Below are 54,572 nucleotides of genomic sequence, written 5' to 3'. Positions count from 1 at the left end.
CGGGCCTGCCGGCGGCGCTTGTCCCCCTCTCAGCTTCCCTCATCACGATCCAGCGAAGGCCCCGCACGGAGCGATCCGTGCGGGGCCTTTGCGTTTCCGCGGCCCGGAAGCTTTTCGACGTTGTTTCGCATTTTGTTTACCTCGGTGATAAACCATCGGGAATGGGGACGCGGAAGAAGGGGCGGGGCCGCTTGGCGGGGCAGATCGACACCGAGAGGGTGGATCGGCGCGACCGGGCCTTCCGCCCGACATCGGCGCTCATCGGCCTCGTATGCCTCGTGGTGCTCGCCTTCGCAGGCAGCTTCGCCTATGGCATCACGATCGCGCGCGAAAACGCCGTCGACCAGGCGGCGCGGCAGGCGCTGAATCTCGCCCGCACGCTCGAGCAGCATACCGCGCGCATGGTCTCGACCGTGGACCTGCTGCTGTCCTCGGTATCGACGCGCGTCCGCGATCTCGGACCTGACCCGGCTGCCACGGCCATGACGGCCGCGGCACGCCGCATCCTCGACGGGTATGGGCATCGGGTATTCCCGGTCCGCAACCTGCTGCTCGCCGACGAGGCCGGGTGGGTGCTCCGGGATCCCGCGGTGGATCCGAGGCCCCGGATCAACGTCGCCAACCGGCCCTATTTCAAGGCCCTGCGCGACGATCCCGGCCTGACCCTTCATATCGGCGAGGCTGTGCCGAGTCTCAGTCGCGGCACGCCTATGGTGCCCTTCGTCACCGGCCTGCGGCGCACCGACGGAAGCTTCTCAGGCGTCGCCGTCGCTGTGGTCGAGCCGGCCGACCTCGCACGCTTCTACGCTTCCCTGGATGTCGGCGCGAATGGCGCCATCGGGCTCTTCCGTTCGGATGGCGCGCTCCTCGCGGCATGGCCTGAGAGCCTGTCCTCGCAACGCCTGATGAGCACGGTGGTCACGGCCGGCGGCGACCCGGAGGGGGCCGGGACGATCGATGTCGACGGCCATGGGCGGCACCTCGTCGTGACCCGCCCGGTCGAGGGAACGCCGCTGGTGATCGCGGTGACGCTGGCCGAGGAAGACATCCTGCGGTCCTGGCGCAGCGACGCCACCAACTATGCGATCGCGCTGTCGCTGGTCGCGGCTTTGGCCGCGATGCTGACCGCGCGCCTCGTCCAGGAGCTGCGCCAGCGCGAGGCCGTCCAGAACGCCCTCAGCGCCGCGGAACAGGCCTATCGCAGCATCTTCGACAACGCGATCGACGGCATCTACCGGTGCGACGGCGGCGGCCGGCTGATGCGGGCCAACCACGCGCTGGTGACGCTGAACGGCTTTCTCACCGAGGCCGAGATGCTGGAGGAGGTGCCCGACCTCGGCCGGCGCTGGCACGTGGACCCTGCGCGGCGGCGCCGCTTCCACGAGCTGCTCGATGCCCAGGGCTACGTCACCGACTTCGTCTCCGAGGTCCAGCATCCGAGGACCGGCGAGCGCTTCTGGATCTCGGAGAACGCCCGCGCGATCTCGGACCGTCTCGGGCGGAGGCTCTATTACGAGGGCACGGTGCGCGACATCACCCAGGCGCGCCAGGCGGAGGCCCAGCTCCGCGAGGCCAAGGAGCAGGCCGAGCTCGCCAACCGCACCAAATCGGAGTTCCTGGCCCATATGAGCCATGAGCTGCGCACGCCGCTGAACGCGGTGATCGGCTTCTCGGAGATCATCAAGGACGAGCTGTTCGGGCCGAACCACAACCCGCGCTACCAGGAATACGCCCGCGACATCCACGACAGCGGCCGCCACCTGCTGACCCTGATCAACGAGATCCTGGATCTCGCAAAGGTCGAGGCCGGCGGCGTCGAGCTGCGCGAGGAGACCATCGAGGTGGAGAAGGTGCTGGAGAGCTGCCGCCGCCTCGTGCGCGAACGGGCGGCCGCGGGCCAGATCGTCCTGAACATCGGTGCCGAGCCCGGGTTGCCGCGCCTGCTGGTGGATGTGACGCGTCTGAAGCAGATCCTTCTGAACCTGCTGTCCAACGCGGTGAAGTTCACGACGCCCGGCGGCGAGGTCCGCCTTGAGGCCCGGCGCGCGCAGGATGGCGGGGTGGTGCTGACGGTGGCCGACACCGGCATCGGCATGAGCGAGGAGCAGCTCGATATCGCGTTCCAGCCTTTCCGTCAGGTCGAGAACGCCTTCAACCGCAAGTACCAGGGCACCGGGCTGGGCCTGCCGCTGAGCAAGGCGCTGGCCGAGCTGCATGGCGGCTCGGTCACGATCGAGAGCGAGCCCGGCAAGGGGACCCGGGTCCGGGTCTGGCTGCCGTCGAGCCGGCTCGTCCCCGCCGCCGCCTGAGCCCTTCGGCGCGGGACGGGAGCTGCGGTCCTACGGTCCTTCCTGCGCGGCCAGGCGCCGGTACAGCGGCATCAGGAGCGAGGGCAGGAGGTAGATCGGGAACTGAGCAGCCGCCACGTAGAGAACAAGCGCCGGCTCGGCCGGAAGCACCGTCAGGAGCAGCGCCGCGTTGCGGTTGCCGCCCAGGAAGGCCAGCGTCGTGGCGAGCCGGGGCCCGGCCGGGCGGAAGACCAGCCGGGTCACGGCCTGCATTCCGAGGTTCAGGGCGAAGGCGGCCAGCGCATAGAGAAGGACGAGTCCCGGCGCGGCGATCAGGCGCCCGGCCATGCCGTCCATCACGGCGACGGCGAAGGCCAGCAGAAGCACGACGCCCATCCCGTCGATCTCCGCCCGGCGCCGTGCCAGCCGCGCGGGGCCGAGAAGCCTACGCAGCACCAGCGCCAGCGCGACCGACCCGCCGACGATCGCGCCCATGCGCATGAGCAGCGCCAGCGGCTCGACGGCGCCGCCGGAGCCGGCATCCATCAGGCCGGCGAAGACGGCCAGCGTTAAGGGCGAGGCCAGGGTGGCCACGACCATCACCACCAGCGCCGTCGCGGCGTCCAGCCCCAGCAGGCCGGCGAGCGCCGGTCCCGACAGGATCGGCGGCATGGCCGCCACCATGACCAGCACGGTGCGGAACTCGGCAGGCAGTCCCAGCGGCAGCGTCAGCATCAGCACCAGGAGCGGAAGCCCCGCGCAGAGCCAAAGGATGCCCAGCAGTGCCGGCAGCGGGCGGCGGAGCGCCGCCCTCAGCGCCGGCCACTCGACGCGCATCATGCCGGCGACCAGGAGCAGGGCGACTGCGGGGCCGAGCAGCGGGTTCAGCGCGGCCGCCAGCGGCTGCGCGATCAGGCCGAGCAGGATCCCGGCGGGCAGGACGAGCCGCGTGCGCCGCGCAGCCCAGCGCAGCACAGACAGGGGTAAGAGCGGGTTCAGTTTCCGGGTTCCTCCTTGCGCTCCAGATGCGCGACGAGCCGGGGCAGGCTTTCGCCTATGCTGCGCGCGATGTTAGAGGCTTCGCCGGGCTCCGAGCACTCCACCACCAGCTTGGCGAGCGCGATGGTCATGGCGCGCAGCAGCAGGTCCTTCTCGACCCCGGCCTGGTTCTGCTCGGTCGCGGTCGCGAGAAAGGCATTGGCTGCCCGGGTCAGCGGGACGGCCTGCCGGGACTGGCGGAAGGTTTCGAGGTCGATCAGGTCCAAGAGGACACCCCTCTGCATCGAACCGGGACGGCCGCGCCGGGACCCCGAGGCTGCCGTGCGCCGCCGCCGGTATCCAGGCTAGAGCGATTTGAGGTTCGCTTTGAACCTCAAATCGCGTCCGGCCTCATCCAAGTCGGAGCGGATTCACGCGATCCGCTCCAGAACACGCCCGTGCCGGATGGAACCTCCGCGGCGGCCCGGGGAGGTCGCCCCGGCCATTCAGCCCGCGGCGAGCGGCCAGAACACCGAGATCAGCCCCGTGCCGAGCACCACGACCATGACCGAGAGCGGCAGCCCGAGCCGCCAATAGTCGCCGAAGCGGTATCCTCCGGGTCCCATGACGAGCGTGTTGCACTGGTGTCCGATGGGGGTCAGGAAGTCGCAGGCGGCGCCGAGCGCCACCGCCATCAGGAACGGGTCCGGGTCGAGCCCCAGGTTGCGGGCGAGCCCGGCTCCGATCGGGGCCATGACCAGCACCGTCGCGGCGTTGTTCAGGAACGGCGTGACCGCCATGGCGGCCAGCAGCACCAGGGCCAGGGCTCCCAGGGGCGGCAGGGCGCCGGCCGCCATGGACAGCCAGCCGGCGATCAGCTCGGTGCCGCCGGTCGTCCGCAGCGCGTCGCTGACCGGGATCAGCGCGCCCAGCAGGACCAGCAGCGGCCATTCGACGGCCTCGTAGGCCTCGCGCAGGCTCAGCTGCCCCGTCAGCAGGACTGCAACGGCGGCCAGGAAGAAGGCCGTGGCGACGCCGAAGACGCCCGCCGTCACCAGCGCCATGGCGGCCACCAGGATCCCGATGGGCAGGAAGGTGCGCCAGCCGCGCGACAGGCGGAGGCTGCGCTCGGCCAGTGGCATGCATCCCAGCGCCATGAGGTCGTCGGTCATGGTGTCGCCCCCGCCCTGGAAGACCACCAGGTCGCCGGCCTTGAAGCGCACGCGCCGCAGGCGCTGGGTCACCGGCCGCCCGCGCCGGGACAGCGCCAGCAGGTTGATCCCGTAGCGGTCGCGCAGGCGCAGGGCCTCGGCCGACTGGCCGATGATCGGCGCGCCCTGGCCGACCACCGCCTCGACGATGCCGAGCTCGCGCGGCGCGCCTTCGGCGGCGGCCCGCCGGCCCGGCGCGACGAACTCCAGCCCCGCGCGGTTCACGATCCGCTCAAGCGCGCCCGTGTTGGACTCCAGGACCAGAAGGTCGTCCGCGAAGAGGGTCCAGTGCCCCGACGGGACGTAGCGGCGCACCTTCTCGCGGATGATGGCCGCGACCGTGACGTCGCCCTCGCCGGCGGTCTCGAGGTCGTAGACGGTCCTGCCCACGAAGGGGGAACCGGCCGGCAGCCGCACCTCCGTCGCGTAGTCCTCGATCACCGGTCCTTCGGGCGCCGCGCCGCGCCGATCGGGCAGAAGGCGCCAGGCGATCGAGAGCATCGCCACCCCCGCGAGGGCGATGCCGATGCCGACCGGTGCAAAGTCGAACATGCGGAAGGGGGCGCCCACCAGCTCCTCGCGCATGCGCGAGACGATGATGTTGGGGGAGGTTCCGACCAGCGTCACCACGCCGCCCAGCAGCGACCCGAAGGACAGCGGCATCAGCAGCCGCGACGGCGAGATCCCCGACCGGCGCGCCACCTGGAACGCGACCGGCAGGAAGATCGTCAGGGCGCCGATGTTCTTCACCAGGGCGGACAGCGCGGTCACCAGCGACGACAGCACGAGGATCTGCTGGGTCGCGGTGCGCAGATGCGGCGTGACCGGCCGCATCATCCGCTCGACGGCGCCCGAGCGGGCGACCGCGGCGCTGACGACCAGCGCCGAGGCCACGATGATCACGATGTCGTCGGCGAAGCCGGAGAAGGCCTTGTCGGGTGGGACCAGGCCCAGGACGATCGCGCATCCGAGCGCCATCAGCGCGACGAGATCGTACCGGATCCGGTCCCAGACGAAGAGGCCGACCATCCCGAGAACGAGGGCGAAGGCGGCGGCCTGCGCGAAGGTCATTCAAGCACCGAGCGTGGTTTTCGAGCCCCGGGGCGGCCACGGAACCGTCCGCGGGGCCGTCCTCGGGGCGCCTTTCATGGGGACCGCGCCCCTATTCCGCCGGCGGGTCCTCCACGATCACGGGGTCGCGGCGCTCGGCGCTCGCCGTCTCGGTCTGCGCCGGCGTCTCGACGGGATCGAGGCGCAGCGGCGCCGGGCTCCGGGCGACCGCCTCCAGGGCCTGGGCCGCCTCGCGCAGGGCGCTGTCCACGCGGCCGTCCGGCTTGAGCTCGAAGAGCAGGAGCGAGCGGCCTGTCACGAGGTACTCGCTGCCGGTCTCGAAGCTGCCGGGCTTGTCGTCGGGCTTGTTGGTGTCCATCAGGCAGACCCATTCACGGCCGCCGACGACCTCGGGCAGCTTGAAGCCGACGACGTCGTGATAGGAGTTGACCACCAGCAGCAGCGTCGCCTCGTTGCCCTTCTGGCGGATGCCGGTGGGCTGGGCGCGGCCGTCCATGAGCAGGCCCAGGCAGCGCGCCATCGGATCCTCCCACTGCTCGGTCGTCTGCTCCTGGCCCGACGGGTTGATCCAGGCGACGTCCTTGACGCCGAGGTCGTCGTTGCAGGCCCCGGTGAGCCAGCGGCCGCGGCGAAGCAGGGGATGGGCGTTGCGCAGCGCGATCAGCCGGCGCGTGAACTCGATCAGGCTGCGGCCGTCCTCGTCGATGCCCTCCCAGTCGACCCAGCCGATCTCGTTGTCCTGGCAGTAGGCGTTGTTGTTGCCCTGCTGCGTGCGCGCGAACTCGTCGCCGGCCAGCAGCATGGGCGTGCCCTGCGAGAAGAACAGCGTCGCCAGCAGGTTGCGCATCTGGCGCTCGCGCAGCGTCTTGATCTCGGGGTCGTCGGTCGGCCCCTCGACGCCGTGGTTCCAGGCCAGGTTGTGTGAATGGCCGTCGCGGTTGTCCTCGCCATTGGCCTCGTTGTGCTTGTCGTTGTACGAGACCAGGTCGTTCAGCGTGAACCCGTCATGGGCCGTGATGAAGTTCACCGAGGCCCAGGGCCTGCGGCCCCGCCTGTTGAAGAAGTCGCTCGAGCCCGTGATGCGCGCGGCGAGCTCCGGCAGCTTGCCCTCGTCGCCCTTCCAGTAGGCGCGCACGGTGTCGCGGTAGCGGTCGTTCCACTCGGCCCAGCCCGGCGGGAAGCCGCCGACCTGGTAGCCGCCGGGGCCGATGTCCCAGGGCTCGGCGATCAGCTTCACGCGCGAGAGCACGGGATCCTGCCGGCAGGCGTCCAGGAAGCCGCCGCCCTGGTCGAAGCCGTGGGGCTCGCGCCCCAGGATGGTGGCGAGGTCGAAGCGGAAGCCGTCCACGCGCATCTCGGTCGCCCAGTAGCGCAGGCTGTCCGTCACCATCTGCAGGACTCGCGGATGGCTGAGGTTCAGCGTGTTTCCGGTGCCGGTGTCGTTGATGTAGTAGCGCGCGTCCGGGGCGAGTCGGTAGTAGGAGGCGTTGTCGATGCCCTTGAACGAGAGGGTCGGGCCCATCTCGTTGCCCTCGGCCGTGTGGTTGTAGACGACGTCCAGGATCACCTCGATCCCGGCCTCGTGGAGATGGGCGACCATTTCCTTGAATTCGTTCACGAAGGGCGTCGCCAGATAGCGCGGATCCGGCGCGAAGAAGCCGATCGTGTTGTAGCCCCAGTAGTTCTTCAGCCCCTTGTCCAGCAGGTAGCGGTCGTCGATGAAGGCATGGATCGGCAGCAGCTCGACCGAGGTGACGCCGAGCGCGCGGATGTAGTCGACGACCTCCTTCTGGGCGAGGCCCGAGAAGGTGCCGCGGAGCTGGGGCGGCACGGCCGGATGCCGCATGGTGTAGCCGCGCAGGTGGGTCTCGTAGAAAATCGTGCGCTCCCACGGGATCGCCGGCGGGCGGTCGCGGCCCCAGGTGAAGGCCGGGTCGATCACGCGGCATTTCGGCATGGCGGGGGCGCTGTCGCGCTTGTCGAAGGACAGGTCGTTGCGCTGCGATCCCACGCGGTAGCCGAACAGCGCGTCGTTCCAGCGAAGCTGCCCCACGAACTGCTTGGCATAGGGGTCGAGCAGCAGCTTGTTGGGGTTGAAGCGGTGCCCGGCGGAGGGCTCGTAGGGGCCATGGACCCGGTAGGCATAGACGGTCCCCGGCCGCGCGTCCGGGAGATAGCCGTGCCAGACTTCGTCGGTGTATTCCGGAAGCTCGATGCGCTCGAGTTCGCGCTTGCCCTCGAGGTCGAAGAGGCAGAGCTCGACCTTCGTCGCATTGGCCGAGAAGATTGCGAAGTTCACGCCGAGGCCGTCCCAGGTGGCTCCCAAGGGAAAGGGCAGCCCCTCACGGACCCGCGATCGACGCATGATGTTGGCGCCCCTCGGCTTCGCACTCACGATTGTTCGCTCCCGCCCGTTCGAATTCCGCAGGATGAACACGCTTCACGGCGCGAAGTTCGAATGGATTCAGGCGTCGGCGGGCTCGCGGGGGCGCGCGACGATGCAGCGGATCGCGAAGCTCGACACCAGCCGCGCCACTCCCGGCAGGCGCGAGAGGACGTCCTTGTGGATGCGGTCGTAGTCCGCGGCCGTGCGCGTGGCGATCCGGAGCAGGTAGTCCGACGAGCCCGAGAGCAGGTGGCACTCCTGGATCTCCGGGCATTTCCGGACCTCGATCTCGAAGCGCCGCAGCGCGTCCTCGGTCTGGCGGTCCAGCGTGACCTGGACCAGCACCAGCGTGCCCTCGTCCGCGGCGTCCTCGGCCACGAGCGCGGTATAGCCCCGGATCACCCCGGCATGCTCGAGCTGGTGCAGCCGCCGCAGGCAGGCGGACTGCGAAAGGCCGACCGCGGCGGCCAGCCGGGCGTTGCTCATGCGTCCGTCGGCGCGCAGCAGGCGGATGATCTTCCGGTCGATCGGGTCGAGCGTGCGCATGCAAGGATCTTCGAAAGCGTCGCAGATCTTGCGACGACGCTAGCACTGCCTCGCAAAGCCTGCAATCGTTCGCAAGAACATGCCCGTGCCGGCAGGCTTATCATTTTCAAGCCATGCAATGGCGCAGGGAGTGCTTCAAATGAAAATCGGCATCGTTAAAGAGATCAAGGACAAGGAATTCCGGGTCGGCCTGATGCCGGCATCGGTGCGCGAGTTGACCGCGGCGGGACACGACGTCCTCGTCGAGACCGGCGCAGGCGCCGGCATCGGCTTCGCGGACGAGCACTATGTCGCGGCCGGCGCGCGACTGGCGCCGACCGCGGCCGATGTCTTCGCCACGGCGGAGATGATCGTAAAGGTGAAGGAGCCGCAGCCGCAGGAATGCCGCATGCTGCGCCCGGGCCAGCTTCTCTTCACCTATCTGCATTTGGCGCCGGACCCCGAGCAGGCGCGCCTGTTGATGGAGAGCGGCTGCACGGCCATCGCCTACGAGACCGTCGAGGACCGGGCCGGACGCCTGCCGCTGCTGGCCCCCATGAGCGAGATCGCGGGGCGCATGTCGGTGCAGGTGGGCGCGGTGGCGCTGCACCGTGGCGAGGGCGGGTCGGGCGTGCTGCTGGGCGGGGTCCCGGGCGTGCTGCCGGCCAAGGTCGCGGTGATCGGGGGCGGCGTGGTTGGCGCCAACGCGGCGCGCATGGCGCTCGGCCTGGGCGCGGACGTGGTCGTGCTGGACCGCTCGGTGGCCCGGCTCGCCCAGCTCGACGATCTCTACGGTCCGCGGCTGAAGACGGCCTTCGCCTCGGCCGAGGCGGTCGAGGCGGTGGCCGCCGATGCCGACCTGGTGATCGGCGCGGTCCTGGTCCCGGGCGCCGCGGCTCCCAAGCTTCTCCACCGTGCGCATCTCGGCCGGATGCGGCGGGGCTCGGTGCTGGTGGACGTCGCCATCGACCAGGGCGGCTGCTTCGAGACCAGCCACGCGACGACCCACAGCGATCCCACCTATGTCGTGGACGGCATCGTGCATTACTGCGTCGCGAACATGCCGGGTGCGGTCGCCCGCACCTCCACCCAGGCGCTGAACCATGCGACGCTGCCCTATGCGCTGGCGCTGGCCGGCAAGGGCTGGCGCCGCGCCCTGGCCGAGGACCCGGGCCTGCTGCGTGGCCTGAATGTCCACGAGGGCCGGATCACCTACGCGGCCGTGGCCGAGGCGCTGGGCACGCCCCTGGCCGATCCCCGCACGGCGGTCGCCGCCTGAGGCGGGGCAGGGCGGGGCGAGCATCTTCGGGTTCTGCGCGGACCCGAAGATGCTCTAGGCTGGCCGACCTCCTGACAGGGTGACGCTCCATGCCTTCGCGCCGGCCGCGACCGAACCCCGACCAGTTCGACCTTCTCGACATCCCCGAGCCCACCGCGGTGATGCTGACCTATTCGGGGCGCACCGTGGATCTGGCGAACCCCGACTTCGGCCCCTTCGAGATCGAGGACATCGCAAGGCCGCTCGCCTACCAGTGCCGCTTCGTCGGCAACACCATCGCGTTCTTCTCGGTGGCCCAGCATTGCGTCCTGGCGAGCCGCCTCGTCGCCGAGGAATACGCCTACGACGCCCTGATGCATGACTGCGAGGAGGCCTTCACCGGCGACTGGCCGACGCCGTGGAAGGTTCGCATCGGGCGCCCGGCGATCCAGGCCGCGGTGGAGCCCCTGAAGAAGGCGCTGGCGGCACGCTTCCGGCTGCGCTACCCGCAGCCCGACGCCGTGAAGACGGCGGACCTGCGTGCCCTGGCCACCGAGCTGCGGGATCTCTGCGCGCCGCACCGGCTGAACTGGCGGGATCTTCCGCCCCCGGATCCGGAACCGATCAGGCCGCTCGCCCCTGACGAGGCCATGGAGGACTTCCTCGCCCGCTATCGCGAGCTGGCGCCGGTGCCGCCCGCGCGGCCGCGACCGCGGCCGAGCCGCCGGCACGCGCGCCCGCCGGCTGGGGAATCGGGCAACGAATCGGGGCCCGCTGCCTGAGCCCGCCTGAACCTTCGCCGTCCCGCCGCGTTCTCCGCCATACGAATTCGCGGGTTCCAGGAGTGAAGGATCCATGCAGGTGATCTCGGTCGCCCAGCGGGCGAAGGATCTCGAGGCGTTTTCCCACGATCGCTTCAGCGAGGAATACGAGCGCCGTCTGGAGCAGCTCCTGACGGACCTGTTCCAGACGGGACCCGATTGCGAGGACGAGGTCTGGGAGGGGGTAGCCGAGGAGTTCGACACGAAGATCGGGCGCAGCCGCGCCGTGCCCTTCTGCCTCGAGCGCGGCTACGACATCCGCAGCGAGCCCGGGAACGATCGCAGCCCGCTGGTCGCCTGCTGGCGCGACGTGGGGATCATGCTCCTGGCGCGCGACCGCGGGCTGCTCCGCGCCGCCGTCTGAGACCGGCGGGATCGGCTGGAGCGCAATCGGGCCGCCGATCGGGCCGACGCATCGCAGCGGGCTGCGCCGGCCCGGCTCTTCGCGCCGCTCAGCTCGTGCCGGGCTGGCTGATGTCGTCCTCGGTGCCGCGGCGCTTGAGCTCCTCCAGGCTGGTCCCTGCGGGGGTCGAGCCCTTCAGCGTTCCATCGCCGGGCGTCCTGGTCAGGTCCTGGTGCTCCTCGCCCCGCTCGGGCGTCTCGGTGCCCTGCGCCTCGTTCTGCGGCCGTTCGGCCATGCCGTCCTCCTGTCTGACCGGCCGGCGCCAGGCGCCGGCCCCTTCCCGATCAACACGGCAAGGCGGCGGACGGCGCATCCGCTGACGCAGCCCTCGGCATATCGCTCGGCACGTCCCTCAGGTGCCGCGTCGGCGCAAGCGCAGCCAGCGGCATCCATAGGGCGGAAGCCGGACCGGCTCGTCCGGCCGGTAGTGGGTCTGCGCCGTATCCTCGGCGATCAGGCTGAGATATTCGGAATCCTCGGACCCGCCCAGGACGACCTCGGCCTCGGAATCCCCGAGGTTGTGCAGCGTGACCACGGTGCGGCCCTGCCAGTCGCAGCGCAGGGCCAGGACACCCGGAGCGCCGAGGTCGGGGCTCGTCCAGCGGCCCCAGCCGATCTCCGGGCAGGCGCGCCGGGTCTGGATCAGGCGCCGGACGAAGTCCAGCAGGGAGCCGTTGGCGTCGCGCTGGCTCAGCACGTTCACGCGGTCGGGGCCGAAGGCGCCGCCGGGCGGCGGGCGGACCAGGTCCTGGGCCGGCGCATCCGAGAAGCCGCCGTTCCGGGTGTCGTCCCACTGCATGGGGGTTCGCACCGCGTCGCGCTCGCGGAGTTCCAGGTTCTCACCCATGCCGATCTCCTCCCCGTACCAGAGGACGGGGGTGCCCGGCAGGGCGAACATCAGGCTGTGCGCCATCTTGAGGCGGCGCTGGTCACCGCCCAGCATGGGGGCCAGCCGGCGACGGATGCCGCGGGCGTAGAGCTGCATGCCGGGATCCGGGCCGAAGGCGTCGAAGACCTCCTGGCGCTCGGACGCGGACAGGCGGCCGAGGTCCAGCTCGTCGTGGTTGCGCAGGAAGGTCGCCCATTGCGCCGTCTCGGGGATTTCGGGGACCGTTCCGAGCACGCGGCGGACGGGGTCCGCCTCGCCCCGCGCCAGCGCCAGGAATAGGCTCTGGTTCAGGATGAAGTTGAAGATCAGGTGCATCCGGTCGCCGTTGCCGAAATAGGCGCCGGCCTCGTCCATGGTGATGTTCGCCTCGGCCAGCATGATCGCCCCGGCCTTGCGCCAGGCCAGGAAATCGCGCATTTCGGTCAGCAGGTGGTGCGGGTTCTCGCGTCCCTCGGGCGGGTCTCCCTGGTGCTCGATCAGGAAGGGCACGGCGTCGATGCGGAAGCCCGACACGCCGAGCTCCAGCCAGAAGCCCATGATCCGCTCGATCTCGCGCCGGACCTCGGGGTTTGCGACGTTCAGGTCCGCCTGGTGCTTGTAGAACCGGTGGAAGTACCAGGCCCCGGCCTCCTGGTCGTAGGTCCAGGTGCTTTCCTGCACGCCGGGGAAGACGACTCCCTCGTCGGCATTCTCGGGCTTCTCGGCCTCCCAGATGTACCAGTTGCGGAAGGGTGAATCGGGGCTCGACCGGGCGCTGCGGAACCAGGGATGCTCGACCGAGGTGTGGTTCACGACCAGGTCGATGATTACGCGCAGCCCCTGGCCCTTGGCGGCGTGCATGAACTCGACGAAGTCGCCGGGGCTTCCGAACCGGGGATCGACGCCGTAGTAGTCCGTGATGTCGTAGCCGTTGTCGCGGTTGGGCGTCGGGTGGAACGGCAGCAGCCACACGCAGTTGGCGCCGAGCGTCGCGATATGCGGCAGGCACTCCGTCAGGCCCTTGAAATCACCGACCCCGTCTCCGTTGCCGTCGCGGTAGGTCTCGACGTCGAGACAGTAGATCACGGCGTTCTTGTACCAGAGGTCCATGGCGGGAGGTCCTGGCTTCGTCTCGGTTCCTGGGGGCTGCGGGTCAACAGCCCCTTGCGTACACCGTTCCGCCGAAGCCCGGGAACGCTGGGCGCGCCGGGCAGTTGACAGGGCGTCTTGGCGGATCAGGGGTGCGACATGGGCGCGATCGGGCGGCGGGTCTGGGCGATCGCCGAGGGCCACATCCCGTCGGGTGGCCTCGATGCCGGCGACCCGGCCCTGGCCTCCCACGAGACCGCGTGCATCCTGAACGCCGGGGACCGCGACGCGCGGCTGAGCCTGCGGATCTTTTTCAAGGACCGCGAGCCCGCGGGCCCCTATGCCGTCCTGGTCCCCGCGCGGCGGACGCTGCACCTGCGCTTCAACGACCTCGCCGATCCCGAGCCGGTGCCGCGGGACACCGACTATGCGGTGGTGATCGAATCCGACGTGCCCGTCGTGGTACAGCATACCCGGCTCGACTCCCGCCGCGCCGAGATCGCGCTGATGACGACCGTCGCCTACGCCGAGGGCTGATCCCGCGGCGCGGCGTCGGTCGCACCGGTCCCGGACGGCCGCCGCGCCGCCATCCCCTAGCTCCGGAACGACACATGCTGACCTTGGACAATGCCCAGCAGATCATCCGCGCCGCACTGGACGACGCGGCCTCGCGCGGCCTGAAGCCGCTCGCTATCGTGGTGCTCGATGCCCGCGGCGCCCTGAAGGCCGCGATCGCCCAGGACGGTGCGCCGCTCCTGAGGGACAGGATCGCGCATGGCAAGGCCTACGGCGCGATCGGCCTCGGCATGGGATCGCGGGCCCTGTTCCGACGCGCCGAGGAGCAGCCGTTCTTCGTCTCGGCGGCGAACGCGATCGCCGGCGGCGCGCTGGTCCCGGTTCCCGGTGGCGTGCTGATCCGCGGCGCGGACGGCGCGGTCCTGGGCTCGGTCGGGATCTCGGGAGACACCTCGGACAACGACGAGGCCTGCGCGGTCGCCGCCATCAAGGCCGCGGGGCTGACGCCAGACGTCGGCTGAGGGCGGCGCGCTCCGTCGGGCTGTCATGGCGCCGTCATGGCCCTGTGACGAGACTGTCACGCGGCGATGCCAAGAAGGGGCCCTTCGATCGAACGAGAAGGAGCCTCTTTCATGGCGAAGCCATCATTCATGGGCGCGGCGGCGCTCGCGGCGCTGCTGGCCACGGTCTCCCCGGCACCGGCCGAGGAGACGCTGGCGGCCAGGCTGGCCGGCCATGCGCTGATGCCCGCCCGCAGCTTCGTCGAGGCGCCAGCCGATGCGCCTGCGGATCTGCGCGTGTCCGGCAAGTTCACGACGGGGCGGCGCGTGGATGCCGTGGGCACCGTCGAAGGGCGCTCGGGGGATCGGCCGACCGGCGTGTCGCTGCCCTTCCAGGGCCAGCCGCTGCAGGGCCATTCCGGCATCAAGCGCATGGCCGACGGGACGTTCTGGATCCTCACGGACAACGGTTTCGGCAGCAAGGCGAACTCGCCGGACGCCATGCTGCACCTGTCGCGCTACCGCGTGGATTTCGCCGCGGGGACCATGGAGCGCCTGCAGACGGTGTTCCTGCACGACCCCGCGGGCAAGGTGCCGTTCAGGATCGTCCAGGAGGGCACCGAGAAGCGCTATCTGACCGGCGGCGACTTCGACCTCGAGAGCGTGCAGGTGGTCGGTGACACGCTGTGGCTGGCCGACGAGTTCGGCCCGTTCCTGATCAAGGCCGACATGCAGGGCCGCGTCCAGGCCGTGTTCGAGACGCAGGTCGACGGCAAGCCCGTCCGGTCCCCGGACCATCCGGCGGTGACGACCCCCGCGACCCCCGCGGACAAGGTCGAGTTCCAGGTCCGTCGCTCGAAGGGCTTCGAGGGCATGGCGGCCTCGCCGGACGGCCGCTTTCTCTACGGCCTGCTCGAAGGGCCGCTCTGGGACGCCAAGGCCGGCGGCTTCGAGAAGACCGCCGAGGGGCGGGAGTACCTCCGCATCCTGGAGTTCGATGTCGCCAGGGAGGCCTGGACCGGACGCTCCTGGCAGTACGTGCTGGAGCGCAACGGCCATGCGATCGGCGACTTCAACATGATCGACGCGGCGAGCGGCCTAATCATCGAACGCGACAACGGCGAGGGCACGGCGGACAAGGCCTGCGCCCAGGGACAGCCGACCACGGGCTGCTTCTCGAGCCCCGCGGTCTTCAAGCGCGTCTACAAGATCGAGCTGACCGACGCCAATGCGGGCGGCCCGGTCCGCAAGGTCGGCGCCATCGACCTGATGCGCATCGAGGATCCCGACCGGAAGGCGCGCAAGCCGCTGACCGACGGGGTTCTGGCCTTCCCGTTCTTCACGATCGAGAACGTCGACGTAGTGGACGCGCGGCACATCGTGGTCGGCAACGACAACAACCTGCCGTTCTCCAGCAGCCGCGAGCCGAACGCGGCCGACGACAGCGAGCTGATCCTGATCGAGGCCGAGGCGCTGCTGCGCGCGCGGTGACATCACGCGCCGGGTGACATGGGACCGGACGGGGGCGCCGCGGCGCCCCCGTCAATCGTTCCGGCCCCGGCGGAGCTTCCGCTGGACCTTGCGCCGGCTGGTCGCCAAACTGGTGCCCGCCCGGCCGAGCATTCGGCGTCGCCGCGCTGTTGCAGGCAGGGTACCAAGATCAAGAAAGGAAGCTTCCGCGATGTCGACGCTCCACAAACGCGCGATGGAGGCGGTGCTGGCCGCCGCAGAGCAGGACATCGCCGAGGCGCTCCGGGAGAACGGCATACGCGACCGGCACGGCGAGGCCGCGGACGACACGGTCCTGGACGTGGCGATCCTGCATGCCTATCGGATCTTCGTGCGCATCTGCGAGCGCGACGGGCTGGAGGCCGACGCCCGCCTGTTCGTCGAGCTGGCCTCCGAGCTGGCCGAGGAAATCGAGCGCGAGGACGCCGGCGAGTGAGCGGCGGGTGAGCCCTGCGCCGGGCCGGGCGGGCGGCTGCGCGCCGTCCCGCACCGGCATCCCTGCATCACGCCCCTGGCGGTCGGACGATCCGATCGCCGCCAGAGCGTCATACCGGCACGATGACCATCCAGGTCAGCCCGAATCGGTCCGCCACCATGCCGAAGCACGGGGCGAAAAAGGTCCTGCCCAGGGGCATGACCACCGTTCCGCCGTCGCCAAGCGCGGCGAAGACCCGTCCCGCCTCGGCCTCGTCCTTCGCCTGCAGAGTCAGCGAGAACCCCTCGAAGGACGCCTTGCCCGCGCATCGGCCGTCCGAGACCAGAACGGTGCTCTCGCCGATGCGCATGGCGGCGTGCATCACCTTCGCCTCGGAGCCTGGGGGGATTGCGCCGTCGGGGCAGGGCTCCGGAGCGTCCTTGAATCGCATCAGCTCCGTGACCTCGGCGCCGAGCACCCGGCGGTAGAAGTCCAGGGCCTCCTCGGCGCGGCCTTCGAAGAACAGGTAGGGCTGGACGAGCATGGTGCCTCTCCTTGTTGTTGCCAACAGTTGATATCAACCTAATTGGCGACTGTCAAAGAACCCTGCGGGGCCGCCGCCCGTCCCGCCGGTCAGGACGACGCAGGGATGCCGCCGCCTGCCGCCGCCTGCCGCCGCCTGCCGCGGCCTGTGCCCGCGGCCCGCTCCGCTTGCGGATCTCCTGCGACACCACGCGAGGCGCAGGGCAGGACGGCGTATCGGGCATTCGGCGCCCGCGGCTTGGCGGGGCAGGATGCCATGACGCCGGGGCGTCGCGTCCGGCTACGGGTTCACCTTTCTGGAAGGGCACGCCGCAGGTGCTGCTCGTTCTCGCCGTCTGCTGCTTCGCGTCCGCTCTCGCGGCCCGCATCATCGACCCGCTTGTGACCTCCATCGCCCGCGACCTGGGGGAGCCGGCGACGCGCGTCGCGTTGCTGGCCACCGCCTACGCCCTCCCCTACAGCGTCAGCCAGCCCTTCTTCGGACCGCTGGGCGATGCCATCGGCAAGTCCGTGGTCCTGAAATGGTGCCTGTGGCTGCTGGCAGGCTTCCTCGCGCTCTGCGCCCTTGCGCCCGCGCTGGAACTCCTGTTCGCGGCTCGGATCCTGGGCGGCCTCGTCGCCGGCGGGACCATGCCGGTGATGCTGGCCATGGTCGGCGACCGCTTCGCCGCGGGCGAACGCCAGGTGGCGATCAGCCGCGTTCTGGGCGCGGCGCTCGCCGGACAGGTCCTGGGTGCCACCGCGGCCGGAATGACGGTCGAGGTCCTGGGCTGGCGCGGCGTGATCGCTGCCAATGCCGCGATCGTCCTCGCCGCGGCCGTCGCGGCGACGGCCCGGCTGCGCCCGTTGCCCGGCGCCGTGCGCACACCCTTCCGCATCCCGGACGCGCTGGCGCGCTACCGCCTGGTCTTCCGGAATCCCGCTGCCGCGATCTGCTACGGAACCGTCTTCGTGGAAGGCATCGCCGTCTATGGCAGCGTGCCCTACATCGCCGACCTGCTGGAGCAGCGCCAGGCCGGAGGCCCCTGGGAGGCCGGGCTCGTGATCGCCGGCCTCGCCCTGGGCGGCTTCGTCTTCACGCTGCTGGTCCGGCCGCTCCTCGCCCTGCTCGGCACATACGGGATGATGCGGGCGGGCGGCATCATCGCGGCGCTGGGGATCTGCGGCCTCTCGCTGCGGCTGTCCTGGATGGCCGAGGCGCTGGTCTTCTGTGCCATCGGATTCGGCTTCTACATGCTGCACAACTCGCTGCAGACCAAGGCCACGGGCCTGGCGCCCTCGGCGCGCGGCTCGGCGGTGGCGCTGCACGCCTTCTTCTTCTTCCTCGGCCAGGCCGCCGGCCCGGTGCTGTTCGGCGCGGGGCTCCACACGGTGGGCGCGCCCGTCACCTTCGCAGTCTTCGGTGCCGCGATCGCGCTGGCCGGCCTCTTCGCGGGACATCGGCTGGAACGCGGAGACGGCGCCGTCCCGGCCGACGGATAGGGACCTGCCGGACGTCCGCCGTCAGCCGGCCGACCCGGTGACGTCGATCTCCTCCCCGTCGCGGTGCGGCCGCAACCCCGGCGCGCGGGTCGACGAGCCCAGCGCGTCCAGGCCGCCCCCCACCTGCGCCTCGGCGCGGAACCGCTCCGGCGCCCGATCACCAGCATCACGGCGGCGAAGACCGCCACCTTGGCGATCGTCGGGGCGAGGTCGCGCCAGGGCAGCCCGCTTCCTCGGATCCCGCGACGGCGGGGAGCAGCACCAGTGCGATCACCATGGCGAGGTCCTCGACGACCAGCCAGCCCACCGCGATGCGCCCGTCGAGGCTGTCGAGCGCGCCGCGGCTTTCCAGGGCGCGCAGCAGGACGACGGTGCTGGCGACCGAGAGGGACAGCCCGAAGATCAGGCCAGCGGGGATGCTTCAGCCTCAGAGAAGCGAGGCGCCCATTCCGGCCGTGGTGCCGATCAGCGGGGCATGGTGCATGCGGTGCCGTCTCCTGTGCGGTCGGGACCTGGAAGCACGACAGCTTAATGGGTCCGACTCGCCGCAGGGTTACCGTTTTCGGCGGTGCCGGCCGCGCAGGGAGATCTCCCATGCAGCAGATCCCGCAGGTCGGCGGCGACTGCCTGAGACATCCGATGGCGCCGGCTTTCCGTCGGCGGCGTCCTGCGGCATTCTCCCCACGGTCCCGGACCACAAGCGGTACGCGCTCGAAGGGGGAGCCGATGCGCCGTCTGGCAATCCTGCTGCTCGCCGGCATCCTGCCGGTTCTCCCGGCCCGGGCATCCGCAGACACGCAGGAGGCGCAGGGCAGGGCCCTGGCCGAGCAGCACTGCGCCTCCTGCCACGCCATCGCGGGCGCCGGGCCGAGCCCGGTGGGCGACGCGCTGCCCTTCAGCCGGCTCTCCGAACGCTACCCCGTCGAGAACCTGGCCGAATCCCTTGCGGAAGGGATCCTGGTCGTCCACCCCAACGTGAAGATGCCGGAATTCGAGTTCAGCCCCGAGGATGTGGAGGCGCTGCTCGCCTATCTGCGGTCGGTGCAGCGCTAGGAGCGCACGGCGCAGCGCCTGGGGCGCGCACGGGATGGTGGTTTCCGGCGGTCCAGACAGATACGCGGCATTCGAGCGAATTCCGGGGTAGCTCATCGCCGCCGCTCCCCCGACCCTATGCAGCCACGGTAGAAAGCGTCGGCGTGATGCTCCCGTGGAGGTGGTGCCATGATCGTCGATCCCAAGCACCTCCTGGTCCGCCTGTCGATCGTCGTGGGCGGCGCGGTCCTGCCGGGGGCGGGCGGCCCGTCCCACATGCCGGGCACCGTCGCGCCCCCGCCCGATGGGGGCTGGCGAAGTCGACGCTGCCGCCGACGCTGAGAACGAAGGAGCGTTCCAGCCAAATTTCCGGGTGCAGGCCGGGCTGGCGCTGCCCGAGGCACTCCCGGGAGCCCTGCCGAGGCCGGGCGCGGGCTGGCCAGACGCCGCGGAGATGACGGCTGTCCTCGAAGGCGCGCCCGATTCCCGAGGCAGAGGCGTGCCGGATGCCGTTCCACGAGGTCCCGCCGCTGAATCCGGGAGCGTCGCCGCCCCGGGGATCGCCTTGCCGCCTCCCCTGGATCCCTTCGCCGGGACCCTGGGCGCCGCCCTGTCCGCGGGACCCGGGGCCGGCATCGCCCAGGGCTGGTGGACGGGCGGCGACCGATCTCTGGCGCCGCTGCCCGGGCAGACCGCCGCGCCGCCGACGGTTTCGCCGCGTTCCGTCGGCGGCGCGAGCCGTCCGGATCCTGCGGATCCGGCGCCGGGGCCGTCTCCCGGCGGGCCCGGCGGAATGCCCGGGGATCTGTCCTCTGGAGCGCCCGCGGATGTCCCCGCGCATGCTTCGACCGGCGATCTCCCCGACATTCCCGCGGGACTGCCGGCAGCCCTGCTTGGGCCGGTCGTCTGGACGCCGCCGGCCTGGGCGGCGCCGGGAGCGCCCGGCAGCGGATGGCCGGCCGGGAGCCGGGATCCCCTTCGTCCCGGATCGGGAGCGGGGAGCGACGGCGGCCCCGCGGCCCCGTTGGACGGGACCGCGGGGCCGGTGGTCATCGCCGAGCCGGTCCCGTTGCTGCTGACGCTGACCGCTGCCCTCGCGGGGCTGCTGGCGATCAGGCGGCGGTACCGGAGGGCCAGAGCGCCCAGAGGATGAGCGCTGCCGCGGCCAGCCAGGCCGCGATGATGGCGGCCGCGCCGGCCCGGCTGACCGGCCGTTCCGCGCGGCGCATGGCCTCGGTCCGGAACTCGGCCATCAGCAGGGGCGGCACGAGCCGCACGGCCAGGGCGATGCCGAGCGGAACGATCAGCAGGTCGTCGAGATAGCCCAGGACCGGAACGAAGTCGGGAATCAGGTCGATGGGCGACAGGGCATAGGCGGCCACCAGCGCGGCCGCGACCTTCGCCGGCAGCGGCACCCGCGGGTCGCGCGCCGCGAGCCAGAGGGCAATGGTGTCGCGCCGGACCAAGGCGGCCCAGCGGCGCAGCTGTTCAAGCGGACCGCTCATCCCGCCTCCAGGATTCGCCTTCAAGGCGTCAGACCGAATAGAGCGCCACCACCCGCCGGTCCGGGCGGATCAGGGCCAGGGCCGGTGGGCCGCCGCGCACGCGCCACGGCGCGTCGGCTCCGGCGTCGACGGCGATGCCGGGCACCTGCAGCCGGTCGCGCAGCGCCCGGGCAAGCGAGGCCTCCTGGGCGGGATCGCACTGCCCCACCGGCAGGATCAGGTGGCGCAGCCCGATCTCGGCATTGCCGGGGGGCACGCCCGCGAAGGCCGCCGCGGGCAGGCGTGCGCCGCCGCGCCAGGGACCTATGCGGCCCGGCATCCGCCAGGGCCCGTCATAGGGCCGGTCCGCGGATCCCGCCATGGGCAGGGTGCGGGATTCCAGCGCCGTCGCCTCGGCCAGGCGGCGCGCCAGGAAGGGCAGGCGGTCGGCGATGCCCAGCACGAGCGTGCGCACCGCCACGCTGGCCCGGCTGCGCAGGCCGAGATCCGGAAGGTCCGGGAAGGCGCCGCGGCGCACGGCTTCCGTCGTGGCGCGCTGCTCGCGGTCGTAGTCGTCCAGCAGCGCCGATCCCCGGGCGTGGCCCTGGGCCGCAAGGGCGAGCCGCCACCCCAGGCGCCAGGCGCCCATGAGCCCGAACTGCTGATGGGCGCCCCCCGCCGCGTCGATCGTATTGGCGGCCTCGCCCGCCAGCAGCCAACGACCGCGCCGGAAGCGCCGGCTGTGCAGCGCGCGCTGGCGCGCCGGGTGGCTCCAGAGCACCCGCCGGACGGCAATGTCGGGGCGCAGCGCACGCACCAGCACGGCCATGCGCTGCGGCGCCACCGAGAAGCCTACCTTCTCGCCAGGGTTCACGCTGGTCAGGAAGCGGATACGGCGCGCGGCGAAGGGGAAGAACGCATGGGGCCGCACGCAGTCGAGCACCAGGCGCGAGCGGCCCAGGGGCTGGTCCTCGGTGGTCTCCAGGTCCGCCGCCAGGGCGTCCACGCCGAGGTCGTCGATCTCGACCGGAATGCCCAGCCAGTCGCGCAGCACCGCGCCTTCCGGACCGCAGGCGACCGCGTAGTCCGCCGCGATCTCGTACTCGCCCTCGGGGCCGCGGACGCGCAGCCCGGCCTCTCCGTCCCAGGACAGCAGGGCGGCGGGGGCGTGCCCGCGCCGGATCTCCACTAGGCCGGTCGCCAGCGCCGCGGCTTCCAGCAGCGCCTCGGCCTGGTGCTCCGGCAGGTCGAGCGCCTGGCCGTGCGGCGTGTCCGGCCGCGCATAGGGCAGCACCAGGCGCCGCCGGCCGCCGGACCAGAGCTCGTGTCCGCTGCGCCAGCTTCCCTGCCGGACGAAGCCCTCGGCGAGGCCGAGCCAGTCGAGCAGGTCGAGCCCGGGAGGCAGCCAGGCGAAGCCGCCCGAGGAGTTGCCCGCGGAGTTGTGGGGCCGCGCGGGGTCGCGGGTGAGGATGGTGGCCGGCACCCGGTACCGCGCGAGGATCACGGAGAGCGCCAGCGCGACCAGCCCGCCGCCGACGATCAGGACCCTGCCCATGGAGTGGGCCTCCGGATGTTCCGCCAAGGCTTGCACGGACAACGGACGGGCCGGGCGGGTGTTCCGGATCGCTCCGTCTTCGTGCCCGCGGCCCAAGGCGAAGGCGCGGCATCGGGCGCTGGGGGCCGTGCCTTCGGCGCCCGGGCCGCGCGTTCAGCGGCCTTCGCGCCGCCAGGCCGCGAGCAGCCCGCCCAGGACGAGCAGCAGCACCAGGCCCCCGGGGACCAGCGGCGTTTCGGAGATCCCCGTCACCACGTGATCGCCATTGGCGCGCAGGCCGATCCAGCTCCGGCCGGACTGGTCGCGGTCCGGGCGCGTGCGGCGGATGTCGAGGCCCGACAGGTCGGCAAGCCACAGCATGCCGCCTCCCGTGGCCTCGGCCACCGGGCGCATGCGCTCCTCGGTGGTGCGCATGTCGGCGAGCTCCGGCGGGTTGGCGGCGCCCACCACGGCCAGGGCCGTGCGCTCGCCGTCGGTGACGCGGTAGATGCCGGGCTCCTGCGCCAGCACGGTGGCCACGTCCGCCCCGGACCCGTTGTCCTGCAGGGCGACGGCCTCGGTCCGGCCGGACGGCGTCGTCAGCTCGATCCCGCGCGGGTCGGGCTGCAGGGACCTGCGCTCGATGGTGATCCGGTTGCCGTCCACCTTGGCCCGCAGGTCGTTCTCCTCGAGCTCCGGCTCCTTCATCAGCCAGTGGGCGAGGCGCCTCAGAAGCTCGGCCTGGGGGCCGCCACCCTCGAAGCCGCGCGACCACAGCCAGACATGGTCCGACATCAGCTGGGCGACGCGTCCCTTGCCGACGCGGTCGAGGATCATCAGCGGCCGCCCCTCGGCGCCCTCCATCACCACCTGCCCGCGGTCGGCGATCACCTCGACCTGGCGCAGCCAGCGGCCCCAGCTCGGCTGCCCGTCGGGGCTGTCGCCGGGCAGGCCCGCGGTGACGGGATGGCGCCGGCCGACGCCGCTGACCACGGGACGGAAGCCCTCCTCGATCACCTGCCCGGTCGGCTCTCCCGGGAGCACCTCGCCCAGCGGCGTGCGGAAGAGGGAAAGGGGGGTCGCGAAGCTCGGCCCGCCGGCTTCCAGCAGGGCACCGCCATTGCGCACATATTCCGCGATGTTGCCGAGATAGAGGTTCGGCAGGACGCCGCGCCGCTGGTAGCGGTCGAAGATCACGAGGTCGAACTCCGAGAGCTTGACCTCGAACAGCTCGCGGATCGGGAAGGCGATCAGGCTCAGCTCGCGCACGGGCGTGCCGTCCTGCTTCTCGGGCGGGCGCAGGATCGTGAAATGCACGAGGTCGACCGCGGGATCGGCCTTCAGCAGGTTGCGCCAGGTGCGCTCGCCGGCATGGGGCTCGCCCGAGACGAGCAGCACGCGCAGCCGGTCGCGCACGCCGTTGACGACCACCGCCGCGCGGTTGTTGGCCATGGTCAGCTCGCTGGGCGCCTGCTGCACCTCGAATTCGAAGACGTTCTGCCCGCCGTGCTCGACGGTGAAGGTGAGCTGCTGGTCCTGGCCGACGGGCACGCGCAGCGGCCTCGGCGTGCCGCCGTCCTGGCGCACGGTCAGCACCGCCTCGGGCCCCTGGGCGGCGGGCATGTCGTCCACCCGCACGGTGATCACGACCTCCTTGCCGACGATCCCGAAGCCCGGCGCCTGCACGACGGCGATGCGCCGGTCGGCCTCCTCGCGCGTGCCGGTCAGCAGGGTATGGATGGGGCCGCGGTCGCGGGGCGGCTCCCCGGGGACGTCGTGGACCTGGCCGTCGGTGATCAGCACGGCACCCGCGAGGCGCCGGCGCGGCACGTCCGATGTGGCGCGGTCCAGCGCCTCGAACATCCTGGTCTCGGTCAGCGAGGCATCGGCGCCGCCGACCCGGGCGACCCGAAGCTCCAGGTCGTCCTGCCCGGCCAGGCGCGCCTGGATGTCGGCCAGCGCCTTCTCGGCCCTTGCCGCGCGGTCGCCGACCTTCTGGCTCGGGCTCTCGTCCACCAGGACCACGGCCACGTCCTTGATGGGCTCGCGTCGCTCGCTGATCAGCGAGGGGTTCACCAGCGCCAGCGCCAGCGCCGCAAGGGCCAGCGCGCGCCACCAGGTGCCCCGCGCCCGCCGGAACAGCGCCAGCAGCACCGCCAGCGCCGCCAGCCCCAGCAGCGGCGCCAGGATCGCCCAGGGCAGCAGCGGCGCGAAGGCGACGGTGGTTCCGTTCATTGGCCGAGCCGCTCCAGGATCGCGGGGACATGGACCTGATCGGCCTTGTAGTTGCCGGTCAGCACGTACATCACGAGGTTCACGCCGAACCGGTAGGCCATCTCGCGCTGGCGCTCCCCGCCGGGAACCACGGCGTTCAGCGGCCGGCCGCTGCCGTCGACGGCCCAGGCGCCGGCCCAGTCGTTGCCGCCGACCACCACCGAGGTCACGCCGTCGTTGATGCGGCCCTCGCGCGCCTCGACCCAGACCTCGCCGCCGGCATAGCGGCCGGGGAAGTCCTGCAGCAGGTAGAAGCTCTTGGTCAGCACGTGCTCGGGCGGGGCAGGGGCCAGCGCCGGGACGTCGAGGCCCTCGACCAATTCCTGCAGGCGGTCGCCGCCGGGGCCGCCGCCGGCGCCGAAGCGGCCGTCGCGCGTGTCGAACAGGATCATCCCGCCATTGCGCAGATAGGCGTTGAGCCGGCTGATCGCGTCGTCCGAGGGCCGCGGCTGGCTCGGCGAGACCGCCCAGTACAGCAGCGGGAAGAGGTTGAGCTCGTCCAGCTCCAGGTTGACCGCCATGGCGCCGGCGGTCTCGGCCGCCGTGCGCTGGTTCAGGACGCGGCTGAGCCCTTCGAGCCCGGCGCGCGTCATCTCGTCCAGGGCGCCGTCGCCGGTCACGACATAGCCCAGCCAGGTGGCGCCGGCCGCCTTGCTGGCGAAGGCCTCGGGGTCCTGGGCGCGGGCCTCGCCGGAAAGGACCATCGGCAGCGCCAGCAGGGCCAGCGCCGCCGCGGTGCTCGCCGCGGTCGTGGCCTTCGTCGCCGGGCGGCGCGCCCGCACCCGGCTGCCGCCGAGAAGGCCGCGCAGCAGCAGCGCCAGCACCAGGTCGAACACGGCGAGCGCCAGCGCGATCCCGAGCAGCCAGGGCTGAAGCGGCGTCTCGCCCCGCTCGGCATAGCCGGTGCGGGAGACGCCAGCCGGCAGCCCGCGCAGCATGTCCAAGGTCGTCACCTTCGTCGTCAGGTTCAGGGCCCGGCGCGCTTCGTCCGTGCCGTAGAAGCCGGGAGGATGCCGCGGCCCCAGAGCATCCGGACCGAACTCGCGGGCCGGCAGGGGGAATACGGTGCTGGGCGGCGGGATCAGCCGCCCGAGCCCGTCGAGCACCTCGACCGGCTCCAGCGTGCCGCTGCCCACGCCCTCGGCGACGCCGGCGCTGAGGGCGGTCACGCGCTGGAGCATCTGCACGAAGAGCCCCGACAGCGCCAGGTTCGACCAGTCCGGATTGGCGGTGGTGTGGACCAGCACGATCCGGCCCTCGCCCTCGCGCGCGGCGGTGACCAGGGGCGTGCCGTCGGACAACCGCGCCCAGGTGCGCTCGGCCAGTTCCAGGGTGGGCTCGGCCAGCACCTGACGGGCCACCGTCACGTCCGGGGGGACCGGCAGCCCCGCGAAGGGGCTCTGCTCGGGGAAGGGGGCCAGGGGCAGCGGATTGCTCCAGGACAGGGCGCCACCCAGCGTGCGGTCGCCGACGCGCAGCCGCGCGGGAACCAGCCTGTCGGCGTGCTGCGCGAGCCGCGGCCCCGCGAAGCGGACCAGCACGCCGCCACGCCTGACCCAGGCCTCGATCCGGTCGGCCTCGGTGTCGGTCAGCGCGCCGACATCGGCCAGGATCAGCACGGACAGGTCGCGGCCCAGCAGGTCGCCGACCGTTCCGCGCCGGACCTCGCTGAAGGGAGAGAGCGCGCGGTCGAGATAGTAGAGGTCGTTGAGCAGAGGCTGGTCCGAACCCTCGGACCGACCGGCGACCAGGCCGACCGGGCGGCGGCGCCAGCGCTCGTCCAGCAGGACGGTGCCGCCGGCGGTGCTCTCTCCCTCGATGCTCAGGCGCGCGACCTCGTTGCGCAGCTCGGCCGGCAGCTCCAGGCGCAGCTCGGCGTCCTTGCGGCCCTCGCCGAAGGCCGCGGTCTCGCGCGCCAGGATACGTCCGTCGCCGCCCGCGGCGCGCACCGTGACCGGCTCGGACGGGCCGGGAGCCGCACGCAGGACGCGCGCGGTCAGGCCCGCGCCCTCGACCGAGGGGGGCAGCAGCAGGCGCGGCAGGCCCCCGGCGGCCTCGGCCAGCACCTCGGCCCCGCCCAGCCGCTGCAGCGTCTCGGCCAGCTCGGCCGCCTCGGGCCCGTCGAGCCCGTCGCTGAGCCACACCGCATAGGCCGAGCCCTGAAGCTGCAATTTGCGGATGCTCTCCAGGGCGGCGCGGCGATCCGAGGGCCAGGGCCGCGGCTCCAGCGTCTGCGCCAGGCGCCGCGCCTCGCCCGCCCGCACGGGGCCGATCGCCCCGGGCGGCTCGCCGCCCGGGGCGGCCGCGGTGGGCACCAGCACGACGGGCCGCCCGGCCCGGTCGGCGCCGTCCAGCAGGTCGCCCAGAGTGCGCTGGCGCGCCGGCCAGTCGCGACCCGAGCCCCAGCCGTTGTCCACCACCAGCACCAGCGGCCCGGTGCCGGGCGGCGCCGTGCGCGGGTTCAGGACCGGCTGGGCCAGCGCGAGGATGGCGATCCCCGCCAGCACCAGGCGCAGCAGCAGCAGCCACCAGGGCGTGCGCGCAGGCGTCTCCTCGCGCGAGATCAGGTCGCGCAGCAGGCGGATCGCCGGGAAGCGGATCACCCGCGGGCTCGGCGGGGTCAGCCGCAGCAGCCACCAGAGCACGGGAAGCACCAGCAGGGCCGCGAGGACCCAGGGTGCCATGAAGGCGAGGGGGCCGAGCGACAGCATCTTCTCACCCCACCGGCTGCTGGGAGACGGCGCCATAGAGGGCCAGGAGGGCCGATTGGGGCGGCCGGTCGGTGCGGTGCACGGCGTAGCTCCAGCCGGCTGCGCGGGCCAGTGCCGCAAGTCCCGCGCGGTGCGCCTCGAGCCGCTCGCGATAGGCCGCCCGCACGGCCTCGACCCGGGGGACCAGCAGGTCCTCCTCGCCCTCGAGCCCGGCGAACTCGACCCGCCCGTCATAGGGCAGCGTCTCCTCGGCCGGATCGAGCACCTGCAGAAGGTGTCCGCGCAGGCCACGCGCCGCGAAGCTGGAGACCACGCGGTGGATGTCGGGCAGGGGGGAGAGCAGGTCGCCGGCCAGCATCAGCATGGCATGGCGCGGCAGCGGGGCCGGGCTGGGCAGCCCGTCGCCGCCCAGGCCCGGGCCTGACAGCGTCATCGCCATGCGGGCAAGGGCGAAGCGGTTGGTGCCCGGCGGCTGCCCGCCGCCCAGCAGCGCCACGCGCTCGCCGCCCCGCGCGAGCAGGACGGCCAGCGCCATCACCAGCAGCTCGGCGCGCTCGCGCTTCGTCGGCAGCCCGCGGTCGGAGCGCCAGTCCATGGAAGGCGAGGCATCGGACCACAGCCAGGCGGTCTGGGCGGCCTCCCACTCGTTCTCGCGCACGAAGACGCGCTGGGTCTTCGCTGATTGGCGCCAGTCGATCATGGTGCTGGCGTCGCCGGGCTCGTAGCGCCGGTACTGCCAGAAGGTCTCGCCGGTGCCGACGCGGCGCCGGCCGTGGACGCCCTGGGCTACAGTCGCGGCGACCCGCTCCGCCGCCACCAGCAGCGGGGGAAGGGCCGAGGAGAGCGCCTCTGCGCGCTGCTGGGCGCGGAGGGCTTCGGCGGCGACCGGGGCCGGGGTCTGGCTCATGCGGGGCGTTGCGTCCTCAGGACAGGGGCGCGCAGATGCGGCCGATCACGTCGTCGAGGGTCACGCCCTCGGCGCGGGCGCCGAAGTTCAGCGCCATGCGGTGCCGCAGCACGGGGCCGGCCAGCGCCAGCACGTCGTCCAGCGAGGGCGACAGGCGCCCTTCCATCACGGCGCGCGCCTTGGCGGCCAGCATCAGCGCCTGGCTCGCCCGCGGCCCCGGGCCCCAGGCGACGTGCGAGCGCACCTCGGCCAGCGAGGTCGTCTCGGGCCGGCCGGACCGCACCAGGGCGAGGATCCCCTCGACGACACTCTCGCCCACCGGGATGCGGCGGATCAGCCGCTGTGCCGCAAGCAGGTCCTCGGGGCTCATGACGGCGATGGATTCCTCGGCCTGGATGCCGGTCGTGGCCACCAGCATGCGCCGCTCGGCCTCGAGGTCGGGATAGCCAACGTCGATCTGCAGCAGGAAGCGGTCGAGCTGCGCCTCGGGCAGGGGGTAGGTGCCCTCCTGCTCCAGCGGGTTCTGTGTCGCCAGCACATGGAAGGGCTGCGGCAGGGCATGGTAGTGCCCGGCGACGGAGACGCGGCGCTCCTGCATGGCCTGGAGCAGCGCCGACTGGGTCCGGGGGCTGGCGCGGTTGATCTCGTCCGCCATCAGGAGCTGGCTGAAGACCGGGCCGGGAATGAAGCGGAATCCGCGGCGGCCGCCCTCGTCCTCCTCCAGGACCTCGGATCCCAGGATGTCGGCGGGCATCAGGTCGGGCGTGCACTGGATGCGCTTCTCGGCGAGGCCGAGCACGACGCCCAGCGTCTCGACCAGCCGGGTCTTGGCGAGGCCCGGCACGCCGATCAGCAGGACGTGGCCCCCCGCGAGCAGCGTGATCAAGGACTGGTCGATCACCTCCTGCTGGCCGAAGATCACGCGGCCGATGCTCGACCGGACGCGGGCGAGGCGGGAGCCGAGCGCCTCCACCTCGGACAGGAGCTGGGCGGGGTTTTCGGTGGTCTGCTCTGAGAAGGTCACGGGGAACGCTCTCCCGGATGGCGGCTGTTCAAGGCGGCGCAGGAGCGACCTATGTTAGGCCAGTGTGGCGAAAATGCGTCTCGCCCACCATGACAGTCGGATGCTCGATGCCGGAAAGCAAGCCGCGAGCGCAGGAGAAAATGCCGGGCCCGAACGCAGAAGAACAACGCTACCCCATAAGGATAGGCCGTGACGGGACTTGGTTCCACGAGGGCGGGCCGATCCGGCGCATGGAGCTGGTCCGTCTCTTCGCCGGCGTGCTGAGCCGCGACGAGGCGGGCGGGTACTGGCTCGCGACCCCCTACGAGCGCGGACGCATCGAGGTCGACGACCTGCCGTTCGTGGCCGTGGCCGTCGAATTCCACAACGAGGACGGGCATCAGGCCCTCGTCTTCCGGACGAACCTGGACCAAACTGTCGTCGCCGGGCCGGATCATCCGCTCGGTGTCGACCAGGATCCTGAAACCGGCGAGCCGCGGCCCTACATAGGCATCGGGCGTGGGCTGGAGGCCAGGATCGCCCGTCCTGTCTTCTACGAGCTGGTCGAACGGGGCGAGCGCAGGCAGGACGGAGCCGGGACAGAGGTCGGGATTTGGAGCAGGGGAACGTGGTTCACGCTGGGTCGCTTCACGGAGGATTGAACGGGCGGGATCTCCGCCGGAGGCTCGAGATGGCCCTGCGGCATCCGGACCGCCGCCCCGGGCTGCGGGGGGACCAGGACCTGAATCCCAGCATGGAGCCCATGCGGCCGGTGCTGCGCCCGGCCTCGGTGCTGGTGCCCCTGGTCGACCGCGCGGAGGGCGTCACGCTGATCTTCACCCAGCGCACCGCCCATCTGGCCGCGCATGCGGGGCAGATCAGCTTCCCCGGCGGCGGGCTGGAGGAGTGCGACAGCGACGAGATCGCATGCGCCCTGCGCGAGACGAACGAGGAGATCGGCCTGGAGGCCGCCCGGGTCACGGTCCTGGGCTGCCTGGACACCTACGTGACGCGCACGGGCTTCCGCGTGACGCCGGTGGTGGGTCTAGTCGAGCCGCCCTTCGCCCTGAACCCCGACCCCTTCGAGGTCGCCGAGGTCTTCGAGGTCCCGCTGGCCTTCTTCCTGGACCCCGCCAACCGCCGCCGCGAGAGCCGGAACCTCGGCGGGGTCGAGCGCTTCTTCTACGCCTTCCCCTACGGCGAGCGGTATATCTGGGGCGCCACGGCCGGGATGCTGGTCAATCTCTGCGACGTCCTCGACGGCGCGCCGGCGGCGTGAGCGCCGAGGGCACCCCGCTGCGCATCGACCTGCCGCCGGCGATGACGGCCGAGCCCGCGCGCCGGGTCCTCGCCGCGCTGGCCGCCGGCGGGGCCGAGGTCCGCTTCGTCGGCGGATGCGTGCGGGACGCGCTGCTGCGGCGGCGGCTGCGCGATGTCGACATGGCTACCGACGCCGAGCCCGGGCGTGTGATGGAGCTGCTGGCCGCCTCGTCCATCCGGGCGGTTCCCACGGGGATCGAGCACGGGACGGTCACCGCCGTGGTCGAGCACCACCCCTTCGAGATCACGACGCTGCGCCGCGACGTCGAGACCGACGGCCGCCGCGCCGTCGTCTCCTATACCAGCGACTGGCGGGAGGACGCGGCGCGGCGCGACTTCACCATGAACGCCCTGTCGCTGGCCCCCGACGGCTCGCTCTTCGACTATTTCGACGGGGTTGCCGACGCGCGGGCCGGTCGCGTCCGCTTCGTCGGCGAGCCCGAGCGGCGCATCCGCGAGGACGTGCTGCGGCTTCTGCGCTTCTTCCGCTTCCACGCCCATTACGGCCGCGGCGAGCCGGATCCCGAGGGCCTGGAGACCTGCGCCCGGCTGGCGCCCCTGCTGCCGACCCTCTCGGGCGAGCGGGTCCGGGCCGAGACGCTGCGCCTGCTGGAGGCTCCGGACCCTGTGCCGACCTGGCGCCTCATGGACCAGGCCGGCATCGTCGCGATGCTGCTGCCCGAGGCCCGGCGGATCGACCGGCTGGAAGGGGTCGTGCCCCGAACCTCGGATCCGCTGCTGCGCCTCGCAGCGCTGGTGGAAGGCGGCCGGGACGCGGCGCTCGCCCTTGCCGCGCGGATCAGGCTGTCCAATGCCGAGCGGGACCGCCTCGCCCTGCTGTGCGAGCCGCCCGTGGCGGTGGATCCCGCCATGGAGCCGCGCGCCCTGCGCCGCGCCCTGTATGCGATGGGGCGGGACGCGGTGGCGGACCTGCTGCGTCTCGCAGCCGCCGCGCCGGGCGCGGCCGACCCCGTTGAGGCACTGGCCCGGGCGGCCGCCTGGGAGCCGGTTTCCCTTCCGGTCGCCGGGCGGGACCTGATCGCCCGCGGGGTGCCCCAGGGTCCCGAGCTGGGCCGCGTGCTGCGCGAGATCGAGGCCTGGTGGACCGACAACGACTTCCGGCCGGACCGCGCGGCCTGCCTCGCCGAGCTGGAGCGCCGCCTCGGCAGCGGCGCGGCGCCTCAGGCCTCCTGACGGCGCGGGCGGTCGCCATGGCGAGGCTCGTCCCCGTCGGGCCGAGCATCGGAACGTCCTTCCGGCCGTCCCCCTGACCGTCCATCCTGCGGGCTGATCACCGCAGCGAGCTTCTGCGCGGCCTCGGACAGGAGCCCGGTCGCGCCTTCGCCGGCATCGCGCATGGCGTGGCCTGCGCCTGCGGCGGCATTCTGCGCCGGGCGCGTATCCGAGAGGATTCGCGCGGCATGCATCAGCGCGTCGGCGAGGACGGCGCGCCCCGTCGGCGAGTCGATGATGGACGCCAGCGGGATGCCGGACTTGCGCAGCGCCTTCGGCACCTTGATACCGGCGATCCGCTTCGGAATCGCGGCCTTCTTGCCCTTCTTCTTTGCCATCTCGGTCTCCGTGAGGGGTGGACCCACGGGTCACAACCCCTCACGGGAGCCGGCCGTTCCGCGGCCGCGAAGATCCCGGGGCCGGTCACGAGCCGGGGCGGATCGGACGGCGCCGTCCGATCCGCCCCGGCTTCAGGCCGCCCTGACGCCCGCGATGAACCGGCTTACGGCCGCGCGCAGGCGGTCGGCCTCCGCCGTCAGGGACTCGGCCGAGGCGAGGACCTGGGATGCGGTGGATCCGGTCTGGTCCGCGGCGCGGGTGACCGCGCCGATGCCGGCAGAGACCTCGCGGGTCGCCGCTGCGGCCTCCTGGACGTTGCGGCTGATCTCCTGGGTCGCTGCGCCCTGCTCCTCGATGGCTGCGGCCACCGTGGAGGAGATCTCGTTCATGGACTGGATGGTGCCGCCGATTCCCCTGATGCCGCCGACGGTCCCGGCGGTCGCCTGCTGGATCGAGCCGACCTGGGCCGCGATCTCCTCGGTCGCCTTCGCCGTCTGGGCGGCCAAGGCCTTGACCTCGCCGGCCACGACGGCGAAACCCTTGCCGGCCTCGCCGGCGCGGGCGGCCTCGATCGTGGCGTTCAGCGCCAGAAGGTTCGTCTGCGAGGCGATGTCCTGGATCAGGCCGATGACGTCGCCGATCCTGCGGGCGGCCTCGTCGAGGCTCACGATGTCCGCATTGATCCGCTCGGCCTCGCCGACGGCCTGGCCCGCGATCACCGAGGAGCGGGTGACCTGGCGTCCGATCTCTCCGATGGAACTCGCCATCTCCTCGGCCGCGGCCGCGACGGTCTGGACATTGGCGGAGGTCTGCTCCGACGCCGTCGCGGCCGAGCTGGCCTGGAGGTTCGTCTCATTGGCCAGGGCTGTCATGTCCCGGGCCGTCGCGGAGAACCGCTGGCACGCGACAGCGACGGTCTGGAGCAGTCCGTGGACGACCTGGTCGAACTCGTCGACGAGCGCCTCGATGGCCGCCGTCCGATGGGCGCGGGCGACCGCCTCCTCGCGAGCCTGGGCTTCCAGCTTCGCGCGTTCGATGGCGCCGACGCGGAACACCTCGACCGCGCGCGCCATGGCGCCGAGCTCGTTGCGCCGGTCGAGGTCGGCGAGGACGACCGACGTGTCGCCGGAGGCAAGGTCCTGCATCGTCCTCGTGAGCGACTGCAGCGGCCGTGCAAGGCTGCGAGCCACGGCCCAGACGCAGAGGCCCAGCACGATGGTGGTTGCGAGGATGCCGAGGCCCGCTTGCAGCAGGGCGTCGCGCATCTCGGCCTGGACGTCGTCGAGGTAGATGCCCGAGCCGACGATCCAGTCCCATGCCTTGAAGTGACGGACGAAGGAAATCTTGGCGACGGGCTCGTCGAACCCCGGCTTCGGCCAGGCATAGGGCACGAAACCGCTGCCGGTCTCGGTCGTGGCCTTCACGAACTCGCGGAAGATGTACGTGCCGGCGGGATCCCTGAAGCCGAGCATGTCCTTGCCCTCGAGCTCGGGGCGGACCGGGTGCATCACCATGACGCCGTTGGGGCGGTTGACCCAGACGTATTCGCCGCCGTCGAACCGCATCGCCCGCAGAGCCGCGAGCGCGGAGGTCTGCGCCTGCTCGGCGGTCAGCTCGCCACGGCGTGCCCGGTCCTCGTAGGCCGCGACAATGCTCATCGCGGAATCCACCGCCGACCGCGACATCCGCGCGCGGTCCTGCATGAGCTGGTCGCGCAGCGTCCAGCTACCCAGCGACGCGACGGCAAGTAACCCCGCGACAGCCAAGAGGGCCATGGCCCAGAGGCGCCGGTTGATACTGATGTTGCGCAGATTGTTCATCGACACCGCTACCTTCGCGTGCTTCTCAGGCGCGATGCAGTGTCACGATTTTATTAAAAATCTATATAGAGGCTACTAGCGAGGAGAGATCTTCCACTCACGCGTGAGGCGGCCCGCGCGAACCATCCCGCGCGGGCCAGGATCTCAACGGGCCAAAATCTCAGCGGGCCAGAATCTACTGGGTCAGAGCTCGCTCGACCACTGGGCGGGCTCGAACTCGTAGCCCCGCTCGCGCTGGCGGATGTGGCCGATTCCGGGGAAGGGAAAGTGATATCCCACCACCATCGCCCGGTCGGCGGCGACGCGGTCGAGCAGCCTGCGCCGGCTCTGCTCGGCCTGGGCCGCATCCATGTCGAAGACTGCGTGCCAGCCGGGATTCCTGACGAAGAGCGCGGGGTGGTTCGTGGTGTCGCTCAGGATCACGAGCTGCTGGTTCCCCGAGGCCACGGTGTAGGTGGTGTGGCCGGGGGTGTGGCCGGCGGCCGCCATGGCGCGCAGGCCGGCGACGTCGGCCTCGGCGCCATGGCGCCGGACGCGGTCGCCATAGGCAGCCATGGTGGCGCGCACCAGCCGGAAGTTGCCCTGCATGGCCTCGGGTGCCCGGGACAGGGCGCCCTCGTCCATCCAGAAGCCGTATTCGGCCTGCGGCACGAAAACCTCGGCCCGGGGGAAGACTGCCTTGCCGTCGGCCGTGGTCAGGCCGCCGATGTGGTCGCCGTGGAAATGGCTGATGACGACCGCGTCGACCTGGGCCGGGTCGATCCCGGCCGCGGCCAGGTTGCGCGCACCGTGGGCGGCCGTCGGGCCGGACTTGCCGCCGGTGCCGGTGTCGACCAGCACGGTGCGGCCGCCGCCCTGGACCGCCATGAAGGTGATGGGGATCGTCAGCGCCGCGGTCGGCATGTAGGCGTCGCGCAGCGCCGCCTCGACCTCCTGCTGGGGGGCGTTCCTGACGAAGCCCTGGAGCGGGCGCTGGAACTGGCCGTCCAGAATCCGGGTGACGACGAGGTCGCCGACCTTGATCCGGTAGAAGCCTGGGGCCTGGCCGCCGGGCGCAGCGGCCTGCTGGGCCAGCGCCGGCATGGGCGCGAGCTGGGCCATGGCCGCAGCGGCGGGGGCCGCAGCGGCGGCTGCGAGGGCGGCGCGACGCGAGATGTCCTTCATGAAGTTTCCTCCCGTTCCTGGCGAAGGGAGATAATGCGACAGCGCGCCGCCGGATCAAGAGGCGGCCGCACTGGCGCCCTGATCAAGATGAGGCCGCATTGGCGGCCGGGGCGCCGCGCAGGCTGGTCGGCACCAGCGCCTGGCAGGCGAGGCCGAGGCATGCGGCGGCGAGCGCGACCTGCACGAAGAAGACGAAGCCGAGCGCCAGGCCGAGCGCCAGCGGCGACGCCAGGGCCAGCAGGCCGTCGGGCGCGGCCGGTGCGCTGCCGGGCCCGCCTGGCAGGACGCCGGGCCAGCCGGCCATGTGCGCCACGGCGCCGGCCGCGAGCTGAAGCGGGAGATGGGCCAGGGCCAGCGTCGCGACCAGCCGCAGCCCGTTGCCCCGGGTCATGCGCCAGGCCGGGCGCAGGGCGCTCGGAACCGGCTGGTCGATGGCGATGGCGGCGCTGGCCGGCAGCATCCGGACCGCGAGATAGAGGCCGCAGGCCGAGAGCGCCACCGCGGCGCCCAGGCCGCCTGGGCCGCCGATCGCCTGCTGGACCGCGAAGGGCGCCGCCGAGGCGAGATAGGCCGCGGCGAAGATCCCCAGCGTCCTGAGCTCGCGGCCGCCGAAGCGCAGTGCGCCGTCGCGCCCGGGCGGCTCGGCCAGCAGTGCGATCCGCAGGGTGGCGATCCACAGGATGCTGGCGCCGATCGCATAGGGCACCGCGGGCAGCAGCGCCAGACCGGGCCGCGCCGCGATCCCGGCGGCGGCCAGCAGGCTGCCGAGGGCGAGCCAGGGCCAGCACAGCCTCAGGATGCCGCGCAGGCTCCCGAAGGCGAATCGGTATCCGTTCCACGCCGTCCCGAGCACGTCCAGCCGCGCCATGCCCCTCTCCAGGCCCTTGCCCACAGCGACCCTAGCGGCCGCTGCCGCGCGACGGGATCGGGCAGGGGGTGCGCAGGCGGCGCGCACGGGGGAGCCCGGAGGGGCGCGTCCGATCGGCGCCGCGGCCGCCCGAGGGGCGGGAGCCGGTCCCGGGCAGATCGTCCCGGGGAGGCCATCCTGGGCGGGCCGTCCCGGGGCCAGGGTTCAGGGCCAGCGGACCTCGGGCGGCAGCGACATCAGGATCGCCTCGACGTTGCCGCCGGTCCTGAGGCCGAAGACCGTGCCGCGGTCGTGGAGCAGGTTGAACTCGACGTAGCGGCCGCGGCGCACCAGCAGGTGCTCGCGCTGTTCCTGCGTCCAGGGCTCGTCCATGTGGCGCCGGACGATGCGTGGATAGACGTCCAGGAAGGCAAGGCCCACGTCGCGGGTGAAGGCGAAATCGGCGTCCCAGTCGCCCTGGAGGTTGTCGTAGAAGATGCCGCCGATCCCCCGCGGCTCGTTGCGGTGGGGCAGGAAGAAGTAGCGGTCGCACCAGTCCTTGAAGCGCGCGTAGTAGGCGGGGTCGTGCCGGTCGCAGGCGGCCTTCAGCGCGGCGTGGAAGTCCGCCGTATCCGCCGCGTCGGGAAAGGCCGGGGTCATGTCGGCGCCGCCCCCGAACCAGGCGGTCGAGGTCACGATGTGGCGCGTGTTCATGTGCACCGCGGGCACCAGCGGCGAGCGCATATGGGCGACGAGGCTGATCCCGGAAGCCCAGAACCGGCCGGTCTCGGCGGCGCCGGGGATCTGCTGGCGGAACTCGGGGCTGAAGGTGCCGTGCACGGTCGAGACGTTCACGCCGACCTTCTCGAAGACGCGGCCGCGCATGATCGACATCACGCCGCCGCCACCCTCGCCGCCCTCCGGGTCCGGCCGGGTCCAGGCCTTGCGCTCGAAACGGCCCGGCGCCAAGGGCCCGTGGGGGCCGCCGGACAGGTCGTCCTCAATCCGCTCGAAGGCCGCGCAGATCCGGTCGCGGAGCTCGGCGAACCAGGCGCTGGCGCGTGCCTTGCGGTCCTCTTCGGTCGAAGCTCTGTCTGCGGTCATGGGCGTTCCGGCGCGGCGTGGCGTGTCTGGCGGAGGGCCTCACCCAACACCATGGCGGCGGCCAGCGCAACGTTCAGCGAGCGCATGCCGGGACGCAGGGGAATCGCGACCCGCGCATCGGCCGCGGCATGCACGGCTTCTGGCACGCCCGCGCTCTCGCGGCCCAGCAGCAGCACGTCCCCTGGCGCGAAGGCGAAGTCGAGATAGGGCATCGCCGCCCGGGTGGTCAGCAGTACGATGCGGCCCGGCGGCTCTGCGGCGAAGCGCGTCCAGGAGGCATGGCGGCGCAGGTCCAGCCCGTCCAGGTAATCCATGCCGGCCCGGCGCAGCCGCCGGTCGTCCAGCACGAAGCCGCAGGGCTCGATCACGTGCAGCGGGACGCCGAGGCAGGCCGCGAGGCGCATAAGGGCGCCGGTGTTCTGCGGGATGTCGGGCTCGTAGAGCGCCAGATGTGGGGCCTCCGGCACCATCCGCCGTGCCTACCAGCAAGGGCCATGCCGCGGCAAGGTCCGAGCGTGGGGGCGCGGCATTTTGTCCATGAATCTAGTTCTTTCCAGAGTCTGGAACGAACTGTATACCCGTCCGGTCGCGGCAGACACGGTCGGGCCGCGCTGTACGCGCGTGCGGCCCCGGCGGCCGCAGCGGTCGTCCAGGTCGAGGGATCCAACTGGTCTCCCGCTGTCTCCCCGGCGGGCAGGCCGAGCAGTCAGAGAGAGAGCGTATGTCGGACACCACCCATCCGGTCGGGCCGGCCGGCCAAGGGGCGAGCGGGAGCGAAGGCGCCACGCGCCGCGACTTCCTGTATCTCGCCACCGCGGCTGTCGGCGCCGTCGGCGCAGCTTCCGTGGCCTGGCCCTTCATCGACAGCATGAACCCCGCGGCCGACACCCTGGCTCTGGCGTCCATCGACGTCGACCTGTCGCCCGTGCAGGTCGGCCAGGCCATCACGGTGACCTGGCGCGGCAAGCCGGTCTTCGTCCGTCGGCGCACCGAGGAGGAGATCCAGACCGCCCGCGCCGTGAACGTGAACGAGCTGCGCGACCCGCAGACGGACGAGCAGCGCGTGATCAAGCCGGAATGGCTGGTCATGGTCGGCGTCTGCACGCATCTCGGCTGCGTGCCGCTGGGCCAGAAGGCGACCGATCCCAAGGGTGACTTCGGCGGGTGGTTCTGCCCCTGCCACGGCTCGCACTACGACACGGCGGGCCGCATCCGCCGGGGTCCGGCGCCGGCGAACCTCCATGTCCCGGAATACCGGTTCCTGGACGACACCTCGATCCGCCTCGGCTAGGTCCGCAGGGGCCGACTGGAGTCCATCATGGCTGCCCAGCAGTTCAAGAATCCCGTGGTGAACTGGATCGATCGGCGCCTGCCGATCTTTACCATGATGCACCACGAGTACAACGAATACATGATGCCGAGGAACGCCAACTACTGGTGGAGCTTCGGCGCGCTGGCCATGGTCGTCCTGATCACGATGATCGTGACGGGCATCTTCCTGGCGATGAACTACACGGCGCACACCTCGATGGCCTTCGAGTCCGTCGAGCGCATCATGCGCGACGTGAACTACGGCTGGCTGCTGCGCTACATCCACATGAACGGCGCCTCGATGTTCTTCATCGTGGTGTACATTCACATGTTCCGCGGCCTGTATTACGGGTCCTACAAGACCCCGCGCGAGCTGCTGTGGATGATCGGCGTCGTCATCCTGCTGCTGATGATGGCGACCGCCTTCATGGGCTACGTGCTTCCCTGGGGCCAGATGAGCTTCTGGGGCGCCACCGTCATCACCAACCTGTTCTCGGCCTTCCCCTTCGTCGGCGATCCGATCGTGACCTGGCTGTGGGGCGGCTTCTCGGTGGACAACCCCACGCTCAACCGCTTCTTCGCGCTGCACTTCGTGCTGCCCTTCGTGATCCTGGGCGTGGTCATCCTGCACGTCGCGGCGCTGCACGTGACGGGCTCGAACAACCCGCTGGGCATCGAGCCGAAGGGGCCGCAGGACACGGTGCCGTTCAACCCGTACCTGACGGTGAAGGACGGCTTCGCGCTGGGGATCTTCCTGATCTTCTTCGCGGCCTTCGTGTTCTTCAACCCGAACTACCTCGGCCATCCCGACAACTACATCCCGGCGAACCCGCTGGTGACGCCCGCGCACATCGTGCCGGAATGGTACTTCCTGCCGTTCTACGCGATCCTGCGCGCGGTGCCGGACAAGCTCGGCGGCGTGCTGCTGATGTTCGGTGCGATCGCGGTGCTGTTCGTGCTGCCCTGGCTCGACACCTCCAAGGTCCGCTCGACCAAGTTCCGGCCGCTCTACAAGCCCTTCTACTACATCCTCATGGCCGACTGCGTGGTGCTGGGCTACATCGGCTCGCAGCCGCCCGAGGGCATCTACGTGCTGATCGGGCAGCTCGCGACGGCCTACTACTTCCTGCACTTCCTGGTGCTGACGCCGCTGATCGGCAAGATCGAGCGTCCGCGGCCGCTGCCTGCCAGCATCAGCGAGTCCGTCCTGAAGGGCGGCGGCCGCTTCCCGGCCGGCGCCACTGCCAAGCCCATGGAGAAGGCGTGATGCGTGCGATGAGGACGGCGTTCATCGCCGCGGGCCTGGCCCTGGGCCTCACGGGCGTCCTTGGCGTCCCGGGTTCCGCCCGGGCCGCCGAGGCGGTCCACCTGCCGGAGGTGTCCTTCAGCCACGAAGGCATCTTCGGGACCTTCGACCGCGGATCCGCCCAGCGCGGCTTCCAGGTCTACAAGGAGGTCTGCGCGGCCTGCCATTCCATGCGGCTGGTGTCGTACCGCAACCTCGCCGAGCTCGGCTTCAACGAGGACGAGGTGAAGGCGATCGCGGCCCAGTACGAGGTGACCGCGGGGCCGAACGACCAGGGCGAGATGTTCCAGCGGCCGGCCGTGGCGGCCGACCGGTTCAAGAGCCCCTTCCCGAACGACCAGGCCGCCCGCGCCTCCAACAACGGCGCGCTGCCGCCCGACCTGTCGCTGATGGCCAAGGCGCGCGTCGGCGGCGAGAAGTACATCTACGGGCTGCTGACGGGCTACGAGGAGGCTCCGGCCGAGGTGACCGTGCCGGACGGCCAGTACTACAACAAGTACTTCCCCGGTCACCTGCTGGGGATGCCGCCGATCCTGCAGCCCGACGGCGTGACCTATGCCGACGGCACGCCCGCCACGGTCGAGCAGATGGCGCACGACGTCGCCACCTTCCTGACCTGGGCGGCCGAGCCGAACCTCGAGGCGCGCAAGCAGATGGGCATCAAGGTGATCCTGTTCCTGCTGGTCTTCACGGGCATGATGTACGCCGTGAAGCGCAAGGTCTGGGCCGACGTGCACTGATCCCGGCCTCCGGGACGGAACTGCGAAGAGGGGCGCCGAGAGGCGCCCCTTTTTCATTGGCCGCCAGGGACTAAGCCGTTTTCCGCCGCGGCCGCGCGCTGCGGCGGGATGCCGGGCCATGTCTCGGCCCGTCGCAATGCGCCGTTGCTCCCGAGTCGCGATCTGCTGTACCGATCGAGACGGACCCGGCGCACCTTCTCGCCGTCCGGCTCCCCGCATCCCGCACAGCGCGAGGCTCCAATCTTGACTGGCCAGCCGGAGATCCTTGTCTCGCCGCACATCCTGCGTCCGACGGGCATCGTGTTCCAGATCGGGGTCGGCGACGGGGCCTGGAGCGAGGCCGTCGCGCCCATGGTCCCCGAGGGCGAGATCCACGCATTCGAGATGGACGCCGCCCGGCTCCGGACATTCTGTCGGCGCGCACGCGCGATCTCGTCCGGCGTATCGATCCTTACCCAGCTCCTGGACGGCCGGACGCCAGATGGCGCCCCGCCCCGGGCGTTCCTGGACGGCTACTGCCGGAGAATGGGAATTTCCCGCGTCTCCCTGCTGAAGATCGATGCTCCAGGGCATGAGCCATCCCTGCTCGCCGGTGCGTCGGACCTGCTGGCGCGGCGTGCCGTCGACGTCCTGCAGATCGCCGTCAGAAGCCTGGGCCCGGATGCCGACGCCGACCTGGCACGCGCGCTGAAGGGCCTGTCGGACCGCGGCTATCTCCTATGCGTGCCGGGTGCGGAGGCGCTCCGGGTCGTCGATCGCCCCGACGAGGTGATCGCGCCGGCCGGTCGTGTGGAGCTCCTGGCCTATGCGCCCAGGCTGCGCGAGTTCGTGCAGGGGACGCAGCGTGGCATGTTCGATTACTTCGAGCTGTTCAGGGATTTCGGGATCGCCCCCAGGGGCGTCGTGCATGTCGGCGCGCATCACGGCGAGGAGTACGACAACTACAAGCGGGCGGGCGTCTCCAGGATCGTCTTCGTCGAGGGGGATCCCGCGACCGCGGAAAAGCTCAGGGCGCGATTCGGTTCGCATGGAGACGTGACCTGCATACAAGGCCTCGTCTCGTCCCGGGAGGAGCGGGTCGTCTTCCACAGGACGAGCTCGTCGCAAAGCAGCTCGATGCTTCCGCTGAAGGAGCATCTCAGCATCTATCCCGGCATCACCGAGACCGCGACGATCGAGCTCGACGCCAGTCCGCTGCCCCGGATCCTGGAGCGGAACGGAATCAATCCGTCAGGTTTCAATGTGCTGGCCATCGACGCCCAGGGCGCCGAGCTGCTGGTTCTGCGCGGCGCAGAAGATCTGCTGGGGCACTTCGAGGCCATCGTCACCGAGATAAACTACGAAGAGGTCTATGCCGGCTGCCCGCTGGTCGAGGAGATCGATACGTTTCTCGATGCGCACGGCTTCGAGCGTGCCCGCGAGACGACGCCCTACCATCCTGCCTGGGGTGACGCTCTCTACATCCGGCGCCGGCGCCTCTCAATGCGGACCCTGGGGTCGAACGGGCGCTTTGCGAACCAGATCTTCCAGTATTTCTTCCTGGCCCTGACGGCAAGGCTGGAGGGCTCCGTGGCCGAGGCCCCCGACTGGATCGGCGAGCGGCTGTTCGGCCTTTCGGCGCCGCGCCCCAGGGAAGAGTATCCAGTGCTGCGACAGGACATCCAGGCGACGAGCCCGGCGGACCTGCTCGCGGAGCTGCAGTCGAAGCCCAGGGAGAACTTCGACATCTGGGGCTACTTCCAGTTCCACACCAGCTTCTATGCACCCTACAAGGATCTGTTCCGAAGCACCTTCACCCCGGGTCCGGAGATCCGGGCGGCCCTCGAGAGGGCGCGGCGCTCGCGCCTCGACGGGGACGAGACCATCGTCGCATGCCATCTCCGGCGCGGAGACTATGGCTATGCCTTCTTCCACCTGACCCCGACGGAGTGGTACCTGGCCTTCCTGCGCAGGATCTGGCCGAGGCTGCACAAGCCGGTGCTCTACCTCGCGAGCGACGACATCGACCTGGTCGCGCCTGACTTCGCCGAGTTCGATCCGCTCACGAGCAGGGATCTCGACGTCACCGTGGAGGACGCGCCGTTCTACGTGGACTTCTGGATGATGTCGCAATGCGATGTCCTTGCCTGCGCGAACAGCTCGTTCTCGTTCGCCGCCGCAATGCTGAACGAACGCGCCGCCATGTTCGTGCGGCCCGACATCCGTGTCGGCGAGCTCGTGCCCTTCCTGCCCTGGAACTGCCCGGTGCTCTTCAAGGACAAGGTCTAGGGAGGGCGGCAGGCCGCGCTCAGAGCAGGAAGGCCCGCTCGCTGTGACGCGTCAGGGCCGTCAGGGTGACGGAGCGGGCGGCTTCGCAGCGGGCCTCGCGGGCCAGCCAGTCCAGCTCGGCCCGCGCCTCGTCCTCGTCGACATCGCGGTACCAGCACTTGACCCGGCCGCGCTGGCCGTCGCACCAGCGGTACCCGCGCGCCTTCAGCAGCGCCCGGTGCTCGTAGGGGCTGCCAAGCGCCCAGACCCGCGCCGTCGGGCGCCGCGCCCGCTCCAGCAGCGCGGACAGGGCCAGCCGGCGGCTCTCCGGCAGCGGCTGGGCGAGAAGATGGAGAAGGGCGAGGCAGTCGTCCTCGGCGCGGTGCGCGGCATGGAAGAAGCCGAGCCGGTAGGCGAGGTAGTCGAGCTTGGTGGAGGCGATGCCCTCGTCGGACCAGGGGATCTCGACATGCGAGCAGGCCCAGGGCTTGTCCTCGAAGGCGGGAATGCGCTCCTCGGCCCGTGGCCGATCGAAGCCGGCATTGTGCGCGATCACGAGCGATGCCCGGGACAGGATCGCCCCGACCGCGTCGTCGTCGATGCGCTGCCCGCGCACCATGGCGTCGGTGATGCCGGTCAGCCTCGTCACCTCGGGCGGAATCGGCCGGCCGGGATCCTCGTACCAGGACCAGCTTCCGAGCACGTCGAAGACGCGGCCGCACTCGACGCCGTAGCGGAACTCCACGAGCGCGAGCTGGATGATGGGATCCTCGGCTTCCAACCCGGTCGTCTCGGTGTCGATGATCAGCCCGGTGCGGGTCGTGCAGCCATCATGCTCGTGATAGCGCCGCTGCGGCTCGAACCGGCGCAGGACGACGTAGCGGCCGCTGGCCTCGATCCGGCGGGCGGCGGCTTCCAGATCCTCGTGCATCCCTAGCTCCGCGGCGCGACGGCCTCGACGGCTCGCGCCAGCGCGTCCAGGGCCGGGTCGCCCTCGTTCTCGATCAGCGCGCGGGCGGCGCGCAACGCGGCGGGGCCAGGGGGCCGGCCCGCCGCCACCATGGCGGCCAGCGCGTCGGCCAGCGCCCTGGCCTCGGCCGTGCCGGCGGCGGCCTCCGCGCCGTCCGGCGCCGCCGCAGCCTCGGAGGCCACCCCGGCTGCCACCCCGGGGGGCACTTCGATCTCGATGGGGTGGCCGGTCGGATCCTCCCAGTCGGCCGGGGCGCCGCGCCGCCGGAACGAATTCCGGAGGAGCGAGCGCAGCCCTTCGCCGGCCTGGGAGGTCCGGCCCTCCTGCCAGGCCGCCAGCGCGGCGGCGACCAGGGCCATGGCCGGCTGGAACCGGGCGTGGCGGCGGACCACGACCGCGGCCTCGACGCCGTTGGAATAGCGCGACGGCCCCTCGCTGATATAGGCCGCGTAGCCGGCGCTCCGATCGCTGCCGGCGAGCTTGCCGACGACCATCTCCGCGATGACCTCGCTATCCGTTGCGCTCTCGCGGGCGACCGTGATCCGCAGCAAGGGGTCTCTCCCATCCATGGCGTCGTGCGTAACGGCACAGGCCTACACCAGATGCAGGCCGGGCGAAGCGACATCTCGCGGCTTCGCCGCCGAAACCGCGGGGCTGTTGCGGATGTGCAAGGATCCCCGCCGGGCGGCCTTCGTACGGGGTACGTTGACCGCCGCCGCCGGCTTGGCCAGGATCGCGGTCCCGAAGCCGCGACGAGGAGGCCGCCATGAAGCCGCAGCAGGTGCTGGAGTTCTGGTTCGGCGAGCGGGCGCGCACGATGTGGTGGGAGAAGTCCGACCGGTTCGACGCCGAGGTGCGCGCCACCTTGGGCGCCGCCCATGCGGAGGCCGCCGCGGGCGCGCTGGACGACTGGCGCGAGGCGCCGGAGCCGTGCCTCGCCCTCGTGATCCTGCTGGACCAGGTGCCCCGGAACATTCACCGCGGGACGCCGCGCGCCTTCGCGACCGACGCCCAGGCCCGCGCCGTCACGCGCATCGCGCTGGACCGCCGGTTCGATGACGGCTTCGATGTGGACCGGCGCATGTTCCTCTACCTGCCCCTGGAGCATTCCGAGGACCTCGCCGACCAGGAGCTGCTGGTCGATCTCGTGCGCACGCGAATCGGCCCCGGCATGTATCTCGACTATGCGGTGCGCCACCGCGACATCATCCTGCGCTTCGGTCGCTTCCCGCACCGCAATGCCATTCTCGGCCGCGCCAGCACCGAGGACGAGGTCGAGTTCCTGAAGCAGCCGGGATCGAGCTTCTGATGGCGGCCCCCATCCCGCGCATCGACCACACGCTTATCGGCGTCCCGGACCTGGAGGCGGCGCGCGGCGCGTGGGAGCGGCTGGGCTTCGCCGTCACCCCGCGGGGGCGGCACATCGGCTGGGGGACGGCGAACTACTGCGTGATGTTCCCCGACGACTACGTGGAGCTGCTGGGGATCGTCGACCCCACCCAGTTCGTCAACCGCCTCGACCTTTTCCTGGAGCGCCGCGGCGCGGGGCTGATGGGCCTGGCCTGGGGCATCGACGATGCCGCGGCCGTGCACGCCGCGCTGGCGTCCGCGGGCCTTGCCGAGCCGCCCAGGGCGCTGGCGCGGCTGCTGGAGCTGCCCGAGGGCGACGTGATGCCCCGGTTCGAGCTGGTGCCGCTGGCATCCGGGGCGACGCCAGCCCTGTCGAGCTTCTGCTGCCGGCACCTGACGCCCGAGCTGCTGCGCCGGCCGGAATGGCAGGAGCACCGGAACGGGGCTGTCGGGCTGGAGGGCGTCACGGTCGCCGTCGCCGACCCGGACGCCCTGGCAGCGGCCTATTCGATCCTGTTCGGCCCGGATGCCCTGCATGCAACGCCCGGGCGCCTCGATGTCCGGGTGGGGCCGCACGCGCTGCGCTTCCTGACGCCGGACCGGCTCCGCCGGCGCTATCCCCAGCTCGTGCCGCCGGCGGAGCTTCCGGCCCCGCTGGTCATGACGGTGCGCGTGACCTCGCTGGAGGCGACCGGGGCCTTCCTCGCGGGGCGCGGCATCGGGCAATGGCAGGGCGCGGGGCACAGGATCGTCGTGCCGCCGGACGAGGCGACCGGCGTCGTGCTGGAGTTCGCCGAGGGCTGACGCCTTTCAGGCTCAGCTCCCTGCGGTCCAGCTCCGTGCGGCTCAGCTCTCTCCGGCTTCGGGCATCGGGGGAAGGGTGAAACGCAGCGGCAGGACGCAGCGCACCGTGGTGCCCGCGTCGACGTCGCTGTCCAGCTCGACCGTGCCGCCGTGCAAGCCGATGAAGCTCCGGACCAGCGAAAGGCCCAGCCCGGCCCCGGGCTGGCGCGCCTGCGGGTTCGCGCGCTCGAAGCGCTCGAAGACGCGGTCCTGGTCGGAAGGCGGGATGCCGATGCCGGAGTCGCGGACCCAGAGCACCATGGCGTCCGGCCTCCGCTCGGCACCCAGGGCGATGCGGCCGCCCGCGGGCGTGAACTTGATCGCGTTGCTCACCAGGTTGAACAGGGCCTGCTTCAGGCGCTTCTCGTCGGCCTCGAAGCTGCCGGGGTCCGGGTCGCCTTCGATGGCGAGCTCTAGCTGCTGCTTGCGGGCCCAATCGCGGGTCAGGCCGGCGACACCCTCCAGCAGGGCGCGCACGTCGACGGGCTGCCGCTCGAGCACCAGGAAGCCCGCCTCGACCGTCGCCAGGTCCAGGATGTCGTTGATCAGCAGCAGCAGCCGGTTCCCGCTGTCGAGCACCGCGAGGCAGTATTCCATCTGCCGCTCGTTGAGCTCGCCGAAATACTGGTTCGAGAGGATCTCGGCGAAGCCCATGATCGCGTTGAGCGGAGTCCTGAGCTGGTAGGAGACGTTGGCGATGAACTCGGACTTCAGCCGGTCCGCAGCCTCGAGCGCCGCGTTGCGCTCGCGCAGCATGTGCTCCACCCGGCCGCTGTCGGTGACGTCCAGGAAGCTGTTCAGCACGGCGCCGTCGGGGAGCGGCACGTTGGAGAAGGCGATGATGGTGCCGTCGGCGCGCGCGATGCGGCCTGACCGCGCGGCGCGGTCCAGGGTGGCGCCGACCAGGTCCTCCTTGAAGCTGTCCCAGTCCGCGCCGTAGTCGAAGAAGGGGCGCATGCGCTCCACCAGCTCGACCACGTGCGGCTCGCCGCGCAGCGTCTCGGCCGGCAGCTTCCAGATGCGGGCATAGGCCGGGTTCGAGAGCTTAAGCCGGCCGTCGCCGCCGAAGACGGCGATGCCCTCGGCCAGGTTGTCCAGCGTCTCCTGCTGAACCGCCATCAGGGTGTTGTAGGAGGATTCCAGCGCCAGGGCGTTGGTCACGTCCTCCATCACGAACATCAGGCCGCCCAGGGGATGGGGCACCACCAGGACCCGCAGCGTCGTGCCGTCGGGCAGGTGCATCAGGTCCTCGGTGGCGGACATCAGCGTCGTGAACAGGGCGAGCTGGTCGCGCTTGTAGGCCCGGAAGTCGGCATATTCTGGCAGTCGGCGGCGGGCCCGCAGGTCCTCCATGATCTCGCCGTATGTGGGCCCGGCCTCGATCCAGGACTCCTCGAATCCCCAGAGCCGCTGATACGCCTGGTTGTGGAAGCGCAGCCGCGTGTCGGACCCGAAGATCGCGATGCCCGAGCCCAGATGCTCGAGCACCTCGGCATGGGCGGACTGGTGGCGCTCCAACTCGTTGCCGAGCTGCTCGACCCGGGTCAGGTCCAGGGCGTAGCCGACCACCAGCGGCGGCGCCGTGTCGGGCATGGGCAGGGGCGCCTCGGTGATCTCGATCAGGTGGCGCGCGCCCGACATCACCACGTGCTGGGTGCGCGACTGGGCGATGCCGCTCTCGCGGGCCTGCTCGGCCAGGGCGCGGCCCTCGGCGGCGCCGAGCTCGCGCTGCTCCTCCATCACCGCGGCCTGGGGCAGCTCGACGGCCTTCGCATAGGCGCGGTTGCACCAGGCCAGCGTCAGGTCCGGCCGGCGCAGCCAGACCGGACAGGGCACGACGTCGAGCGCCATGCGCAGCTCGGCCGCCAGCCCCTCGGCCAGGGCCCGGCCCTTGGACTGGCGCTTGATCTCGCCCGCCACCGCCGACAGGTCGCGAATCCAGAGAAGGTCGAATCGCTCCTCGGCGGGGCCGCGCACCTCGCCGCGGGTCCCGGTGATCTGGAGGACCCGCTCGCCCTCGGCGGTCGAGACAAGGATCTGGAAGCCCTGCGCGGTCTGGCGCAGCCGCCGGAAGGCGCCATGCAGCGCCGCCGCGTCGCTGGGCGCCAGCGCCGTCTCGACCTCGTCGAGCCCGGAGCAGCGCTCGATTCCCAGCAGGCTGCAGAAGTTGGGAGACTGGGTCTGCGTTCCGGCGGTGCTCCAGCCGCACCAGGCGTCGGGCATGGCGCCCACCAGCGCCTCGAGCCGCGCGGCATGCGCGCGCTGATCCTCCAGCTCCGACTCGGCCCGGGCCAGCCGGCGCTGCTGGAACCAGACGCCGAACACGGCGCAGAATGCCAGGACTAGGACGGCGGCCGTGCCCAGGGCACCGTCGCCGGAATGGGGCATCGCCATGGCAACGACGAGCAACAGAAGCGCCGCCGCCCCCGGCCAGTATCTCTCGGCCAGCGTCCTCACGTTGCCCGGTCGTCTCCCTCGCCACGGCACTGCAGGGCGCGTGCCCGGCACCATTTCGGCAGCAGCCTACCCCTTGGTTAATACGTCACGGTGATGCGGGGGGGAAGGGAAAACCCCTCGGACGCGTCGGTCTCAGCGGCGCGCGAGGTCGCGGGTCAGCCGGTCCAGTGCTTCCAGGGTCGCCTCGCTGACGTGATGCTCGATGCCTTCGGCGTCCTGCTCGGCGGTTTCCTCGTCGATGCCGATGGCGCGCAGGAACTCCAGGACGATGCGATGGCGCCGCCGCGCCTCGTCCGCCATGCGGCGGCCGGCATCGGTCAGGAAGATTGCGCGGTACGGCCGGCTCTCCACCAGGCCCTCGCGCAGCAGGCGCTGTACGATCTTGGACGCCGTCGGATGCGAGACGCCCATGTGCTCCGCCAGATCCACCAGGCGCGCCTCGCCATAGGCGCCGATCAGGTCGTCGATCAGCTCGACGTAATCCTCGGCGACCTCGGTCTGGTGCGCCTCCCGGATCCGGCTGAAGGCGGCGGCCCGGCGTGCGGCTTGGCGATTCATCGACAGGCGTTTCTCTGTTGAAGGGCGCATCCGTCTCCGGCCGCCCGGTTCCGGCGCACCATACAGGCACGGCGCCCCCGACGGAACACCGTGAGGTCGCGACTGTTTAGCCCCGGCTAAACAGCGTCGCGTTGGCGACCCGGTGCCGCGTCGCCACGGCGGCGTCCCCGTGCCTGCGCCCGCGGCCTGCGTCCCCGTCCCGGGGGCGGCGAAGGCCTGCGGGCCAGGGGCTGGGGCGATCGGGGAGCATGCGATGGACGCGCGGGTGACGGGCCGGCCCCTGGGGGGCGATCCCGCCGACGAGCCGCTGACGGGATGGCGGCGGGCCCGCGGCGACGCCGCGCTCTCGGACGTCCACCGCAGCATCGCGGTGCCGCGCCGGGGCGGCACCGGGCGCCGGCTTGCCGCCTTCCTGGGCCCCGGCTACCTGGTCGCCGTCGGCTACATGGACCCGGGGAACTGGGCCACCTCGATCGCCGGCGGGTCCCGGTTCGGCTACACGCTGCTCGTGGTGGCGCTGATCTCCAACATGATGGCGATCGTGCTGCAGTCCCTGTGCGCGCGCCTGGCCATCGCATCGGGCCGGGATCTCGCGCAGGCCTGCCGCGACGCCTATCCGAGGCCGGTCGCGATCGCCCTGTGGCTGCTGGCCGAGCTCGCGATCTGCGCAACCGACCTCGCCGAGGTGATCGGCACGGCGATCGGGCTGAACCTGCTCTTCGGTCTTCCGCTGGAGATCGGCGTCCTGGTCACGGCGCTGGACGTGTTCCTGATCCTGTACCTGCAGCGGCTGGGCTTCCGGTACCTCGAAGCCTTCATCGTGACGCTGCTGGGCATCATCGCGCTGTGCTTCGCGGTCCAGGTGGCGCTGGCGGACCCCGTCTGGGGCGAGGTGATCCGCGGCTTCGCGCCGACGACCGAGATCGTCGCCAACCCGGAGATGCTGTACATCGCGCTCGGCATCCTGGGCGCGACGGTGATGCCCCACAACCTCTACCTCCACTCGGCGATCGTGCAGACCCGGGCCTATGGGCGGTCGCTGGGGGAGCGGCGCCAGGCGCTGCGGCTCGCCACCCTGGATTCGACGGTGGCCCTGATGTTCGCGCTGCTGATCAACGCCTCGATCCTGATCCTTGCCGCGGCGGCCTTCCACGGGACGGGCCGGAGCGGGGTCGCAGAGCTCGGCGAGGCCCACGGGTTGCTGGCGCCGCTGCTGGGTTCGGCTTTCGCGCCCTCGCTGTTCGGCATCGCCCTGCTGTGCTGTGGGCTGAACTCCACCGTCACCGCGACGCTGGCGGGGCAGGCCGTGATGGAGGGCTTCATCGAGATCCGGCTGCCGGCCTGGCAGCGGCGGCTGATCACGCGCCTGATCGCCATCGTGCCCGCCGCGGTGGTGACGGCCTGGTATGGCGAGGCCGGCACCGCGGAGCTCCTGATCCTGAGCCAGGTGGTGCTCAGCCTTCAGCTCTCCTTCGCCGTGGTGCCGCTGGTCGCCTTCACGGCCAGCCGTGCCAAGATGGGCGCCCTGGTCGCGCCGCGCTGGCTGGCGGCCGTGGCCGGCGCGGTCGCCGCCGTCATCGTCGGGCTGAACGTGAAGCTCGTCGCCGACTTCATGCTGGGGTGAGGCCCATGGGGCCGAGGGCGGCCGGGACGAGATCGGCCGGGACGAGATCCGCTGGGGCGCTGCCGGCACCGTCCCCACCGCCATAGGCCGAGAGGACCTCGCGCACGAGCTGGGCCAGCGCATCGAGCGCGGCCGCCCGCGGGAAGCTCGGCCGCCAGACGAGGCGCACCGTCCGGCCGCGCGGCGCGGCGAGCGGCCGCAGCACCACGTTGCGTCCGCGCAGCGCGCCCGCCGCCAGCCCCGGCACCAGCGTGGTGCCGAAGCCCGCCGCCACCATGTTCACCAGCGTCTCCAGACTGGCCGCGCGCAACGAGCCCCCGGACGGGTCCGGGGCGTTGCAGGCCGCGAGCGCCTGGTCGCGCAGGCAGTGCCCGTCGGAGAGCACCAGCAGGTCGGGGGCGAGCTCCGGCTCGTCCAGGCGCTCGCGCCCCGCCAGCGGGTGCTCGGGGGGAAGGGCGGCCAGGAAGGGCTCTGTGAAGAGCGGCCGTTCCGCGAACTCGCCCGGCGGCACGGGTGTGGCGACCAGCGCCGCGTCCAGCCGGCGTCCGCGCAGCCGGTCGAGCAGGGCGCCGGTGAGGTCCTCCCAGGGCTCGAGCGCCAAGCGCGGAAAGCGGTGCCGGGCGGGTCCGAAGACCAGCGGCATCAGATAGGGCCCGAGGGTCGGGATCACGCCCAGCCGCAGCGGCCCCGCCAGCGGATCGCCCGCCGAACGGCCCAGCGCCGCGATGGCGTCGGCCTCCTCGACGGCGCGGGCGGCATGGACCAGAACCCGGGCTCCGAAATCGGTCGGCACGACCCAGCGGTTGGTCCGCTCGAAGAGCGGCGCGCCCAGGCTGTCCTCGAGCTTGCGGATCTGGGCGCTGAGGGTCGGCTGGCTGACATGGCAGGCCTCGGCCGCGCGGCCGAAATGGCGGTGCTCGGCCACGGCCAGCACATAGCGGAGATCCCGGAGATTCACGGCGTCGTACCCGTCGATAGATGCCGACGATCATATCGATGAGAACAATCGATTTCATCCCGGATTTTCGGCGAACTAGGCTCAACCCATCAGCCGGATGCACCGGCGCCGCTCAGGGAGCCCCGCCATGACGAACCGCATGACCACCACCGCCGGCGCGCCCGTCGCCGACAACCAGAACAGCGTCACCGCCGGGCCCAGGGGGCCCGTGCTGCTGCAGGACTACCAGCTCATCGAGAAGCTCGCGCACCAGAACCGCGAGCGCATTCCCGAGCGCGTGGTCCATGCCAAGGGCTCGGCCGCCTACGGCACCTTCACCGTGACCAACCCGATCCCGCAGTTCACGCGCGCCAGGCTGTTCGGCGAGGCCGGCAAGCGGACCGAGGTGTTCCTGCGCTTCTCGACCGTGGCGGGCGAGCGCGGCGCGGCCGATGCCGAGCGCGACGTCCGCGGCTTCGCCCTGAAGTTCTACACCGAGGAGGGCAACTGGGACCTCGTCGGCAACAACACGCCGGTCTTCTTCATCCGGGACCCGCTGAAGTTCCCGGACTTCATCCGCACCCAGAAGCGCCATCCGCGCACCAACCTGCGCAGCTCGACGGCCGCCTGGGACTTCTGGTCGCTCTCGCCCGAGAGCCTGCACCAGCTCACGATCCTGTTCAGCGACCGCGGCCTGCCGGCGACCTACCGGCACATGAACGGGTACGGCAGCCATACCTACAGCTTCTGGAACGACAGGGCCGAGCGCTTCTGGGTCAAGTTCCACTTCAAGACCCTGCAGGGCCACCGCACGCTGACCAACCGCGAGGCCGAGCAGGTCGTGGCGACGGACCGCGAGAGCGCCCAGCGCGACCTCTATGAATCGATCGAGCGCGGCGACTTCCCGCAGTGGCGCGTCTGCGTCCAGGTGATGCCCGAGCTGGACGCGGCCGGGACGCCCTACGATCCCTTCGACCTGACAAAGGTCTGGCCCCATGCCGACTATCCGCTGATCGAGGTCGGCGTGCTGGAGCTGAACCGCAATCCCGACCACTATCATGCCGAGGTCGAGCAGTCCTCCTTCAGCCCGTCCAACGTGGTGCCGGGCATCGGCTTCTCGCCCGACCGGATGCTGCAGGGCCGCATCTTCGCCTATGCCGACGCCCACCGGTACCGGGTCGGCACCCATTACGAGGCGCTGCCGGTGAACCGCCCGCGCTGCCCCGTGAACCACTACCACGCCGACGGCGCCATGCGCTTCGACGCCCCCAAGGGAACCGACGCCTATTACGAGCCCAACAGCTTCGGCGGGCCGGCGCAGGATCCCTCCGTGGCGGAGCCTCCGCTGCGCCTCGACGGCGAGGCCGGGCGGCACGACCACCGGGCCGGCAACGACGACTATGCCCAGCCGCGCGCCCTGTTCCGGCTGTTCGACGAGGGCCAGCGGCAGCGGCTGTTCCAGAACATCGCCGAGTCCATGGCCGGCGTCCCCGCCTTCATCGTCGAGCGCCAGATCGCGCACTTCACGAAGGTGGATCCCGCCTATGGCGTCGGCGTCGCCGCCGCGTTGGGCGTCCCGGTGGCCGTGCCCGCGGAATGAGCCGGCTCGCCCGGTCCGGGGCGCAGGCCCCGGGCCGGACTGTCTCGACCCCTTCCCCTCGCCCGACAGGAGGCCCGCCATGGCCCAGCCCGTCCCCGATTCGCCTTCGCCGGTCGCAGATCCGTTGGTTCCCGCGCGCCCCGCGCTGCGCGCGGGCTATCGCGCGGCCGGCTTCCTCTTCCTCGCCCTGGGCGCCGTGGGGGCGCTGGTGCCCCTGCTGCCGACCACGGTCTTCTGGATCCTCGCCGTGGTCTGCCTGATGCGCGCGGGCGACCCGCTCGCCCAGGCGCTGCTGGCGCACCGGCGCTTCGGCCCGGGGCTGCGGCTGTTCCTCGAGCACGGCGCCATCACCCGCCAGGGCAAGGTCCTCGCCCTGTCCGGCCTGCTGGTCTCGGCCGCGGGGATGGGCGCCTTCGCGCCCTCGCGCCCCATCGCCGCGGGGATCGCCATGGGCGCGCTCGCCCTTGCGGTCCTCTGGATCGCAACGCGGCCGGAGCCGCGGCCGGCCCTGCTGCGGGCCGTCCGGCCGCCGCGCGGCTGAACCGCCGGCGCCGTCACGGCCGCGCCTCGGCGGCGAGATCGGCCACGGCCCGGGCCAGCGGCAGTGCGACCGGCGCCGCATTCCGGCGCCGAACGGAGACGGTGCCCGCGCCGAGCTCGCGCGCTCCGACGGCCACGAAGACGGGGATACCGTTGGCGTGGGCATCGACGATGCGCCGGGGCAGGCGTTCGGGCCGGTCGTCCAGCACCGCGCGCAGGCCGGGCCCGGAAAGCTCGGCCACAACATGGCGGGCATAGGCGGCCTGGCCGGCATCCGCGGGATCGACCGGGGCGACTGCCACCTGCTCGGGGGCGAGCCAGAAGGGCAGGGCGCCGCCGTGGTGCTCCAGCAGGATCGCGACGAAGCGCTCGATGCTGCCGAGCACGGCATGGTGGATCATCACCGGCCGGACCCGACGGTTCTCGGAATCGACGTATTCGGCATCCAGACGCTCGGGCAGCACGAGGTCGAGCTGCACGGTGCCGCACTGCCAGTCGCGGCCGTGCCTGTCCTTCAGGATGAATTCGAGCTTCGGGCCATAGAAGGCGCCCTCGCCGGGCTGCAGCCGGGGCGAGAGCCCGGCCGCGCGGGCGGCCGCGGCCAGCATCGCCTCCGCCTTGTCCCAGGCCTCCTCGGATCCTGCCCGGAGGGCAGGCCGGGTGGAGAAGCCGACGGAGAAGCCGGGGAAGCCGAAATCCGCGTAGACCGCGGCCAGCATCCGGCAGAAGCGCGCGACCTCCTCCTCCACCTGGTCCTCGCGGCAGAAGATGTGGGCATCGTCCTGCACGAAGGCGCGGGTGCGCATCAGCCCCTGCAGCGCCCCCGAGGGTTCGTTGCGGTGGCAGGCGCCGAACTCGCATAAGCGGACCGGCAGGTCCCGGTGCGAGCGCACGCGCTTGTTGAAGATCTGGACGTGCCCGGGGCAGCTCATGGGCTTGAGCGCCATGACGCGCTCGCCCTCGCCGAAGGCGAAGATGGCATCCCCGAACTTCGCCCAGTGGCCGCTGCGCTCCCAGAGCGAGCGCGACAGGAGCTGCGGGGTGCGCACCTCGCGGAAGCCGGCCGCGGCCATGCGCCGGCGGATGGTCTCCTCGACCACGCGATAGAGCGCGGTGCCGCGGGGGTGCCAGAAGACCATGCCGGGCCCTTCCTCCTGCTGGTGGAAGAGGTCGAGCCGGTTGCCGATGGCCCTGTGATCGCTGTCGTCCATGATGTCCTGTCTCCGTTGGATAAAGCCGACGGAGGGGACGCCCGGAAAAGAGAAAGGCCCCGTCCGTCGCCGGCGGGGCCTCGTCGAAGGTCGTCAGTCGCCTTGGATCAGCGCATGAACCACCCGGACGGCCCGCCATGGCAGGTCGTCGTGGTCGCGGTCAGCGCGAAGGCGAATGCGTGCTTCATGGGTCCATCAGACACGGGCTGCGGCGCGGAAGTCAACCTTTCCACGCCGCAGTCC

The 54,572-nt window shown here is 71.6% G+C and carries 50 protein-coding genes; 23 read left to right on the top strand and 27 right to left on the bottom strand.

Annotation, left to right across the window (positions count from 1 at the left end; all coding sequences use genetic code 11):
• The first annotated feature begins 161 nt into the window (after positions 1-161).
• Entirely contained in the window at positions 162-2,309 is a 2,148-nt protein-coding gene (locus tag JUB13_RS23885) for an ATP-binding protein (protein ID WP_207483419.1), read from the top strand.
• Positions 2,310-2,339: 30 nt separating this feature from the next.
• Here JUB13_RS23885 and JUB13_RS23880 read toward each other — a convergent pair whose 3' ends face one another.
• The 5 genes from JUB13_RS23880 to JUB13_RS23860 all read right to left on the bottom strand — a co-directional run bounded on the left by JUB13_RS23880 (position 2,340) and on the right by JUB13_RS23860 (position 8,480).
• Positions 2,340-3,263, bottom strand: a complete 924-nt coding sequence (locus JUB13_RS23880; protein ID WP_207483417.1) for a hypothetical protein — start codon at positions 3,261-3,263, stop codon at positions 2,340-2,342.
• Between the two features lie 20 nt (positions 3,264-3,283).
• On the bottom strand, positions 3,284-3,553 hold the full coding sequence (locus tag JUB13_RS23875; RefSeq protein ID WP_207483415.1) for a hypothetical protein: 270 nt from the start codon (positions 3,551-3,553) through the stop codon (positions 3,284-3,286).
• 219 nt (positions 3,554-3,772) lie between these two features.
• Positions 3,773-5,548, bottom strand: a complete 1,776-nt coding sequence (locus JUB13_RS23870; protein WP_207483413.1) for an SLC13 family permease — start codon at positions 5,546-5,548, stop codon at positions 3,773-3,775.
• Positions 5,549-5,639: 91 nt separating this feature from the next.
• On the bottom strand, positions 5,640-7,913 hold the full coding sequence (gene glgX, locus JUB13_RS23865) for a glycogen debranching protein GlgX (protein ID WP_207483433.1): 2,274 nt from the start codon (positions 7,911-7,913) through the stop codon (positions 5,640-5,642).
• A gap of 99 nt (positions 7,914-8,012) precedes the next feature.
• Positions 8,013-8,480 (bottom strand): Lrp/AsnC family transcriptional regulator, encoded by a 468-nt coding sequence (locus JUB13_RS23860; RefSeq protein WP_207483412.1) that lies wholly within the window; start codon positions 8,478-8,480, stop codon positions 8,013-8,015.
• A 139-nt stretch (positions 8,481-8,619) separates the two neighbouring features.
• Here JUB13_RS23860 and ald point away from each other — a divergent pair, with 139 nt between their 5' ends.
• The 3 genes from ald to JUB13_RS23845 all read left to right on the top strand — a co-directional run bounded on the left by ald (position 8,620) and on the right by JUB13_RS23845 (position 10,902).
• Positions 8,620-9,738 carry an alanine dehydrogenase gene (gene ald / locus JUB13_RS23855; protein WP_207483410.1) on the top strand — a complete coding sequence of 373 codons (1,119 nt, stop codon included), beginning with the start codon at positions 8,620-8,622 and terminating at the stop codon, positions 9,736-9,738.
• An 89-nt stretch (positions 9,739-9,827) separates the two neighbouring features.
• A complete protein-coding gene (locus JUB13_RS23850) occupies positions 9,828-10,499 on the top strand; it encodes a transcriptional regulator (RefSeq protein ID WP_236025174.1) in 672 nt (223 codons plus the stop codon).
• 73 nt (positions 10,500-10,572) lie between these two features.
• Entirely contained in the window at positions 10,573-10,902 is a 330-nt protein-coding gene (locus JUB13_RS23845; protein WP_207483408.1) for a hypothetical protein, read from the top strand.
• Between the two features lie 88 nt (positions 10,903-10,990).
• Here JUB13_RS23845 and JUB13_RS23840 read toward each other — a convergent pair whose 3' ends face one another.
• Together JUB13_RS23840 and JUB13_RS23835 are read right to left on the bottom strand one after the other, a co-directional pair.
• A complete protein-coding gene (locus tag JUB13_RS23840) occupies positions 10,991-11,176 on the bottom strand; it encodes a hypothetical protein (RefSeq protein ID WP_207483406.1) in 186 nt (61 codons plus the stop codon).
• A 117-nt stretch (positions 11,177-11,293) separates the two neighbouring features.
• Entirely contained in the window at positions 11,294-12,919 is a 1,626-nt protein-coding gene (locus tag JUB13_RS23835; protein WP_207483404.1) for an alpha-amylase family protein, read from the bottom strand.
• A 138-nt stretch (positions 12,920-13,057) separates the two neighbouring features.
• Here JUB13_RS23835 and JUB13_RS23830 point away from each other — a divergent pair, with 138 nt between their 5' ends.
• The 4 genes from JUB13_RS23830 (at position 13,058) to JUB13_RS23815 (ending at position 15,859) form a co-directional block, all read left to right on the top strand.
• Positions 13,058-13,435 carry a sensory rhodopsin transducer gene (locus JUB13_RS23830; RefSeq protein ID WP_207483402.1) on the top strand — a complete coding sequence of 126 codons (378 nt, stop codon included), beginning with the start codon at positions 13,058-13,060 and terminating at the stop codon, positions 13,433-13,435.
• A 74-nt stretch (positions 13,436-13,509) separates the two neighbouring features.
• Positions 13,510-13,935: a GlcG/HbpS family heme-binding protein gene (locus tag JUB13_RS23825; RefSeq protein WP_207483400.1), complete on the top strand. Its 426-nt coding sequence runs from the start codon at positions 13,510-13,512 to the stop codon at positions 13,933-13,935.
• A gap of 111 nt (positions 13,936-14,046) precedes the next feature.
• On the top strand, positions 14,047-15,405 hold the full coding sequence (locus JUB13_RS23820) for an esterase-like activity of phytase family protein (protein ID WP_207483398.1): 1,359 nt from the start codon (positions 14,047-14,049) through the stop codon (positions 15,403-15,405).
• Between the two features lie 190 nt (positions 15,406-15,595).
• Complete coding sequence (locus JUB13_RS23815) at positions 15,596-15,859, top strand: hypothetical protein (protein ID WP_207483396.1); 264 nt, start codon at positions 15,596-15,598, stop codon at positions 15,857-15,859.
• Positions 15,860-15,968: 109 nt separating this feature from the next.
• On the opposite strand, the gene JUB13_RS23810 is transcribed toward JUB13_RS23815, so the two are convergent.
• Positions 15,969-16,382 carry a VOC family protein gene (locus JUB13_RS23810; RefSeq protein WP_207483394.1) on the bottom strand — a complete coding sequence of 138 codons (414 nt, stop codon included), beginning with the start codon at positions 16,380-16,382 and terminating at the stop codon, positions 15,969-15,971.
• Positions 16,383-16,696: 314 nt separating this feature from the next.
• Here JUB13_RS23810 and JUB13_RS31565 point away from each other — a divergent pair, with 314 nt between their 5' ends.
• The gene (locus JUB13_RS31565) at positions 16,697-17,863 is read left to right on the top strand and encodes an MFS transporter (protein ID WP_328702997.1); all 1,167 of its coding nucleotides are present in this window, start codon (positions 16,697-16,699) and stop codon (positions 17,861-17,863) included.
• A gap of 166 nt (positions 17,864-18,029) precedes the next feature.
• On the opposite strand, the gene JUB13_RS31560 is transcribed toward JUB13_RS31565, so the two are convergent.
• Positions 18,030-18,224, bottom strand: coding sequence for a hypothetical protein (locus tag JUB13_RS31560; RefSeq protein WP_268914414.1), 195 nt, complete (start codon positions 18,222-18,224; stop codon positions 18,030-18,032).
• A 365-nt stretch (positions 18,225-18,589) separates the two neighbouring features.
• On the opposite strand from JUB13_RS31560, the gene JUB13_RS23800 reads away from it, so the two are divergent.
• The gene (locus tag JUB13_RS23800; protein ID WP_207483392.1) at positions 18,590-18,916 is read left to right on the top strand and encodes a c-type cytochrome; all 327 of its coding nucleotides are present in this window, start codon (positions 18,590-18,592) and stop codon (positions 18,914-18,916) included.
• A 168-nt stretch (positions 18,917-19,084) separates the two neighbouring features.
• Positions 19,085-19,237: a hypothetical protein gene (locus tag JUB13_RS23795; protein ID WP_207483390.1), complete on the top strand. Its 153-nt coding sequence runs from the start codon at positions 19,085-19,087 to the stop codon at positions 19,235-19,237.
• Positions 19,238-20,007: 770 nt separating this feature from the next.
• Here the strand turns inward: JUB13_RS23795 and JUB13_RS23790 are convergent.
• The 6 genes from JUB13_RS23790 to JUB13_RS23765 form a co-directional block, all read right to left on the bottom strand.
• Positions 20,008-20,400: a YkvA family protein gene (locus JUB13_RS23790; protein WP_207483388.1), complete on the bottom strand. Its 393-nt coding sequence runs from the start codon at positions 20,398-20,400 to the stop codon at positions 20,008-20,010.
• Positions 20,401-20,428: 28 nt separating this feature from the next.
• Positions 20,429-21,934 carry an FAD-dependent monooxygenase gene (locus tag JUB13_RS23785; protein ID WP_207483386.1) on the bottom strand — a complete coding sequence of 502 codons (1,506 nt, stop codon included), beginning with the start codon at positions 21,932-21,934 and terminating at the stop codon, positions 20,429-20,431.
• A 153-nt stretch (positions 21,935-22,087) separates the two neighbouring features.
• Positions 22,088-24,148 (bottom strand): hypothetical protein, encoded by a 2,061-nt coding sequence (locus JUB13_RS23780; RefSeq protein ID WP_207483384.1) that lies wholly within the window; start codon positions 24,146-24,148, stop codon positions 22,088-22,090.
• Positions 24,145-26,898: a DUF4159 domain-containing protein gene (locus JUB13_RS23775; RefSeq protein ID WP_207483383.1), complete on the bottom strand. Its 2,754-nt coding sequence runs from the start codon at positions 26,896-26,898 to the stop codon at positions 24,145-24,147. Before JUB13_RS23775 ends, JUB13_RS23780 begins: the two co-directional genes overlap by 4 nt.
• A 4-nt stretch (positions 26,899-26,902) precedes the next feature.
• On the bottom strand, positions 26,903-27,805 hold the full coding sequence (locus tag JUB13_RS23770) for a DUF58 domain-containing protein (protein ID WP_207483381.1): 903 nt from the start codon (positions 27,803-27,805) through the stop codon (positions 26,903-26,905).
• A gap of 16 nt (positions 27,806-27,821) precedes the next feature.
• Positions 27,822-28,829 carry an AAA family ATPase gene (locus tag JUB13_RS23765; RefSeq protein WP_207483379.1) on the bottom strand — a complete coding sequence of 336 codons (1,008 nt, stop codon included), beginning with the start codon at positions 28,827-28,829 and terminating at the stop codon, positions 27,822-27,824.
• Positions 28,830-28,936: 107 nt separating this feature from the next.
• On the opposite strand from JUB13_RS23765, the gene JUB13_RS23760 reads away from it, so the two are divergent.
• From JUB13_RS23760 to JUB13_RS31880, 3 genes are read left to right on the top strand one after another with little or no spacing between them, the layout of a single operon-like run.
• Positions 28,937-29,470: a DUF1285 domain-containing protein gene (locus JUB13_RS23760; RefSeq protein ID WP_328702996.1), complete on the top strand. Its 534-nt coding sequence runs from the start codon at positions 28,937-28,939 to the stop codon at positions 29,468-29,470.
• Between the two features lie 29 nt (positions 29,471-29,499).
• A complete protein-coding gene (locus JUB13_RS23755; protein ID WP_207483375.1) occupies positions 29,500-30,087 on the top strand; it encodes an NUDIX hydrolase in 588 nt (195 codons plus the stop codon).
• Positions 30,084-31,322 (top strand): CCA tRNA nucleotidyltransferase, encoded by a 1,239-nt coding sequence (locus JUB13_RS31880; RefSeq protein ID WP_328702995.1) that lies wholly within the window; start codon positions 30,084-30,086, stop codon positions 31,320-31,322. The genes JUB13_RS23755 and JUB13_RS31880 overlap by 4 nt, the downstream gene beginning before the upstream one ends.
• Here JUB13_RS31880 and JUB13_RS23745 read toward each other — a convergent pair.
• From JUB13_RS23745 to JUB13_RS23720, 6 genes are all read right to left on the bottom strand, one after another.
• Positions 31,310-31,699 (bottom strand): hypothetical protein, encoded by a 390-nt coding sequence (locus JUB13_RS23745; protein WP_207483372.1) that lies wholly within the window; start codon positions 31,697-31,699, stop codon positions 31,310-31,312. The genes JUB13_RS31880 and JUB13_RS23745 overlap by 13 nt on opposite strands.
• A gap of 132 nt (positions 31,700-31,831) precedes the next feature.
• Entirely contained in the window at positions 31,832-33,520 is a 1,689-nt protein-coding gene (locus tag JUB13_RS23740; RefSeq protein ID WP_236025180.1) for a methyl-accepting chemotaxis protein, read from the bottom strand.
• 183 nt (positions 33,521-33,703) lie between these two features.
• Positions 33,704-34,684: an MBL fold metallo-hydrolase gene (locus JUB13_RS23735; RefSeq protein ID WP_207483368.1), complete on the bottom strand. Its 981-nt coding sequence runs from the start codon at positions 34,682-34,684 to the stop codon at positions 33,704-33,706.
• A gap of 82 nt (positions 34,685-34,766) precedes the next feature.
• Positions 34,767-35,552 (bottom strand): hypothetical protein, encoded by a 786-nt coding sequence (locus tag JUB13_RS23730; RefSeq protein WP_207483366.1) that lies wholly within the window; start codon positions 35,550-35,552, stop codon positions 34,767-34,769.
• A gap of 204 nt (positions 35,553-35,756) precedes the next feature.
• Positions 35,757-36,635, bottom strand: coding sequence for an oxygen-dependent coproporphyrinogen oxidase (gene hemF / locus JUB13_RS23725; protein WP_207483364.1), 879 nt, complete (start codon positions 36,633-36,635; stop codon positions 35,757-35,759).
• Positions 36,632-37,105, bottom strand: a complete 474-nt coding sequence (locus JUB13_RS23720) for a tRNA (cytidine(34)-2'-O)-methyltransferase (protein WP_207483362.1) — start codon at positions 37,103-37,105, stop codon at positions 36,632-36,634. Before JUB13_RS23720 ends, hemF begins: the two co-directional genes overlap by 4 nt.
• 251 nt (positions 37,106-37,356) lie before the next feature.
• Here JUB13_RS23720 and petA point away from each other — a divergent pair, with 251 nt between their 5' ends.
• The 4 genes from petA (at position 37,357) to JUB13_RS23700 (ending at position 42,260) form a co-directional block, all read left to right on the top strand.
• Positions 37,357-37,926: a ubiquinol-cytochrome c reductase iron-sulfur subunit gene (gene petA / locus JUB13_RS23715; protein ID WP_207483360.1), complete on the top strand. Its 570-nt coding sequence runs from the start codon at positions 37,357-37,359 to the stop codon at positions 37,924-37,926.
• 24 nt (positions 37,927-37,950) lie between these two features.
• On the top strand, positions 37,951-39,213 hold the full coding sequence (locus tag JUB13_RS23710; protein ID WP_407928167.1) for a cytochrome b: 1,263 nt from the start codon (positions 37,951-37,953) through the stop codon (positions 39,211-39,213).
• Positions 39,213-39,992 carry a cytochrome c1 gene (locus tag JUB13_RS23705; RefSeq protein ID WP_207483356.1) on the top strand — a complete coding sequence of 260 codons (780 nt, stop codon included), beginning with the start codon at positions 39,213-39,215 and terminating at the stop codon, positions 39,990-39,992. Before JUB13_RS23710 ends, JUB13_RS23705 begins: the two co-directional genes overlap by 1 nt.
• A 243-nt stretch (positions 39,993-40,235) precedes the next feature.
• Complete coding sequence (locus JUB13_RS23700; RefSeq protein ID WP_207483354.1) at positions 40,236-42,260, top strand: FkbM family methyltransferase; 2,025 nt, start codon at positions 40,236-40,238, stop codon at positions 42,258-42,260.
• 19 nt (positions 42,261-42,279) lie between these two features.
• On the opposite strand, the gene JUB13_RS23695 is transcribed toward JUB13_RS23700, so the two are convergent.
• A complete protein-coding gene (locus JUB13_RS23695) occupies positions 42,280-43,170 on the bottom strand; it encodes a 3'-5' exonuclease (RefSeq protein WP_207483352.1) in 891 nt (296 codons plus the stop codon).
• A gap of 2 nt (positions 43,171-43,172) precedes the next feature.
• Positions 43,173-43,760, bottom strand: a complete 588-nt coding sequence (locus tag JUB13_RS23690) for a hypothetical protein (protein WP_207483349.1) — start codon at positions 43,758-43,760, stop codon at positions 43,173-43,175.
• A gap of 215 nt (positions 43,761-43,975) precedes the next feature.
• Here JUB13_RS23690 and JUB13_RS23685 point away from each other — a divergent pair, with 215 nt between their 5' ends.
• Positions 43,976-44,518 (top strand): DUF924 family protein, encoded by a 543-nt coding sequence (locus tag JUB13_RS23685; protein ID WP_207483347.1) that lies wholly within the window; start codon positions 43,976-43,978, stop codon positions 44,516-44,518.
• Entirely contained in the window at positions 44,518-45,363 is an 846-nt protein-coding gene (locus tag JUB13_RS23680; RefSeq protein ID WP_207483345.1) for a VOC family protein, read from the top strand. The genes JUB13_RS23685 and JUB13_RS23680 overlap by 1 nt, the downstream gene beginning before the upstream one ends.
• A gap of 42 nt (positions 45,364-45,405) precedes the next feature.
• On the opposite strand, the gene JUB13_RS23675 is transcribed toward JUB13_RS23680, so the two are convergent.
• The gene (locus tag JUB13_RS23675) at positions 45,406-47,859 is read right to left on the bottom strand and encodes a sensor histidine kinase (protein ID WP_328702994.1); all 2,454 of its coding nucleotides are present in this window, start codon (positions 47,857-47,859) and stop codon (positions 45,406-45,408) included.
• A gap of 132 nt (positions 47,860-47,991) precedes the next feature.
• Complete coding sequence (gene mntR, locus JUB13_RS23670) at positions 47,992-48,447, bottom strand: manganese-binding transcriptional regulator MntR (protein WP_207483343.1); 456 nt, start codon at positions 48,445-48,447, stop codon at positions 47,992-47,994.
• A 223-nt stretch (positions 48,448-48,670) separates the two neighbouring features.
• Here mntR and JUB13_RS23665 point away from each other — a divergent pair, with 223 nt between their 5' ends.
• On the top strand, positions 48,671-50,041 hold the full coding sequence (locus JUB13_RS23665) for an Nramp family divalent metal transporter (protein ID WP_207483341.1): 1,371 nt from the start codon (positions 48,671-48,673) through the stop codon (positions 50,039-50,041).
• On the opposite strand, the gene JUB13_RS23660 is transcribed toward JUB13_RS23665, so the two are convergent.
• Positions 50,028-50,999, bottom strand: a complete 972-nt coding sequence (locus tag JUB13_RS23660; protein ID WP_207483339.1) for a LysR substrate-binding domain-containing protein — start codon at positions 50,997-50,999, stop codon at positions 50,028-50,030. The two genes, JUB13_RS23665 and JUB13_RS23660, sit on opposite strands and share 14 nt — an antisense overlap.
• Before the next feature lie 127 nt (positions 51,000-51,126).
• Between JUB13_RS23660 and JUB13_RS23655 the strand changes: the two genes are divergently transcribed.
• Together JUB13_RS23655 and JUB13_RS23650 are read left to right on the top strand one after the other, a co-directional pair.
• On the top strand, positions 51,127-52,578 hold the full coding sequence (locus tag JUB13_RS23655) for a catalase (RefSeq protein ID WP_207483337.1): 1,452 nt from the start codon (positions 51,127-51,129) through the stop codon (positions 52,576-52,578).
• Positions 52,579-52,657: 79 nt separating this feature from the next.
• Positions 52,658-53,119, top strand: coding sequence for a YbaN family protein (locus tag JUB13_RS23650; protein WP_207483335.1), 462 nt, complete (start codon positions 52,658-52,660; stop codon positions 53,117-53,119).
• Between the two features lie 13 nt (positions 53,120-53,132).
• On the opposite strand, the gene thrS is transcribed toward JUB13_RS23650, so the two are convergent.
• Positions 53,133-54,329, bottom strand: coding sequence for a threonine--tRNA ligase (gene thrS / locus JUB13_RS23645; RefSeq protein WP_207483333.1), 1,197 nt, complete (start codon positions 54,327-54,329; stop codon positions 53,133-53,135).
• Positions 54,330-54,572 lie beyond the last annotated feature (243 nt).

This window comes from Arenibaculum pallidiluteum (genome assembly GCF_017355985.1).
Classification (GTDB): Bacteria; Pseudomonadota; Alphaproteobacteria; order Azospirillales; family Azospirillaceae; genus Arenibaculum; species Arenibaculum pallidiluteum.
The sequence above is the reverse complement of the archived record's forward strand: the minus strand, read 5'-3'. Positions and strand labels throughout refer to the sequence as shown.

Excerpts from the sequence above, each read along its gene's own strand:
- JUB13_RS23885 (WP_207483419.1), top strand. The coding sequence starts at position 162 with ATGGGGACGCGGAAGAAGGGGCGGGGCCGCTTGGCGGGGCAGATCGAC.
- JUB13_RS23870 (WP_207483413.1), bottom strand. The coding sequence starts at position 5,548 with ATGACCTTCGCGCAGGCCGCCGCCTTCGCCCTCGTTCTCGGGATGGTC.
- glgX (WP_207483433.1), bottom strand. The coding sequence starts at position 7,913 with ATGCGTCGATCGCGGGTCCGTGAGGGGCTGCCCTTTCCCTTGGGAGCC.
- JUB13_RS23860 (WP_207483412.1), bottom strand. The coding sequence starts at position 8,480 with ATGCGCACGCTCGACCCGATCGACCGGAAGATCATCCGCCTGCTGCGC.
- ald (WP_207483410.1), top strand. The coding sequence starts at position 8,620 with ATGAAAATCGGCATCGTTAAAGAGATCAAGGACAAGGAATTCCGGGTC.
- JUB13_RS23850 (WP_236025174.1), top strand. The coding sequence starts at position 9,828 with ATGCCTTCGCGCCGGCCGCGACCGAACCCCGACCAGTTCGACCTTCTC.
- JUB13_RS23845 (WP_207483408.1), top strand. The coding sequence starts at position 10,573 with ATGCAGGTGATCTCGGTCGCCCAGCGGGCGAAGGATCTCGAGGCGTTT.
- JUB13_RS23840 (WP_207483406.1), bottom strand. The coding sequence starts at position 11,176 with ATGGCCGAACGGCCGCAGAACGAGGCGCAGGGCACCGAGACGCCCGAG.
- JUB13_RS23835 (WP_207483404.1), bottom strand. The coding sequence starts at position 12,919 with ATGGACCTCTGGTACAAGAACGCCGTGATCTACTGTCTCGACGTCGAG.
- JUB13_RS23830 (WP_207483402.1), top strand. The coding sequence starts at position 13,058 with ATGGGCGCGATCGGGCGGCGGGTCTGGGCGATCGCCGAGGGCCACATC.
- JUB13_RS23825 (WP_207483400.1), top strand. The coding sequence starts at position 13,510 with ATGCTGACCTTGGACAATGCCCAGCAGATCATCCGCGCCGCACTGGAC.
- JUB13_RS23820 (WP_207483398.1), top strand. The coding sequence starts at position 14,047 with ATGGCGAAGCCATCATTCATGGGCGCGGCGGCGCTCGCGGCGCTGCTG.
- JUB13_RS23815 (WP_207483396.1), top strand. The coding sequence starts at position 15,596 with ATGTCGACGCTCCACAAACGCGCGATGGAGGCGGTGCTGGCCGCCGCA.
- JUB13_RS23810 (WP_207483394.1), bottom strand. The coding sequence starts at position 16,382 with ATGCTCGTCCAGCCCTACCTGTTCTTCGAAGGCCGCGCCGAGGAGGCC.
- JUB13_RS23800 (WP_207483392.1), top strand. The coding sequence starts at position 18,590 with ATGCGCCGTCTGGCAATCCTGCTGCTCGCCGGCATCCTGCCGGTTCTC.
- JUB13_RS23795 (WP_207483390.1), top strand. The coding sequence starts at position 19,085 with ATGATCGTCGATCCCAAGCACCTCCTGGTCCGCCTGTCGATCGTCGTG.
- JUB13_RS23790 (WP_207483388.1), bottom strand. The coding sequence starts at position 20,400 with ATGAGCGGTCCGCTTGAACAGCTGCGCCGCTGGGCCGCCTTGGTCCGG.
- JUB13_RS23785 (WP_207483386.1), bottom strand. The coding sequence starts at position 21,934 with ATGGGCAGGGTCCTGATCGTCGGCGGCGGGCTGGTCGCGCTGGCGCTC.
- JUB13_RS23780 (WP_207483384.1), bottom strand. The coding sequence starts at position 24,148 with ATGAACGGAACCACCGTCGCCTTCGCGCCGCTGCTGCCCTGGGCGATC.
- JUB13_RS23775 (WP_207483383.1), bottom strand. The coding sequence starts at position 26,898 with ATGCTGTCGCTCGGCCCCCTCGCCTTCATGGCACCCTGGGTCCTCGCG.
- JUB13_RS23770 (WP_207483381.1), bottom strand. The coding sequence starts at position 27,805 with ATGAGCCAGACCCCGGCCCCGGTCGCCGCCGAAGCCCTCCGCGCCCAG.
- JUB13_RS23760 (WP_328702996.1), top strand. The coding sequence starts at position 28,937 with ATGCCGGAAAGCAAGCCGCGAGCGCAGGAGAAAATGCCGGGCCCGAAC.
- JUB13_RS23755 (WP_207483375.1), top strand. The coding sequence starts at position 29,500 with ATGGCCCTGCGGCATCCGGACCGCCGCCCCGGGCTGCGGGGGGACCAG.
- JUB13_RS23745 (WP_207483372.1), bottom strand. The coding sequence starts at position 31,699 with ATGGCAAAGAAGAAGGGCAAGAAGGCCGCGATTCCGAAGCGGATCGCC.
- JUB13_RS23740 (WP_236025180.1), bottom strand. The coding sequence starts at position 33,520 with ATGAACAATCTGCGCAACATCAGTATCAACCGGCGCCTCTGGGCCATG.
- JUB13_RS23735 (WP_207483368.1), bottom strand. The coding sequence starts at position 34,684 with ATGAAGGACATCTCGCGTCGCGCCGCCCTCGCAGCCGCCGCTGCGGCC.
- JUB13_RS23730 (WP_207483366.1), bottom strand. The coding sequence starts at position 35,552 with ATGGCGCGGCTGGACGTGCTCGGGACGGCGTGGAACGGATACCGATTC.
- hemF (WP_207483364.1), bottom strand. The coding sequence starts at position 36,635 with ATGACCGCAGACAGAGCTTCGACCGAAGAGGACCGCAAGGCACGCGCC.
- JUB13_RS23720 (WP_207483362.1), bottom strand. The coding sequence starts at position 37,105 with ATGGTGCCGGAGGCCCCACATCTGGCGCTCTACGAGCCCGACATCCCG.
- petA (WP_207483360.1), top strand. The coding sequence starts at position 37,357 with ATGTCGGACACCACCCATCCGGTCGGGCCGGCCGGCCAAGGGGCGAGC.
- JUB13_RS23705 (WP_207483356.1), top strand. The coding sequence starts at position 39,213 with ATGCGTGCGATGAGGACGGCGTTCATCGCCGCGGGCCTGGCCCTGGGC.
- JUB13_RS23695 (WP_207483352.1), bottom strand. The coding sequence starts at position 43,170 with ATGCACGAGGATCTGGAAGCCGCCGCCCGCCGGATCGAGGCCAGCGGC.
- JUB13_RS23685 (WP_207483347.1), top strand. The coding sequence starts at position 43,976 with ATGAAGCCGCAGCAGGTGCTGGAGTTCTGGTTCGGCGAGCGGGCGCGC.
- JUB13_RS23680 (WP_207483345.1), top strand. The coding sequence starts at position 44,518 with ATGGCGGCCCCCATCCCGCGCATCGACCACACGCTTATCGGCGTCCCG.
- mntR (WP_207483343.1), bottom strand. The coding sequence starts at position 48,447 with ATGCGCCCTTCAACAGAGAAACGCCTGTCGATGAATCGCCAAGCCGCA.
- JUB13_RS23665 (WP_207483341.1), top strand. The coding sequence starts at position 48,671 with ATGGACGCGCGGGTGACGGGCCGGCCCCTGGGGGGCGATCCCGCCGAC.
- JUB13_RS23655 (WP_207483337.1), top strand. The coding sequence starts at position 51,127 with ATGACGAACCGCATGACCACCACCGCCGGCGCGCCCGTCGCCGACAAC.
- JUB13_RS23650 (WP_207483335.1), top strand. The coding sequence starts at position 52,658 with ATGGCCCAGCCCGTCCCCGATTCGCCTTCGCCGGTCGCAGATCCGTTG.
- thrS (WP_207483333.1), bottom strand. The coding sequence starts at position 54,329 with ATGGACGACAGCGATCACAGGGCCATCGGCAACCGGCTCGACCTCTTC.